The sequence below is a fragment of the Pseudomonas sp. KH_017 genome (genome assembly GCF_057840285.1).
In genome coordinates, this window is record NZ_CM174509.1 from 4,771,786 (window position 1) to 4,827,521 (window position 55,736).

Here is a 55,736-nt window from a genome sequence, read left to right on the forward strand (position 1 = left end):
TTGGACAATACAAAGCCATCGCGGCCCTTGTCCCATGGACGGCTGGCGCGGGTCGGCTCGTCGTTGCGGGTCGACAGCGCGCGGGAGGCACCGAAGCCGCCCATGCCCAGACCGCAGGCCGCCATCTCGGCGCCGCCGGCAATCATCACGTCGGCTTCGTCGTACATGATGTTGCGGGCCGCCATGCCAATGCAGTGAGTACCGGTGGTACAGGCAGTGGCGATGGCGTAGTTGGGTCCCTGTGCACCGAGGTGGATGGACAGGAAACCGGAAATCATATTGATGATCGAGCCTGGCACGAAGAACGGGGAAATCCGTCGTGGGCCGGTCTCGTGCAGCGTGCGGGCGGTTTCTTCGATATTGGTCAGACCGCCAATACCCGAGCCCATGGCCACGCCGATACGCTCACGGTTGGCGTCAGTGACTTCCAGACCGGAATTGCGTACCGCCTGAAAACCTGCGGCCAGACCGTATTGAATGAACAGGTCGAGCTTGCGGGCTTCCTTGACCGACAGGTATTCCTCGACATTGAAGTCCTTTACCGAGCCGCCAAAACGGGTGGAATAGGCAGAAAGGTCGGCGTGTTCGATCAGACCAATGCCACTGCGGCCAGCCAGAATGCCCTGCCAGCTGCTCGGCACATCCGTGCCCAGTGGCGACAACATACCCATACCGGTGACTACGACGCGTCTACGCGACACAGCACTCTCCTTTTTCAAATGACGACTTTGCATCAGGCCTAAAGAAAAAACCGCACGCCGTGATGGCAGTGCGGTTTTTCCATGACAGCGAGCAACGATTACAAACTATTACGCCTGGTGGCTAGTAACGTAGTCGATTGCAGCTTGTACAGTAGTGATCTTCTCGGCTTCTTCGTCAGGGATTTCGGTCTCGAATTCCTCTTCCAGAGCCATCACCAGCTCAACGGTGTCAAGGGAGTCGGCACCCAGGTCTTCAACGAAGGAAGCAGTGTTGACCACTTCTTCTTCTTTAACGCCCAGTTGCTCAGCAACGATTTTCTTGACGCGCTCTTCGATGGTGCTCATACCTTGTTTTCACTCCTAATGGACAAATTCAGGCAGCTGGCCAGTGGGTAAGTGTATAGAAAGACTTTTCAGCTTTTCAACTGAAAGCTTCACTCCTCGAACCCGGTGACCCTATGCCTATAAAATAGATTGCAGCTTTATAACGGATTTTAGACAGCTCGTATGACATTTTTTTGAAGCAATCCGTCACATTTGAATTACATGTACATCCCGCCGTTCACCGGGATTGTAGCTCCGGTAACGTAAGCCGCACCGTCCGACGCAAGAAAAGCGACCACGGACGCGATCTCTTGAGCCTGCCCCAGACGACCCAGCGGAATCTGCGTCTGCAAGGCTTCACGCTGCGCCTCGGGCAGTTCACGGGTCATATCGGTATCGATGAACCCTGGGGCCACCGAGTTTACCGTAATCGAACGCGAACCGACTTCACGCGCCAGTGCACGGCTGAAACCTTCCAGACCGGCCTTGGCGGCAGCGTAGTTTACTTGGCCTGCGTTGCCCATGGCACCCACAACCGAACCAATACTGATAATTCGGCCCCAACGGGCCTTGGTCATGCCACGCAAAACGCCCTTGGACAGGCGGAACAGACTGTTCAGATTGGTATCGACAACGTCATGCCACTCGTCGTCTTTCATGCGCATCATCAGGTTATCGCGGGTGATGCCGGCATTGTTGACCAGGATCGCCGGCGCACCGAACTGCTCCTGAATGCTCGCCAGGACCGCAGCCACGGACTCGTCGCTGGTGACGTTGAGCTCAAGACCGGTGCCTTGGATGCCGTTTTCTTTCAGGGTGGCGGCAATGCGCTCAGCACCCGACGCAGAGGTCGCGGTACCCACGACGATGGCGCCCTGACGACCCAGTTCCAGGGCGATAGCCTGGCCGATGCCACGACTTGCACCAGTGACCAGTGCAACTTTACCTTGCAGACTCATGCAAGCTTCTCCTGATTCAGGCCAACGCTGCACGGGCGGCAGCGAAAGCGTCTGGGGTATTGAGGTTGGATGTCGACACGCCTTCGGCGCAGCGCTTGTTCAGACCGGCCAGCACTTTGCCCGGACCGCATTCGACCAGTTGGGTCGCGCCCCTGGCGGCCAGCACCTGGACCGATTCAACCCAGCGCACTGGCTTGTAAAGCTGCTCAAGCAGATCGCGCTTGAGGGTTTCCAGATCGGCAGGCACGTCAGCACTGACGTTCTGCACCACAGGAATTTGCGGGACCTGCCAGTCGATCGCGGCGATCGACTCGGCGAAACGCTCGGCCGCCGGACGCATCAGCTCGCAGTGCGACGGCACGCTGACCGGCAACGGCATGGCGCGCTTGGCACCACGCACCTTGCAGCCTTCGATGGCGCGCTCGACGGCAGCCTTGGCACCGGCGATGACCACTTGGCCCGGCGAGTTGAAATTGACCGCACTGACCACTTCGCCTTGCGCCGCTTCGGCACAGGCTGCCAGTACGTCGGCATCGTCCAGACCGAGGATGGCGGCCATGCCGCCCTGCCCCGCCGGAACGGCTTCCTGCATCAGTTGGCCACGACGCTCGACGAGCTTCACCGCATCGCCCAGGCTCAGACTGCCTGCCGCGACCAGCGCGCTGTATTCACCCAGGCTGTGCCCGGCAACGTAAGCCGGACGCGCGCCACCTTCGGCCAGCCACAGACGCCACAGGGCGATAGAGGCGGTCAGAATGGCCGGTTGGGTTTTATCGGTTTGATTGAGTTGCTCTTCCGGCCCTTGTTGGGTCAGTACCCACAGGTCGTAACCCAGTGCATCGGAAGCTTCTTTGAATGTTTCAAGGACAACCGGATGTTGTGCGCCCAACTCGGCGAGCATGCCGAGGGACTGCGAACCCTGTCCGGGAAAGACGAATGCGAGGGAAGCAGACATGTAACAAGCCCCTAATGATCTTGTCGTCGGAGAGTTGGCGCCCCGCTTTGGGGACGCAAGAAACTGACAGTTGGATGGCCCATCGAACCAAGCGGTCACATTTAAGCATTGTCCGACGAAAACGCCTAAAGCAACAAATCCTCCAGACGACCGTGCAGGCGCTCGGGGAGATTCTCCTGTATCTCGATCAAGGCGCGCGCAATGGCACTCTGAAACCCCTGAACCCCGGCAGAACCGTGGCTTTTCACCACAATCCCCTGCAAGCCGAGAAAGCTCGCGCCGTTGTGCCGGGCAGGCGCCAGTTCAGCCTGCAGACGCTTCATCAACGGCAGCGCCAGCGCACCGACCACGCGAGAGGCCACGTTCTTCCTGAACAACGCCTCGATGCGCCCGGCAATCATGGTCGCCAGACCTTCGCTGGATTTGAGCAGGATGTTGCCGACAAAACCGTCGCACACCACCACATCCGCTTCGCCACGGTACAAACCGTCGCCCTCGATAAAGCCGATGTAATTGATGCCCCGGGCGCCTTGCAACAATGTCGCTGCCAGCTTGACCTGCTGATTGCCCTTGATGTCTTCGGTGCCGATGTTCAGCAACGCTACCCGTGGGCGCACTATGCCCAGGGTTTCCGCCGCAACCGAGCCCATGACCGCAAACTGCAACAGATGCTCGGCACTGCAATCGACGTTGGCGCCCAGGTCGAGCAATTGGCAGTAACCCTTCTGTGTCGGAATCGCCGCGACCATGGCCGGACGGTCAATGCCCGGCAGGGTCTTGAGCACGAACCGCGACAACGCCATCAGCGCCCCGGTGTTGCCGGCACTGACACAGGCCTGGACCTTGCCGTCACGCAACAACTCAAGCGCAACACGCATCGATGAGTCGAGCTTGCCACGCAGGGCCTGGGCGGGTTTTTCGTCCATGGTGATGACTTCGCTCGCCGGGGCAATCGACAGGCGCGCGCGATCCACAGCCGGATGGCCAGCGATCAATTCTTCAAGAAGGGAGGGTTGACCGACGAGGGTCAGGTGCAGCGAGGGTGTAGCAGACAGGCAAGCAAGGCTGGCCTGGACAATGCTGCGGGGACCGAAGTCCCCGCCCATTGCGTCAATCGCGATGACTTGAGCGGACAAGTGATTACTCGTCAGCGCCCTTGTCGATCACTTTACGGCCACGGTATACGCCTTCTGGCGATACGTGGTGACGCAGGTGAACTTCACCGGTGGTTTTTTCTACAGACAGGGTGCTAGCCTCGAGAGCGTCGTGCGAACGGCGCATGTCACGGGCAGAGCGGGATTTTTTGTTCTGCTGAACAGCCATAATTGATTAACTCCTAAACGTTTGGGTCACGCTTTAACTGCGCCAATACACTGAACGGGTTGGACCGCGTTACCTCGTCCTCGCTCGGTTCGGGCTCATCGAGACCCGCCGGCTGCTGGCATTCTTCCGGATGATGAGCAGGCACAATGGGCAAGGCAAGCAGAAGCTCCTCCTCGATCAGTGACTGCAGATCCAAAGGATCTTCGCCCAGTTCCAGCACGTCATAACCTTTCGGCAACGACTGGGTATTCGCACCCTCCTTCACCACGGCGTAACTGCATTCGCTGTGGATCGGCAGGGTGACCAGCTCAAGACAACGCTGGCAAACCATTTTGACTTCAGTGTCGATAAAGCTGTGGATGACCACAGATTTACGTTCATCTCGTTCAAAAACGAATTTAGCCTGCACCGTACCGACATTGTCGGAAAGCGGGTCGCAGAGTCTCTCCAAATCGGCCAGCAGCATTTCACCTTGAAGGGTGGTGCCACGATCAGCCAATTTGCGCGGGTCAACGTGAGGTGGAATCGGGTCATTCAACATAGGCGCAGCATTATAGGGATGCCCCCGCCCATGTCAAAGGAAATTCAGCCCTGTCCGTCACTTGGAAGCCCCGCTAGAATTCGCACCTGCCTTCTGGAGATGCGCATGCTGCCTTTATTACTCGCTTCTGGCTCGGTCTATCGCCGGGAATTACTGACCCGCCTGCAACTGCCATTCACTTGCAGCTCGCCGGATATCGACGAAAGCCATCGCCCGGGCGAATCCGCCACCGAACTGGTCAAGCGCCTCGCCGAAGAGAAAGCGCGCGCCCTGGCCGACAGCCATACCGCTCATCTGATAATCGGCTCCGACCAGGTTGCCGTGCTGGAAAACCGGATTATCGGCAAGCCCCACACGCTCGAAAAAGCCCGCGAACAACTGCTGGCCGCCAGCGGCGCCAGCGTGACGTTCCTGACCGGCCTGGCCCTGCTCAACAGCCAGACCGGGCACTGCCAGGTCGACTGCGTGCCGTTCACCGTACACATGCGCACACTTGATGCGACCCGAATCGAACGCTACCTGCACGCCGAGCAACCCTACGACTGCGCAGGCAGCTTCAAGGCCGAAGGCCTGGGGGTCAGCCTGTTTCGCAGCACCGAGGGACCTGACGCCACCAGCTTGATCGGCCTGCCGCTGATTCGCCTGATCGACATGTTATTGACTGAAGGCGTACAGGTTCCTTGAATCTCAATACTAAAAAACCGGCCACGCAGGCCGGTTTTTCATGTCACTTCAGAATCAGCGCAACGACGGACCGTTAAAGCCCATCCACATCGCCAAATGCTCAGCCACGCTGGCACCGAGTTTTTTCGAGAAGCGATCGAATGGCGACTCCTGAACGGTGAAGTCCACCAACTCTTTCTCGCCGATCACATCCCGCGCAACCGAACTGGCATTACCCAACCCATCGATCAACCCCAATGGCAGCGCCTGCTCGCCGGACCAGACCAGGCCGGAGAACAGCTCCGGATGCTCCTTGTCCTTCAGGCGATCGCCACGGCCCTGCTTGACGCTGCTGATGAACTGCTTGTGGGTCGTATCGAGCACGCCCTGCCAGAAGGCGGTTTCTTCCGGCTTCTGTGGCTGGAACGGATCGAGGAACGACTTGTGCTCGCCAGAGGTGTAGGTACGACGCTCGACTCCCAGCTTCTCCATGGTACCGACAAAACCATAACCGGCTGCCGTCACACCGATGGAGCCGACCAGGCTCGCCTTGTCGGCGTAGATCTGATCCGCCGCGCTGGCGATGTAGTAAGCGCCGGAAGCCCCCAGGTCGGAAATGACCGCATAGAGCTTGATATCCGGGTGCAGGCCGCGCAGACGACGGATCTCGTCATACACATAACCCGACTGCACCGGACTGCCGCCCGGGCTGTTGATGCGCAGGATGACGCCCTTGACCTTCTTGTCCTCGAAAGCCGCGCGCAGGCTGCCAACGATATTGTCTGCGCTGGCCGGCTCCTTGTCGGCAATCATGCCTGTCACATCGATCAACGCCGTGTAATTGGCACTGAGGGTAGCGGCCTTCTCCATATCCATCAGCGGCGAAAACAGGGCAATTGCGCCAAACAGATACACAAAAGCCAGTAACTTGAAGAATATCCCCCAGCGACGGGAACGGCGCTGCTCCTGCACGCTGGCCAGCAGCGTCTTTTCCAGCAGCTTCCAGCTCTTGTCGTCACCGCTCTCTGCGCTCGCCTTGGCGGGCGCCTTCCATTCGTCGGCCATGCCATCCACCCCAAATACAACCGGTTAAGCCCGCTGACTGAGCCAGGCATGCAATTCTGAAAAACGGTCGATGGCCAGTCGCGGCTCATACAACTTCAACGCATCGATCGATTGAGCGCCATAACTAACGGCCACCGAGCCCATGCCGGCGTTGCGCGCCATCTGCAAATCAAAGGACGAATCACCGACCATCAACGCCTGCTCCGGGCGAACCTCGCAATGCGCGAGAATCTGCTCGAGCATCAGCGGATGGGGCTTGCTGGCGGTCTCGTCGGCAGCGCGGGTGATATCGAAGTAATTCTCCCAGCCATGGGACTTCAACACCCGATCCAGCCCGCGACGGGCCTTGCCGGTCGCCACAGCCAGATGATAGCCCTCGGCACGAAACGCCTCGAGCGACTCGACCACACCCTCGAACAGCGGCGAAGGCACAGCCTCCGACGCAATGTAATGCTCAGCATAGTGCTCACGGAACGCGATCAGCTCGGCATCATCGATTTCGGGGTACAGGGTGCGGATCGCTTCCGGCAAGCCCAGGCCGATGATGCCCTTGACGGCCAGATCATCGCGCCGCTCAAAACCGGAACGCTGCGAGGCAACGTGCATCGCCTCGACAATCCGGCCAATGGAATCAGCCAGGGTGCCGTCCCAATCAAAGATCAGTAGCTTGTAATCAGATGGGCGCACTCAATCGCTCCACGGTTTTGGCCCACATCTCGTCGACCGGCGCTTGCAGCTTCAGCTCACCGCCATCGGGAAGCGGCACGGTCAGCATGTAGGCGTGCAGGAACAGGCGCTTGCCACCCAGATCACGGATTTCCTTACTGAAATCGTCATCGCCGTACTTGGTGTCGCCGGCAATGCAGTGCCCGGCGTGCAACGTGTGGACGCGGATCTGGTGAGTGCGGCCAGTGATCGGCTTGGCTTCAATCAGGGTGGCAAAGTCGCCAAAGCGACGCAGGACCTTGAACACGGTCACAGACTCTTTGCCCTCCTCCTCGTCGACCTCGACCATACGTTCACCGGAGCGCAGATTGCTCTTGCCGAGCGACGCTCGAACTTGCTTGATCGAGGATGCCCAGTTACCGCGAACCAGCGCCATATAGCGCTTATCAACGCCATCACCGCGCAAGGCTGTGTGCAAGTGACGCAGCATGCTGCGCTTCTTGGCGATCATCAGCAGGCCGGAGGTGTCACGGTCGAGACGATGAACCAGCTCGAGCTCCTTGCAATCGGGACGCAACTGACGAAAGGCTTCGATGACTCCGTAATTCAAGCCGCTGCCGCCGTGAACGGCGATGCCGCAAGGCTTGTTGATCACGATCAGCGCCTTGTCTTCGAAGACAATCGAGGCTTCGAGCCGCTGCAGCAGGCCTTGTGCCAGTGGCACCGGCTCGTCGCGCTCGGGCACGCGAACCGGCGGCACGCGCACGATATCGCCCGCCTGCAGCTTGTACTCGGGCTTGATCCGACCTTTGTTCACACGCACTTCGCCCTTGCGCAAAATGCGGTAAATCAAGGTCTTGGGCACGCCTTTGAGTCGGGCGAGAAGGAAATTATCAATACGCTGGCCGGCATATTCCGGCGAGACCTCAAGCAGTTGTACGCTTGGAGTCGGGGGGGTAGTCGTCGTCATGCCGCGGATGATAACAATTTTTTATGGAATTGAAGCACTTAATCATTGCTGCTATAGTCGCGAACGTCGCCAAAAGCGGCCTGGACAGCGGACCAACGGTCAAAAACCGGCCCTGACCAACGCAATTCACCAGGACGCGAGGCCGTCCTACGGGGCTTTCGCTACGTAACGGTGGAGTTCGCAGGTGTAACGAGCGCAGGTGACATGAGGCCTGAATCACGCCACAAAGCAGAGTTTTCCACTCGTTTTGCGAGCCATATTCACGGCCAGTTCACAAAGTGCAGTCAGTTGCGAATGACCCCGAGCGAAGGCATCGGAAACAACGCCTAAATTAGCCATGATGCGTGACCTCCCCTATCGGAGCTCACGGTAAATGCCAACCCGCTGCGGATTCTGCGCGCGGCAGCACCCGAATTATCAGGGATACGTGTAGGGTGGAGATGCACAACCGCCGGACTGTGTAGCAACAGGCTTTCTCAAGACGCTTCATCTCGTCCACAGCCGCTGGTTGATTCCTCCTCCTGACTGAGTGCTTAAGTAGCCACAGCAAGCAGGACGCGTACGTCGCGATGAAGGCCCACATTGGCCGGACTTCGCTGGACACGGGAAATGGCCAACCACTCCCGACGCACCTGACACCGACCGTGAGAAGTCGTGTGTGCCGAACGCCGTTTCCGGCAGCCCGGAAACCGACGGTACTACATGAAAAGAATGCTGATTAACGCAACTCAACCCGAAGAGTTGCGTGTTGCACTGGTAGATGGCCAGCGCCTCTACGACCTGGACATCGAATCCGGTGCACGCGAGCAGAAGAAGGCCAACATCTATAAAGGCCGGATTACTCGCATCGAACCAAGCCTCGAGGCTGCCTTTGTCGATTTCGGCTCTGAGCGCCACGGCTTCCTGCCCCTCAAAGAAATCTCCCGCGAATACTTCAAGAAAGCCCCGGAAGGTCGCGTCAACATCAAGGACGTCCTGAGCGAAGGCCAGGAAGTCATCGTTCAGGTCGAAAAAGAAGAACGTGGCAACAAGGGCGCCGCCCTGACCACCTTCATCAGCCTGGCCGGTCGTTACCTGGTGCTGATGCCGAACAACCCGCGTGCCGGCGGTATCTCCCGTCGCATCGAAGGCGAAGAGCGCAACGAACTGCGTGAAGCCCTGAACGGCCTGGTTGCCCCGGCCGACATGGGCCTGATCGTGCGCACTGCCGGCCTGGGCCGTAGCAGCGAAGAAATGCAGTGGGACCTCGACTACCTGCTGCAACTGTGGACCGCGATCAAGGAAGCCTCGCTGGACCGCGCCGCGCCGTTCCTGATCTACCAGGAAAGCAACGTGATCATCCGCGCGATCCGCGACTACCTGCGCCAGGACATCGGCGAAGTGCTGATCGACAGCGTTGAAGCCCAGGACGAAGCCCTGACCTTCATCCGCCAGGTGATGCCGCAGTACGCCAGCAAGATCAAGCTGTACGAAGACAGCGTTCCGCTGTTCAACCGTTTCCAGATCGAAAGCCAGATCGAAACCGCTTTCCAGCGCGTTGTCGAACTGCCTTCCGGCGGCTCCATCGTTATCGATCCGACCGAAGCCCTGGTGTCCATCGACATCAACTCGGCGCGCGCCACCAAAGGCAGCGACATCGAAGAAACCGCACTGCAAACCAACCTTGAAGCGGCCGAGGAAATCGCCCGTCAGTTGCGCCTGCGCGACATCGGCGGCCTGATTGTCATCGACTTCATCGACATGACCCCTGCCAAGAACCAGCGCGCCGTGGAAGAGAAAGTCCGCGAATGCCTGGAAGCCGACCGCGCTCGCGTGCAAGTCGGTCGCATTTCGCGCTTCGGCCTGCTGGAAATGTCCCGTCAGCGCCTGCGTCCATCCCTGGGCGAAAGCAGCGGCATCGTCTGCCCGCGTTGCAACGGCACCGGCATCATCCGTGACGTTGAATCGCTGTCCCTGGCGATCCTGCGCCTGATCGAAGAAGAAGCCCTGAAAGACCGTACCGCCGAAGTTCGTGCACAAGTGCCGATCCCGGTGGCGGCGTTCCTGCTCAACGAAAAACGCAACTCGATCACCAAGATCGAACTGCGCACCCGCGCCCGCATCGTCATCCTGCCGAACGATCACCTCGAAACGCCGCATTTCGAAGTGCAGCGCCTGCGTGATGACAGCCCGGAAGCCGCGATCAACCAGTCCAGCTACGAAATCGCCGCTGCCGCTGCCGAAGTCGAAGAAGTCCAGCCAGCCGCTGCGACCCGCACCCTGGTTCGCCAGGAAGCCGCGGTCAAAACGGCCCCGGCCCGCGCCAACGCTCCGGTGCCGACCGAAGTTGCCGCTCCAGCCCCAGCCCCGGTCGCCGTACCGGAGCCAAGCCTGTTCAAAGGCCTGGTGAAGTCGCTGGTGAGCCTGTTCGCCACCAAGGAAGAGCCTGCCGCTCCGGTTGTGGTTGAAAAACCTGCCGCCGAGCGTCCGGCGCGCAACGAAGAGCGTCGCAGCGGTCGCCAGCAGAGCCGCAACCGTAACGGTCGCCGCGATGAAGAGCGCAAGCCTCGCGAAGAGCGTGCACCGCGTGAAGAACGCGCACCACGTGAGCCGCGTGAAGAGCGTCAGCCACGGGAAGTGCGCGAACCGCGCGAGACCCGCGAAGAAACTCCGGCAGTAGCCCGCGAAGAACGCGCACCACGCGCTCCTCGTGAAGAACGTGCACCGCGCGCTCCGCGTGAAGATCGCAAGCCACGTGGCGAGCGTGAAGAGCGCGTTCGTGAACTGCGCGAACCTCTGGATGCCGCTCCGGCTGCTCCGGCCGCCGCTCCGGCTGCTGCTACGGCTGCTACGGCTGCTACGGCTGAAGAGCGTCCAGCTCGCCAGCCACGTGAAGAACGCGCTCCACGCCCACCGCGTGAAGAACGTCAGCCACGCGCCGAACAAGCTGCCGCAGCCGCCACTGAAGAAGAACTGGTCACCAACGAAGAGCAACTGCAGGAAGACGGTCAGGAAGGCGCCGAAGGCGATCGTCCACGCCGCCGCTCCCGTGGTCAGCGTCGTCGCAGCAACCGTCGCGAGCGTCAGCGTGACGCCAACGGCAACGTGATCGAGGGTTCGGAAGAGTCCGAGTCCGGCGAAAACGCTGAAGCACCAAGCGTTGCCGACCTGGCCGCCGGCCTGGCTGTCACCGCAGCCGTTGCCAGCAGCGTGATTAGCGCTCCAGCTGAAGCTGAAGCCAATGTGCAAGCCGAACGCGCCACTGCCGCGACCCTGGAAGCAGCTCCGGTTGAAGCGCCAGTCGTTGAAGCGACCACCCCGGTCGAAGTCACCGCCTCGCCGGAAATCGAAGTGGCGTCAGCGCCTGAGGCTCAGACTGTTGTTGAAGCGGCTGCCGAGCCGACTCCAGTGGTTGAAGAACCTGCCGTGGTTGCAGAAGCGGTTGTTGAAACCGTGACTGAAACCGTGCGTGAAGTTCGCGAAGAGCAAACCGCATTCAACTGGGTTGCCGAACCAGCCGTCGCTGAAGCCGCTGCACCCGTTGCTGAACCTCAGGTGGCTGAAGCCATGGTTTCCGAACCGGTGGTTGCCGCCGCGGAACCTGCTCCAGCGCCGGTGGTTGAAGCGCCAGCCGTAGAAGCGCCGGTCGTTGCCGAAGCACCTGCACCGGTAGTCGAAGCCGCTCCTGTCAGCGCCCTGACGCCAAGTGGCCGTGCGCCTAACGACCCACGTGAAGTGCGTCGTCGCAAGCGTGAAGCCGAGCGTCTGCAGAAGGAAGCTGAACTGGCTGCCGCTGCGGCTCCGACTGAAGTGGCTGTTGCTGCCGAGCCTGCACCGGTTGCCGCTGAAGTGGTTGAGGCAGCCCCTGCCCCGGCCGCTGAAGTGGCTGCCGAGCCAGCTGAGTCGGTGATCCACGAAGCACCGCGCTCCGTTCAGGAAGCGGTAGAGCAACACGAGCAAGCCCAGGAAAAAGAACACGAGCCTAAACCTCTCGTCTGATTCCATCGGCCATTAAAAAGCCCCGCCTGGTGATCCCAGGCGGGGCTTTTTTATATCCGGACTTCACAGCAATCCCTTGTGGGAGCGGGCTTGCTCGCGAAGGCGGTGGATCATCCAACATCTCAGTTGACTGCCAGGCCGTCTTCGTCGGATCGCCGCCCGGAGCAAGCCCGCTCCCACAGGGGATCACCTCCGGAACTACTTGAAGACCAACGCCTCAGGTACATCCACATCCCACACCACACCAGGATCATTCACGGTCACTTCAACCACCCGCCCTTGGGCGAACAGCGGTTTGGCACCGCGATCCCCCGACAACGCCATCAACCCCGCAGCGAAGTCCCGCCCGAACCCGACCGGATGCCCGTACTCGCCGCCCTGCACGGGCACGCTGATACTGTCATCACCAATACCCGCCACCACTTGCTCGATACTGGATGGCAGGATGAACGGCATATCCCCCAGCACCATTAGCCAGCCATCGAGTTGCTTGCAGGCAACGACTCCCGCGGCAATGCTGTCGCCCATTCCCGTCGATTCGATCAGTACAATCTCGCAACCATAGGCCTGAGCCATGCGAACCACTTGCGGGCGGTCAGCAGTGGTTACCAATACACGTTTGTCCAGCGTCGCCGGCAGGTTGATCAACGTGTGCTCGATGACGGACCGCACCACGCCGTCACGCCCGGTGCAATCGGCCACCAATTTATCCTTTTCGGCACCCGCCACCTGACGAAACCGACTGCCCTGCCCCGCCGCCAGTACGACGACGCCAATGGTCTCGCTCATACGCTCTCCCGCACGGCTTTCTTCTGCTTCAGTTCGACGCCATTTTTGACCGCCACGATTTCCGCCATGAGCGACAAGGCAATTTCCGCAGGATTATGACTGCCAATGTGCAAACCGATCGGACCATGCAAGCGGTCAATCGCCGATTGCGACAAACCCAGTTGAGCCAGGTTTTCCCGGCGCTTCTGGCTGTTGACCCGCGATCCCAGCGCCCCGACGTAAAAAGCCCTGGAATCCAGGGCAGTGAGCAGCGCCATGTCGTCCAGACGCGGATCATGGGTCAAGGCCACGATGGCCGTGCGTTCATCGGTCTGGATGTTCAATACCGCCTCATCCGGCATGCCCGAAACAAATCGTCCGTGCTGTTCCTCCCAGCCGTAGACGAACTCGCTGCGCGGATCACAAATCAACACCTCGAAATCCAGCAGCCGGGCCATTTCCGCCACATAGCGCGACAGCTGCCCCGCGCCGATCAGCAGCAAGCGCCAGCGCGGGCCATAGATCGCCCGCAAGGTCTGTCCGTCGAGCGTCAACACGTCAGCTTTATTGGCCGGCTGCAAAAGCACTCTACCGGTGACCAGGTTCAGTTCGCGCGCAACGATTTCATGGGCCTCGCATCGGGCGAGCAATTGCTCGACCCAATCCCCATCGTCGATACGCTCCTCGGTCAAGCGCAAGGTGCCACCGCAGGGCAAGCCGAAACGTGCGGCTTCCTCACGGGTCACGCCGTAGGTGATCAATTGCACCGGCGGCCCGTCAAGCGCGAGGCGCCCGTCGTGCAGCCGGGCGATCAAGTCATCTTCGACACACCCGCCGGAAACCGAACCAATCACCATGCCGTCTTCACGCAAGGCCAGCATGGCGCCGGGTGCCCGGGGCGCAGTGCCCCAGGTTTCGACCACGCTGTACAACACCACCCGCTGACCGGCGCGATGCCATTGCAACACGCTGCGCAGGACGTTCAGATCGGCGCTGTCCATCAGGCGCCAGCCTTCTGCCAGTCCGACAGCTGATAACGAACCGGAAGATTGCGGATGCGTTTGCCGGTGGCAGCAAAGATTGCATTGCACAGTGCTGGAGCAATCGGTGGCACGCCCGGCTCACCCACACCGCCCAATGGGACGTTGCCCGGCGGCGTCACCAGATGCACGGCCACTTCTTTTGGCGCCAGGGACATGCGCGCTACCTCGTACATGTGAAAGTTATCCTGCTGGACCTTGCCGCCCTTGAAGCTGATTTCCCCCAGCACCGCATTACCCAGGCCCATGACGCAGGCACCTTCGAATTGTGCGCGAATCCGCTCGGGGTTGATCTGTGGTCCGCAATCGACGGCGATGTCGGCCTTGTGCACCACCAGTGTGCCATCGTCTTTGACCTCCACCTCGATCACCGCCGCCACATACGTCACGAAGCTGTAATGCACCGCCAGGCCCAGACCGCGCCCCTTGGGCAACTCACGCCCCCAACCGGCGGCTTTGGCGGCGGTCTCCAGTACCGTGCGCAGGCGCGCGGTGTCGATCGGATAACGCTCGGGTGATTCGCCGTAGTTCCACTCTTCACTCAAGGTGCGCGGATCGATCTGACGGTCCGGACCGAGCAATCTGATCTGGTACTTGAGTGGGTCCTGCCCGGCCTTGTGCGCCAGTTCGTCGATAAAACTCTGGATCGCGAAGCCATGGGGAATATTCGACACCGAGCGATACCAACCCACCCGGGTATGCACCGTGGCCTCGGGGTTCTCCAGGCGAATGTTGGGGATCGCATAGGCCATGTTGGTGAACCCCATGCCCAGTTCGAACGCCGCCTCATGGTTCATGCCCGGCGCAAACAACGCGGTGATGCTCGGCGCCACCGTACGGTGCAACCAGCCGGACGGCAGGCCATCCTTGTTCAGGCTGGCCTTGAGGTATTCGACCGACACGGTGTGGAAGTAGGAACAGTGGATGTCGTCTTCGCGGGTCCATTGCACCTGCACCGCTTTGCCGGGGAACTCCTTGGCGAGGATGGCGGCTTCGATGATGAAGTCAGGCTTGGACTTGCGCCCGAATCCGCCCCCCAGCAGGGTCACGTTAAAGGTGACTTTGTCGAACGGCAGGCCCAGGCGCTCACCGATCCGTTCCCGAGAGACCTGCGGCGCCTGGCTTGGCCCCCAGGCTTCACACGCACCGTCCTTGAACCGCGCAATGGCGACCATCGGCTCCATCGGCGACTGTGACAGATGCGGCAAGTAGTAGGAGGCTTCCAGGGTGCTATCGGCGCTGGCCATGGCCTGGTCGATGTTGCCGGCATTGCGCACCACCTTGCCGGGCTTGAGCGAGGCGGCTTCCAGTTCCTTGCGATAGGCAATCGAGTCGTAGCTGGCATTGGGGCCGTCGTCCCACTCGATTTTCAGTGCCTCGCGGCCCTTGATCGCCGCCCAGGTATTGCTCGCCACCACGGCGATGCCGCCCAGCGGCTGGAACTCCGAAGGCAAAGGCCGGCTTTCGATCTGCAGCACCTTGACCACGCCGGGGACTTTCATTGCTGCGCTGCCATCGAAGCTTTTGACCTTGCCGCCATACACCGCGGGCCGCGCAATGGTCGCGTACAGCATGCCGTCGAAATGCACGTCGGCGCCGTACACCGCACGGCCGTTGACGATGTCTTCACCGTCGATGGCCTTGGTGCCTTCCTTGCCGATGTAACGAAATTCCGTCGGTTGCTTGAGCTTCAGGCTGTCGCGGGCCGGTACCGGCAACTCGCTTGCGGCGAAGGCCAGGGCGCCATATCCGATTTCGCGGCCAGAAGGCTCATGGACAACCTTGTGCAATTGCGCATGGCATTCACCGACCGGCACTTTCCATTGCGCGGCGGCGGCCTGTTCGAGCATGGTCCGCGCGGCGGCACCGCAGCGACGCATCGGCTCGTACCAGTGACGCATGCTGCGCGAGCCGTCGGTGTCCTGGTTGCCGAAGCGCACTTCATCGCCGGGGGCCTGCTGCACTTTGACCATCGCCCAGTCGGCTTCCAATTCATCGGCCACCACCATGGTCAAGCTGGTGCGCACGCCCTGGCCCATCTCCGAGCGGTTGCAGATCACGGTCACCGTGCCATCGGCGGCGATGCTCACATAGACTTTCGGATCGTCGACCCAGCCGTGGGGCATACCGTCGGCGCCGAACTTCTTGTCTTTTTCTCCGGCAAAAGCGTCTTGCCAGCCCCAACTCGCGGCGACCACCAGCGCACCGGTCGCCCCCACGCCCTTGAGAAAACCACGGCGACTGAGATTGCTCAGGGCGAAATCATTCGGTAACTGGCTCATGCCTTGGCCTCCTTCAGGTGAGTGGAGGCCTGGCGGATCGCGGTCTTGATGCGGTTGTAGGTGCCGCAGCGGCAGATGTTGCCGACCATGGCTTCTTCGATCTGCTCGTCGCTCGGATTCGGATTGGTCTTGAGCAGCGCCGTCGCCGACATGATTTGCCCGCCCTGGCAGAAGCCGCATTGAGCCACTGCCGTGTCGAGCCAGGCTTGCTGCACGACCTTGCCGATCGGGTCGGCGTGCAGGTTGTCGATAGTGCTGACATTTTGCCCGGCGACGGAGCCGATGGGCGTGATGCAACTGCGTGCCGGAGCCCCTTCGATATGAATGGTGCAGGCCCCGCACAGGCCCATGCCGCAGCCGAATTTGGTGCCGTTGTAACCGGCCACGTCGCGGATCGCCCAGAGCAGCGGCATGTCCTCGGTGACGTCGAGTTGATGGTCTTGACCATTGAGTTTCAGGGTAATCATGGGCACGCCCGCATAGGTCTTGAGTTATGGGGTCGAGCAATCTGCCGCTGGATCTCGGTGGGTCGCACGCAGATCGACTCAGGCTAAAGGGCTCTCTTATGCGGACGCAATCGGTCTGCACCGGGCCTTTGGTGGAACAAGAGTGTGCATCGTTAGCTGACTAAGTTAACCGAGCATTAACAAAAAAGCCCTGCACAATAAACATCGTGCAGGGCTTTTTGATCCGCCTTGAAAGCTTAGCTCAATACCGGTTCGGCTCCATTTCCAGATCGACATGGAAACGCTCGAAAATGTCTTTCTGGATGCGCTGCGCCAGGTTCAGCAGTTGCAGGCCCGTCGCGCCGCCATAGTTGACCAGCACCAGCGCCTGCAATTTATGCACGCCAGCGTCAGCCTCACGGAAACCCTTCCACCCTGCCCGCTCGATCAACCAACCGGCGGCCAGCTTCATCTGCCCGTCGGGTTGCGCATAGGCCACCAGGTCCGGGTATTCGCCCTTGAGCCGTGCAGCCAGCGCCACCGACACCAAAGGGTTCTTGAAGAAGCTGCCGGCATTGCCGAGTACGGCCGGGTCCGGGAGTTTTTCATTGCGGATGCTGCAAATGGCCTGGCTGACATCGCTGGCGGTCGGATGCTCGATACCTTGTTCGGTCAGGCGCTGACGCACCGGGCCGTATTCCAGGTGCAGATGCGCGGCACGGTCGAGGGCGAAACGCACACGCAGGATCAACCAACGCCCTGGCTCTTGCTTGAACAGGCTGTCGCGGTAAGCGAAGTTGCACTCTTGCAGTGTGAAGTCACGCAGTTCGCCGGTCTGGCGATCGAGGGCGGTCAGGCCGGCGAACACGTCCTTGATCTCGACGCCATAAGCGCCGATGTTCTGCATTGGCGCTGCGCCGACGGTGCCGGGAATCAGGCTGAGGTTTTCCAGGCCGGACAGTCCCTGGGACAGTGTGTGTTGCACAAAGGGATGCCAGGGCTCACCGGCCTCGGCCTCGATCACCACTTTGCTGCCGTCATCGCTCAGCACGCGAGTCCCGCGGGTGGCCATGCGCAGCACCAGCGAATCGATATCCGCCGTCAGCAGCAGGTTGCTGCCGCCGCCGATCACCAGCACCGGCACCTCGTGTTCCAGCCCATAGGCCAGTGCTTCGCGCACATCGGCGTCGCTATGGGCCTCGGCAAACAACCGGGCCTGGACATCCACGCCAAAGCTGTTGAACGGCTTGAGCGAAACCTGCGACCGAACCTGCAAACTCATAACCGTCCCTTCAATTCGATCACCAGCAAATCACTGGCGCGCTCGATCAGGTCCAACACCTGTTCGAAGCCTTGGTCGCCGTCGTAATACGGGTCCGGGACCTCATCGACGTCCGACTGATAGCGACGCAGGAACAGATCCAACTCGGCCTTGCCCTTGGCCGGTTGCAAGGCCTTGAGGTTGCGCAGATTGCTGTTGTCCATCGCCAGGATCAGGTCGTAGGTGACGAAATCGGCACGGCTGACTTGCCGGGCGCGCTGGGCGGACAGGTCATAACCGCGCAGCTTCGCCGCGGCCTGACTGCGCTGGTCCGGCGCCTTGCCGACATGCCAGTCACCGGTGCCGGCGGAAGCGACTTCGACCTGGTCGGCCAGCCCCGCCTCACGCAACTTATGCCGCAGCACGCCTTCGGCCGTGGGAGAGCGGCAGATGTTGCCCAGGCAGACAAACAGAACCCGCATCACGCCTCCAGCAGGCGACGAACGCGCTCTAGGTCTTCAACGGTATCGACACCGGCTGGCGGCGCGATCAGTGCGTCGGCCACGTGGATCCGCACGCCATGCCACAGGGCACGCAGCTGTTCCAGGCACTCGGTGTTTTCCAGCCAGCATGGACCCCAGCTGACGAAATCCTGCAGGAAACCGGCGCGGTAGGCATAGATGCCGATATGGCGGCGGTACGGCACACCTTCCGGCAACTGCTCAGGGTTCACGGCGAATGCATCCCGCGCCCAGGGCAAGGTGGAACGGCTGAACGTCAGCGCCAGGCCATTGAGGTCGCTGACGACCTTGACCACGTTGGGATTGAACAGGGTTTCCGCGTCTTCGATCGGCTCGGCCAGGGTGGCCATGCGCGCTTCGGCGTGAGCGGCCAGGTTGGCGGCGACCTGATCGATCACGCTCGGCGGGATCAGCGGCTCGTCACCCTGGACGTTGACCACGATGGCGTCGGGCGCCAGGCCCAGTTTCATCGCGACTTCGGCCAGGCGATCGGTGCCGGAGTTGTGATCTTCACGGGTCAGCACCACTTCGGCACCAAAGCCTTTGCAGGCTTCGACGATGCGCGCGTCGTCGGTGGCCACCACCACCCGCTCGGCGCTGCTTTTGCTCGCCTGTTCCCAGACGTGCTGGATCATCGGCTTGCCGGCGATCAGCAGCATCGGCTTACCCGGCAGGCGGGTGGAGGCGTAACGCGATGGAATGACGACGGTAAAGGCTGTGGTCATTTATCCAGGCGCTCGTCGGTGGTCAGGGTGCGTGCTTCGGATTCGAGCATCACCGGGATGCCGTCGCGAATCGGGTAGGCCAGGCCTGCGCCCTTGCTGATCAGCTCGGTCTTGTCGGCGCTGAGCTTGAGCGGGCCTTTGCAGATCGGGCAAGCGAGGATATCGAGCAATTTGGTGTCCATGAGCATTCCCTGGAAAAAACGGAGTTAAGGCAACAAACGAGCCGGCAGCAGGCGCATCAGCTGTGTGTCGAACCAGGCCACGAAGGCCGGCGACGGCACGGCATCGACCGCCAGGTACCACCAGTCGGCGGCGGCAAAGGCACGGCATTTCACCGCGTCCTTTTCCGTCATCACCAACGGCAATGACGGCGTGAAATTCAACGCCTCCACGCTGTATTCGGCGTGGTCGGCAAACGCATGTGGAACCGGCTGCCAGTGTAGCGTTTCGAGGGTCTTGAAGAAACGTTGCGGATTGCCGATGCCAGCCACCGCGTGCAGGGCCTGGCCGCTGGGGAAGTGGTCGAGGGGACGCCGTTCGCCGCTGTGCAGGTTGACCAGCGCGGTGGGTTGCAATTGAAAGGCAAATCCATCATCGCGGTCAGCCACGGCACCGTTGTAGAGCACCGCGTCGACGCTTTGCAGGCGCTCGACCGGTTCACGCAATGGCCCGGCAGGCAGGCAACGGCGGTTGCCCAGGCCGCGGGTGGCGTCGATCAGCACCAGTTCCAGGTCACGGGCCAGGCGGTAGTGCTGCATGCCGTCGTCGGACAGGATCAGGTCCAGCGGTTCACTGGCCAGCAAGGCTTTTACAGCGTTGCTGCGATTGGGGTCGATCATCAGCGGCACGCCGGTGCGCTGGACGATCAGCAACGGCTCGTCACCGGCGACGTCGGCGCTGTGCTCGGCCTCGACCCGCCACGGCAATTGCGGCGGTTTGGCGCCGTAGCCGCGGCTGACCACGCCAACCCGCAGGCCGCTGCGCTGGCAGTGCTCGATCATCCATAGAATCAGTGGCGTCTTGCCGGTACCACCCACGGTGATATTACCAACCACGATCAGCGGCACCGGCGGCTGATAGATCTCGCCCTCACCCGCCAGAAAGCGCTTGCGCTTGTTCATGACCACGCGCCGGTAAAGCCATTCCAATGGCTGCAACAGCTTCAGGGCCGGATGACCTGCGTACCACGCGGCGAGCAATCGATCGGACATGGCCATCAGGGCGCCGGGGGCGCCGCCTCGATGGTGGTCATGCGCAAATGACTGAAGCCGAGTTTGCCGGCCGCATCCATGGCAGTCACCACGGACTGATGCTGAGACTTGCCGTCTGCGCTGATAGACAGCAGTCGGTTGGTGTCGCCGTTGGCTGCTTTTTGCAGCGCGTCCATCAGCGAAGCCAGGTCGCTTTTCGGCAAAATCTGGTTGTTCACCGAGAACACACCGTCGGCGCTGATGGCGATGTCCAAAGGTTTGCTCTGATCTTCGGCTGGCGTGCCACTGACCGCTTCCGGCAGATCGACGCGTAACTGGGTTTCACGGGTGAAAGTGGTGGTCACGACAAAAAACAGCAACAAGATGAACACCACGTCGATCAGCGACGCGAGGTTGATGTCCACCGTTTCCCGTGCTTTGCGGCGGAATTTCACGCTTTGCTCCCGGTCAGGTCCACATCGCGATCGCCCTGCACCACTTCGACCAGCTTGATCGCTTCCTGCTCCATGCCCACCACCAGTTCATCGATCCGGCGTTGCAGGAAACGATGGAAGAATACCGCCGGGATACCGACCATCAAACCGGCTGCCGTGGTGATCAGGGCCTTGGAAATACCACCGGCCAGTACCGAGGCGTTGGTGGTCATGCCATTGCCTGTGAACGCACTGAAAATATCGATCATGCCCAGTACCGTACCCAGCAAACCCAGCAACGGCGCCATGGCGGCGATGGTGCCGAGGGCGGCGACGTAGCGTTCGAGCTCATGGATGACCCGTTGTGCGGCCTCTTCGATGCACTCCTTCATGATCTCGCGACCATGCCTGGAGTTGGCCAGGCCGGCCGCCAGGATCTCGCCCAACGGGGAGTTGGCGCGCAGTTCCTTGAGTTTTTCCTTATTGAGCTGTTTGTCCTTGATCCAGACCCAGACCTGCCCGAGCAAGTGCTCAGGGGTCACGCGGCTGGCTCGCAGGGTCCAGAGGCGTTCGGCGACGATCGCCATGGCCGCGATGGAACTCAGAATGATCGGCAACATCATCCAGCCGCCGGATTTGACCAATTCCCACACAGTGACAGTCCCCTCGAAAAAGTGCGCCACTCTAACATAGGGGGTGCAAGCACCGAAGACCGTGATGTCGCATCCGGTCGGGCTTTGATAACGCTCGGTTATGGGTTCAAGGGTGGCGGATCGCGCCAGAAACGCCGTTCCTGGCGCATTGACCATGGCGGCTCGAAGCGTCCCAGTTGCAGACGAATGGCACCCTGTTCGACGCTGTCGTAGATCGCCGTTCCACGTTTTTGATACCGCGCGATGACCGTCGCATGCGGATGGCCAAACGAATTGCCCTGCCCGCGGGAGATCAGCGCCCCTTTGGGTTGCAGGACATCCAGCAGGGCCATGGACGATGAGCTGCGACTGCCGTGGTGTGGCGCCTGCAGCCAATCGGTGGGCAGGGCCAACGGACTGTCCAGCAGGGCTCTCTCGGCGGCGGCATCGATGTCGCCACTCAACAGCAACCGTTCGCCATTGGCCTCGATCAGCAAGACACAGGAGTTCTGGTTGCTATCGCCGGCCAATGGCCAGTGCCAGAGCTGGAAATCAACTTCATCCCAGGTCCATTGCCGGCCGCTCTCACAGCTCTCGGCCTGCAATTGCGCAGGCAAGTCTGACGGTTCACCACTGACCACCTGTTTCACCGGCAAGCCCCTGGCGATCGCCGGGGCACCGCCGGCATGATCGGCATGGGCGTGGCTGATCAGCATCAGGTCGAGCCCCTTCACCCCCAGTTTGCGCAATGCCGGCAGCACCACCCGTTCCCCTAGGTCGAGTTCACCGAAACGCGGTCCGGCGTCATACAGCAACGTGTGATGCCGAGTGCGCACCAGGATCGCCAGGCCCTGCCCCACATCCAGTTGCCAGACTTCGGCCATGCCCTCCTGCAACATCGGCCTGGGCGAAAAAACCAGCATCAACAACATGGGCCACCCTAACGGGCGCATCGGTACGCCTCGCGGCAGCAATAGCAAAAAGGCGCCAATGGCACCGATTACCCAGGCCCATAGCGGGACTGCCGCGGGCAACCACGCGGGAACCTGACCGGAGACGAGCCTCAATCCCCTGAACCACCCGTCGATCAGGCCGCCCGCCAGCCACAGCAATTTCTCACCCACGTAAGGCACCGACAGCAACAGCGTCCCGAGCAACGCCGGTGGCAGTACCACCAGACTGATCCAGGGCACCGCGAACAAATTGGCCAGCGGCCCGCTGAGACTGATTGGCAACCCCAAAGCCAGTAACAACGGACTAAGGCCGATTGCAATCAGCCACTGGGCACGGGACCAGGTCTGCCACCAACGCCACGGCCCCAAACGTCCGCCGAAGGTCAATATCAAGACTGCCACGGCCGCGAAAGACAGCCAGAAACCAGGCTGGAGACTCGCCAGCGGCTCCAGCAGCAATATGCCGTCGAGTGCCAACAACAGTGGCCACCATGCACCGAGATGACGGAACCGTAGACGCCACAACAACACCATGGCAATCATCAGGCAGGCCCGTCGCACCGGCACCTCGAAACCGGCCAGCATCGCGTAACCGAGCGCAGCGGCGAATGCCAGGCCACATGCCCAGGGCAACCATGGCAGACGGCTCGGCCATAGCCCCAAGCGGGCCAGGCCAGCGATCAGCAGATACACGACTCCCGCCAGCAATCCGATGTGCTGCCCGGAAATCACCAACAGATGCACCGTGCCAGTGTCCTGCAATACCTGCCAGTCTTCGCGACTCAGCCCGGCGCCATCCCCGAGCACCAACGCCGTCAACGCGCCGCTTCGCCCTTGGGCATCCACCGCTTGCAAACGCTGACGGATGGCATCGCGCCAGGCCCATTGGGCTGGTGCAAGGCGTTCGCCCTGCTTGACCGTCCCGGTCGCGCCGATGCGTTGTGCCAGCAACCAGGCCTGGTAATCGAAGGCCTGCGGATTGAGGAGCCCGACCGGGCGCTTCAACTTGACTGCCAGGCGCCAGCGTTCGCCACTGTTCACCGGCGGCCCGCCATACCAGGCCAGACGCATTTGCCGCGGCAGCCGGGTACGTCGGGACTGGATGTCGGTCAATTCGAAACGCACGACACCGTCGTCATGCCGGGGCAAGCCTGTGACCCGCCCTTCGACCCAGCGGGTTTCTCCGTCCAGCGTCGGCGGCAACCGGTCATCCAGCGCCCACTGCGCATTCGCGCAGGCCCAACTCAAACCGAACAGGTAAAACGCCACCGGATAGGTCCTGAACGGCAGCAACATCAAACCCGCCACCGGCATCGCCAGCCACAACCAGACCGGCGGTAATGCCGGTAAAAAACGCAAGGTCAACAGACCCAACGCCAGCGCCATCATCCCAGTGCGCATAAGCCCGTCCTTGAGAGTACCCTTCAAGGCTTAGCCCGCCCGTCACATGGGCGTCGTCAATAATTGTCACAAAGTCTGAATGGGCAGCTCATAGAATCCAGACATACTTGCCGCCCTGACCGACCGAGAAACCTTATGCCCCGGCGCTTATTCAAACGTTACATGCCAGACCCGATGAGCATCAGGGAACACAAGTCCTTACGCTTTCTCGGCACGCTGTTGCATGACCCGAACCTGTGGCACCTCAACCGCCACTCCGTTGCCCGCGCCATGGCGGTGGGGCTGTTCGCCGCGTTCCTGCCGATCCCGCTGCAGATGCTGCTGGCGGCAATCCTCGCCATTATCGTGCGCGGCAACATGCCGATTGCCGTGAGCCTGGTCTGGCTGACCAACCCGATCACCATGCCTGCGGTGTTTTTCTGCACCTACCAGACTGGCGCCTGGCTGATGGACGTTCCCACCCGGCAGTTGCCGGACTCACTGACCTGGGAATGGATCAGGGGCGAAATCTCGACCTTGTGGCAACCGTTTCTGTTGGGCTCGGTAGTGACGGGACTGGCCCTTGGTGCACTGGCCTACTGCCTGGTGATGATGTATTGGCGCTGGTGGGTGGCGCGGCAATGGAAGCGGCGCAAGCAAAGTCGAATGTGAGAATGCAAAACGGCCTCCACTTGGGAGGCCGTTTTTTTTATGCGGTGTCTGGGCTGACGCCATCGTCGGAACGCCGCCCGGAGCAAGCTCGCTCCCACAGGGATCTTCAGTGCTACATAGATCCAGTGTGGGAGCGGGCTTGCTCGCGAAACAGACGACTCGGTATTTCTCAGGTACGCATCCCGCGCCCACTGACCAGCAACCTTGCACTACCGAGATACAGCACCACGGTCGCGACCAGCATGAAGGCGATGGCCACGCTGATGCGGATATCCGATACGCCGAGGATGCCGTAACGGAACGCGTTGACCATGTGCAGCACCGGGTTGGCCAGGGACACGGTCTGCCAGAACGGCGGCAGCAAGGTGATCGAGTAGAAGACCCCACCCAGGTAGGTCAGTGGCGTCAGCACGAAAGTCGGAATGATCGAAATGTCATCGAAGTTGCGCGCAAACACGGCGTTGATGAAGCCCAGCAGCGAGAAGATCGTCGCGGTCAACACCACCACCAGAATGGTCACGCCCAGGTGATGCACCTGCAAATCGGTGAAGAACAGCGACAGCAGGGTCACGATGATCCCCACCATCAACCCGCGCAGCACACCGCCCAGGGTGTAGCCGATCAGAATGGTGTGCGGCGACAGCGGCGAGACCATCAATTCTTCAATGGAACGCTGGAACTTGCTGCCGAAGAAACTCGACACCACGTTGCCGTAGGAGTTGGTGATCACCGACATCATGATCAGCCCCGGCACGATGTACTCCATGTAAGTGAAGCCACCCATGTCGCCGATCTGCCGACCGATCAGATTACCGAAGATCACGAAGTACAAAACCATGGTGATCGCGGGTGGCAGCAGGGTCTGCGGCCAGATCCGGGTGAAACGCCGGACTTCACGGTAAACGATGGTGTTGAGGGCAACGAGGTTGGGGCGCAACTCGGAACTCATACCGCCACCTTCGACAGATTTTTCTCCACCAGGGACACGAACAACTCCTCAAGCCGATTGGTTTTGTTGCGCAGGCTCAGTACTTCGATGTTCTGCTGCGCCAACTGGGTGAACAGCGCGGTGATGCCCATGGATTTGTCCACCTGGACTTCCAGGGTGTGACTATCGACCAGCCGGGACGGGTAGCCGAGCAACTGCGGCGCCACTTGCAACGTGTTCTTCATATCCAGCAGGAACGTTTCCACATGCAATTGGCTGAGCAACTGCTTCATGCTGGTGTTCTCGACGATGGTGCCGTGGTCGATGATGCCGATGTTGCGGCACAACTGCTCAGCCTCTTCCAGGTAGTGGGTGGTGAGGATGATGGTGATGCCTTTCTGGTTCAGCTCGGTGAGGAAGCTCCACATCGAGCGACGCAGTTCGATGTCCACTCCGGCAGTCGGTTCGTCGAGAATCAGCAGGCGCGGTTCATGCACCAGCGCGCGGGCGATCATCAGGCGCCGCTTCATGCCGCCGGACAGTGAACGCGACGGCACGTCCTTCTTGTCCCACAGGCCGAGCTGGGTCAGGTACTGTTCAGCGCGTTCCTTGGCGATTTTCGCCGGGATGCCGTAGTAGCCGGCCTGGGTCACGACAATGTCGAAGGTCTTTTCGAACTGGTTGAAGTTGAATTCCTGAGGCACCACGCCGATGGAGCGCTTGAGCTGCGCAGGATTCCTGTCCAGGTCGTGACCGAAGATATTCACCGTGCCGCTGGTCTTGTTCACCAGGGTCGAGAGAATGCCGATGGTCGTGGATTTGCCAGCGCCGTTCGGGCCGAGCAAGGCGAAAAAGTCACCTTCGGCGACATCCAGATCGATACCACTCAGGGCCTGGAAACCGTTGCCGTAGGTTTTGGTTAGCTGCCGGATGGACAGAGCGGAACTCATATCTGATTTACGCACCAAGAAGGGAAGAAAGGGATAAGTATGGGCGGCGGCGAACAATACAACCGCAGCGAACTGGCACAATGGTGCTTGTCGCCGCCACACAAGTACAGTCAAGCGTGTCGATAGTGAGTATTAAGTCAACGCGGTCATGACCGCCTTTTGATACGCCGGACGCTGTTTCAACCGGGCATACCAGGCCTGCAGATGGGGTTGCGGCGCACGCTCGATTGGCATCTCGAACCAGGCATAAATGAAACTGCCCAAGGGAATATCGCCCATGCCGATCTCGTCTCCGGACAGGTAGGGCTTGTTCGCCAACGCCTGATCGGCCATCGCCAGCAACGTCTCGCATTCCTTGATCGCCGCCTTGATGGCGGGCCAGTCCTGCTGGTCTGCCGGGGTACGCAGCACGCCCCAGAACACGGTGCGGAACGGGCTGGCAAAGCTTGAGGTGGTCCAGTCCATCCACTTGTCGGCAGTGGCGCGGTCCTTAAGATTGTTCGGGTACCAGGCCGTGCCGTCAGCATGCAAGGCCATCAGGTAACGCACGATGGCGTTGGATTCCCACAACACAAAACCGTCGTCTTCAATGACAGGCACGCGACCATTGGGATTCATGGCGCGGTATTCGGGCGTATCGACGACACCAAAGGCGCCACCGGCATCGATCGCCTCGTAGGCCAGCCCCAGTTCTTCGGCGGCCCACAATGGTTTTCTGACATTCGACGAGTTTTTCCGACCCAAAATCTTCAGCATGACCGCCTCTTTTTCGATAAGTGGGCAGGCAGCATACGCCGGATCAGGCGCGACTCAAATCGCTCTGCATGTCGCCCAACAGCGCTTGCTGTTGCTCGCCGAACAGGTGCGGATAGCATTTTTCCAGGTGTTCGAAAAAGAACGTTTCAGGTACGTCGGCGAACTGGCCGTGATCGACGAGGTACTCCATCAGCTTCGCGCCATCGCGGTTGAAGGGATGAAAAACGCTGTCGTTGATCCCGTCGAATTCCAGCGGCGCCACATTGAACAGGTCACAGAGTTTGCGGTTGAACGCAGGTGTCGCCTTGACCCAGCGCTCCTGCAAATAGAACTCGGTGTAGCCGTGCATGGCGAACATGTCGCTCTTGAGCAACTCAAGCAGCCGTGGCGTCGACAAATGATTGCGCACATCCGCCAGGCCGATCCGCGCGGGAATCCCGCAATGCCGCGCTGCACCTGCGAGCAGCGTGGCCTTGGGCACGCAGTAACTCTCCCCGGTCGCCAGCGCATAACTGCCGCGCAGGGTCTGCGGATCGCGACTGAATGTGTACGGGTTGTAGCGCACCGCTTCGCGCACGGCGTAATAGAGACTGATCGCCTGCTCCAGCGGATCGCGACTGGCACCACGATGTTGTTCGGCGAACTCCACGACGGACGGATGGTCACTATCGATGAAGCGGCCGGGGCTCAGATACTCGTGCATGAGATTAATCTCCTGGGGAAGCCCCGAGTCTAACGAGAGCTTCAGCACAGAGATAACGACATTTCGGCCAAACATGGGCGCTTTGCCGCTTGCTCGATGAACGCTTTTCCCACGATTCCAAACACATCGCTCGAACCAGCCTGTTTCGCGGATGCCGTCTAAGCTCTGTGGGCTGGTTCGCCCTGGTTTCACGGAGGAATGAATATGCTGCTGTTGTGGATACTGGTTCTGCTGGTCGGGATTGCTTATTTGGCCCACCGCCGCATCGCCCCACTGCCCGCCCTGAGCATCGTGGCCGTCTATGTCGTGGCCATGGGCGCTTTCAGCCGCGCGCCGGGCTGGTTATTGCTGGTTTACTGGGTATTGATCGCCGCCGTCGCCGTACCCTTGCTGCTGCCCGACCTGCGCCGCAAATTGTTCAGCGCGCCGATGTTCAAATGGTTCCAGAAAACCCTGCCGCCGATGTCGCAAACCGAACGCGATGCCATTGACGCCGGCACGGTCTGGTGGGACGGCGAACTGTTCAGTGGCCGTCCGGACTGGAACAAACTGCTGTCCTATCCCAAAGCACAATTGAATGAAGAGGAACAGGCTTTCATCGATGGGCCGACCGAAACACTCTGCGCCATGGTCAGTGAATGGCAGCTCAGTCAAACCATGGACCTGTCGCCCGACGTCTGGACCTTCATCAAGGACAACGGCTTTTTCGCCCTGATCATCCCCAAGGAGTTTGGCGGCAAGGGCTTCTCCGCTTATGCCCACTCGCAAGTGGCGATGAAACTGGCGAGCCACAGTGGCGACCTCGTAACCACCGTAATGGTCCCCAACTCCCTCGGCCCGGCCGAACTGTTGCTGCATTACGGCACCGACGAACAACGCAATCATTACCTGCCACGCCTAGCACGCGGCGACGACATCCCGTGTTTTGCCCTGACCGGTCCCTTGGCCGGCTCCGACGCCGGCGGCATGCCGGACTCCGGGGTGATCTGCAAAGGTGAATGGGAGGGCCAGGAAGTCCTCGGCCTGCGCCTGAACTGGGAAAAGCGCTACATCACCCTCGGCCCGGTGGCCACCCTCCTCGGCCTGGCCTTCAAGGCCTACGACCCGGATCACCTGCTGGGCGACAACGAAGACCTGGGCATCAGCCTGGCGCTGATTCCAACCGACATCGCCGGTGTCGAAATCGGGCGCAGGCACCTGCCCTTGGGCGCCGCGTTCATGAATGGCCCGAACTCAGGCAAGGACGTGTTCGTCCCGCTGGAGTTCCTCATCGGCGGCCAGGAGATGCTCGGCAAAGGCTGGATGATGCTGATGAATTGCCTGTCGGTCGGGCGTTCGATTTCCCTGCCGGCGGTGGGCACCGGCATGGCCAAGTTCACCAGCCTGGTGACGGGCCAATACGCTCAGGTTCGCGAGCAGTTCAACGTGCCGATTGCCGCTTTCGAAGGCATTCAGGAAGCCATGGCGCGCATTGGCGGCAACACCTGGATGATGGACGCCGCCCGCATGCTGACCGCCAACGCGGTCGATCTGGGCGAGAAACCGTCAGTGCTGTCGGCGATTCTCAAGTACCACCTCACCGAGCGCGGCCGCGACTGCATCAGCGATGCCATGGATGTGCACGGCGGCAAGGCGATCATCATGGGGCCGAACAATTACCTCGGCCGCAAATGGAACTGCGCGCCGATTTTCATCACCGTCGAAGGCGCGAACATTCTCTCGCGCAACCTGATGATCTTCGGCCAGGGTGCGATTCGCTGCCATCCCTTCGTGCTCAAGGAGATGGCCCTCGCCGACCGTGAAGACAAGGATCAGGTGCTCAGAGAATTCGATGGCCTGCTGCTCAAGCACATCGGTTTTGCCGTGGGCAACGCCGCCAGCACGCTGGTGCTGAATCTCGGTTTCGGACACCTCGAACACACCCCGGGCGACAAGCTCAGCCAGGGTTATTTCCGCGCCCTCAATCGTCAGGCCGCTGCATTCGCCCTGCTCGCCGACCTCAGCATGATGCTGTTGGGCGGCGCACTGAAACGCCGCGAGCGTCTGTCTGCACGGCTGGGTGACGTGCTGAGCAACCTTTACCTGGCCTCGGCCGCACTCAAGCGCTACAACGATCTCGACTCACCGCAGTACATGACACCGCTGCTGGCCTGGGCCATGGAAGAAAGCCTGGGCCAGGCGGAACGGGCCATGGATGAGCTGTTGAACAACTTCCCGAACAAAGTCGTCGGCTGCCTGTTGCGGGTGATCGTGTTCCCGTTCGGTCGCCGGCACAAAGGGCCATCGGACAAACTCGGAGCCGAAGTCGCTGGGTTGATTGGCCGCGCCAAGGACGACCCTGCCCTGGAGGAATTGCTGCTGGGTTGCTATCGCCCACAAGCGAGCGACGATCCGGTCGGTGCATTGCAACACGCCTGCAATCTGTTGAGCGCCGCACAGCCGTTGCACAAGAAGCTGCACGTGGCACTCAAGAGTGGCCAGGTCAATCCCGTGGCCGGCGAGTCGGTGATCGATGCCGCGCTCGAGGCTGGCGTGTTGCAGCCGGTGGAAGCCCAAACCCTGCGTGAAGCCGAAGCAGCCCGGCGCAAGGTGATCGATGTCGATGACTTTGACCAAAAGGCTTTGGCACTGGCCAAGGGAAAAGTCCGCTGATCCCCTCAAACATGTAAAAACGGGCGCAGGCGCTTTATACTCCCGCGCCCGTTTTGCTCTTGAGGACTTATCTCGTGTCCAACATCGTTGCCGATCATCTCGTTTTACTCGACCACCTGCGCAGCATCCTGGTCGCCGTAGGTGAGGCCGAGCAGGTTCCCGACGAAAGTCATGCCTTGTTCCTTGAGCGCTTCGACGAACTGCTTGCATCGCTGCCGATCGACCCGATCGAAAGCCAGTACCTGGGCCAGGACATCCTGTGCCAGGTCATCACGCGCTATCCGCAAATCGCTCACCTGGTCCCGCGCGACCTGCTGTGGTATTTCGCCGGTGACTGCCTGCATTACATGCCCGATGATGAAATCGACCTGTATCAGGCACTGGAAGAGCGCCGTTTCGAAGCCGAACAGAACGACGAGCCTTTCGACTGGAACCAGGAAAAGCAGCTGCTGGCGCTATCGAACCAGGACAGCAAGCACTGATCTTCAATCAGTGATGCCAAAAGGCCCGCATGCTTGAGCATGCGGGCCTTTTTTATTGCCTTCAGCGCAACCCGTCAATTTCGGCAACCGCACTGTGCTGCGACCTTGCCCACCCGCCTATCTCCAGCCTTTGCACCAATGGTTTTCCTTAAATTCATGGCACTTTGGTTTGATTGAACTACCTTCAAACAATAAGAAGTCATGACGGCTCGATTTTTCACGTCAGCTTCAGTGATCAGACAGCGGATTGGCAAAAGGAGTTACCTCACCATGATCCTGGCAGGCGCTTTTCGGCTCTGTACCTTCATTGCCGATGACTTTCCGGGGGAACCAGGTCGACCCATAGGCGCGAGTATCGCTCAGACGGGCAGTCCAGGTAACCGGATCACTAAAAACCGATTCAGCAAAGGTCGCTCGCTGTCCCGCCAGATCAGCGAATTGCGCCCGCTCGTGTGTAGCACGCAAGGAATAACGCCAAGGCCATGGACGAGTGGTCGGGCGCATTGGGGGGGATAGCCCGATCCCCGTGAAGTGATCCGAGACAACTCAGTCCGCCTAAAGACGGTCTATCCAGTGAGGATGTACTTAATGAGCCTTCGTACCGTGCCCGCTTTCAAGCGAATTTTCCATGGCCTGTTCTGGATGGGCCTCAGCGTGGATGCGGCTCAGGCCGCGCCGGCCAATTGCCAGCAACTGGACAGTTGGCCGACAACGTACGAGGTCGGTCAGGGGCTGCAGAATGAACTGCGCAGCCCCGTTCCGGTAACGCAACTGGCGGTGGGCGACCCGAAAATTGCCGACGTGCAACCCAGCGGCAGCAACGCCTTCATACTTACGGGCATTGCGCCGGGGACCACCAGCCTGATGGTCTGGACCGCCTGTTCGAAAACGCCGCGCCAAAGCATGGTATTCGTCAAGGGCAAGGCCACGTCGGCGCTGACCAGCGTGCCGTCGGTGCCTTCCGACGACCCGCTGCTGCCGAGCCAGGTGCAGACCGATATCCGCTTCGTTGAAGTTAGCCGGACTAAGCTCAAGGAAGCCTCCGCCTCGATTTTCGGCGTCCGCGGCAACTGGCTGTTCGGCTCGCCGAGAACCTTGCCCACCATTGGCGGCATTGTCACGCCGTCGATACCGGTGAGAAACGACCAGTTCAACCTCACGTTTGCTACCGGCAGTACCCTGGTGGCGCTCAATGCGCTGGAAGGCAGTGGTTTCGCCTACACCCTGGCACGGCCAAGCCTGGTAGCGCTCAGCGGGCAGAGTGCGAGCTTCCTGGCCGGCGGTGAAATACCGATTCCGGTGCCCAGTTCAGGCAGCGATAACATATTCATCGAATACAAGGAGTTCGGTATCCGCCTGACCCTGACGCCGACCATCGTCGGGAAAAACCGTATCGCGCTGAAGGTCGCGCCGGAAGTGAGTGAACTGGACTTCACCAACGCCGTGAGCATCGCCGGCACGATAGTCCCGGCCCTGACCGTGCGCCGTACCGATACCAGCATCTCCCTGGCCGACGGCGAAAGCTTCGTCATCAGCGGCTTGATCAGCTCCCACAACGATTCCCAGGTGAACAAGTTTCCGGGGCTGGGCGATATCCCGGTTCTGGGCGCGTTTTTCCGCGACAACACCATCAACCGTGAAGAGCGCGAACTGCTGATGATCGTCACCCCGCATCTGGTCCAGCCACTGGCGGCCAATGCACAACTACCGTCATTGCCTGGCGAGCAGTTGCGCAATTACGACCCGAACTTCTACCGCATGTTTTTCCTGGAAAATGGCGACTTCGACAGTCGCATGGGGCTCTCGCAATGAACCGGAGCCTGAACCAGACGGGCCTCGTCCTCACGCCTGACGGTGACTTTGCACGCTTGCCGGGCCAGCCTTATTGCCATTGGCCAGGCGTTCAACCTGTTGTAGCCAGGGGACCTTCGATGAAAGCAGTCATTGCAATAGCGGCGACATTAATGCTCGCTGGTTGTGCCAGCAATGGCCTGTCTTCGCGACCGGCCAGCTGTGCCAAGCCCGATTCGGAGCAAGAACTGGCCCTGAACCTGGCCGACAGCATGGCCGAAGAAGGCCGTTTGTATGCCAGCCTGGCGAATCTGGAAGGTTTGCCCGATAACCTGGTCCAGGTTCGCCTGCGCAAGGCTCGGGTGCTGCGCTTGATGGGACGTAGCGGCGACGCGCAGCCGTTGTACGAAAGCCTGCTCGGCACCTGTCTGGCGGCTGAAGGGGAACATGGCTTGGGCCAGCTGGCCGCCGCCAAAAATGATAACGCCAGCGCTGCCACTCACCTTGAGCGTGCGGTGCAGATGGCCCCCACCGACGACAGGATGCGCAATGACCTGGGGGTCGTCTACCTCAATCAGCGACGGATCCCTGAAGCACGCTTTGAGTTCATGACCGCCATGGAGCTCAAGCAGGCAAACACACTGGCGGCACTCAATATGGTGACGTTGCTGATCTATCAGGATAACTGGAAGGCGGCAGCCGAACTCGTGACCCGCGCCGACTTGAGCCCCAAGCAAGTCGTAGAGGCTCAAACCCGCGCGGAAAAACTCAAGGCCTCTGCCAAAAAAGTGGTGGCTACCGATGGCAATCGCAAGGCTGAGGTAGCCGATGCCTCTACCAGTGCGAACAAGTAGAACGTACGAGGAGTCGAGATGAATACCAAACGGCTGTTGATCGTGTGCACGGCTTGCCTGTCCACCACTGCCTGGGCCATTGAGCCGGGGCCCTCCTCGCCGTATCAACAAGGCACCGAGCAGTGGTTGCAGCTGCAGATTCGCGGTGTGGTTGCCTCCCCTCACCTGCAAACCGCTTCGGCCACCGAACGTGACTTGGCCATGCAGCGCTGGCTCAATAGCTTCAACTACCCGATTCCGGAATTTTTTGACCAGGATGCAGCGGGAGAAATGACCATCGGCAACTGAGGCATATCGATGGGTGATCAGCCTCTGGTGTCGTCCAGAGTAGCCTGGCTGCAAAGCCGGGCTTGATGTCGTGCGCAGGAAAGCAGTGGTATCTACACATTATTCAATCCTTACCGAATTACCCCCGAAGCTGCCGCAGGCTGCGATCTTTTGAATTAAAGGCCTAGGTAACGCATCGCCTGCCAGAAAAATCAAAAGATCGCAGCCTGCGGCAGCTCCTACGGGAGATGTGTAGATCAAGTGCAGATCAGGCTCGGGTGGCGAGGCCATCGCGCTCGACAGCCTCCGGCCGTTTTACCTCACCCGAATGCTTTGAGTACCCCGATCATGGCGGGGCCGATAGCGACCAGAAAGAAGCTCGGCCATAAACAGAGAATCAGTGGAAATATCAGCTTGGTACCGATTTTCGCCCCCATCTCTTCGGCGGCCTGCGTACGCCGGTCACGGAACTCTTCGGCATAGATGCGCAAGGTGTCGGCCACGCTGGTACCAAAACGGATACTCTGCGCCAACAGGTTGACCAGACCTTGTACGTCATCCAGGCCAGTGCGCACAGCCAGTTGCTTGAGCGCCGCGGTACTCGAAATGCCCGCGCGGATTTGTGCATTGACCAGGGCCAGTTCTTCAGCCAGTTCGACCTGACTGACCGACATCTCCTCAGCCACCCGTTCGATGGTCGTGGGCAAGGCCAGGCCCGACTCCACGCACACCACCATCAGATCCAGCGCATCCGGAAACGCAGCACGCAGTCGGCCTTGTCGCTTCTGTTTGCGTTTGGCGACATACAGCGCTGGCACCAACCATCCGATACCGGCCACCAAGGCCACCAACAGCAGCCCCATGATCAGGGAAACCTTGGGAATCATCGGCAACAGCAGCAACGTAATACCGATCAATAACAGCGGTAACATCAAGCGCACGGCCCAGTACATCTGCACCGCCGACGAGGAGCGGTACCCCGCATGCATTAACAGGGTCTGGGTGGCGGATGTTTGAGCCGACTCGGCCGAGGCAAAGCGCTGGCCGATCCGCTCCAGCAACAGTTGCAGGTTACCCGGAGCTTCCTGCCCGGTCGCGTTGCCTAAATGACCACGCTTGATCAGCGCCAGACGACGCTGCACCGGATCCTGAAGCCCCATCACCAGCAGGATCACGGCACCCACCGCAAGTACCGTACTCAAACCGATCGCGCCAAGGAACAACAGGCGCGCCATATCCTCGTTCCCCGTGACCCGACTGAATAACCCGAGTAAAAAATCCATGGCCTGTACCTCCCGGTAGCGAATACCGCTTAAACCTGAATCCGGATAATTTTGCGAATCCAGAAAATCCCGACCAACATGGCACCAAAAGCCCCAAGTATCAGCTTATGGCCCACCGGATCATTGAGCAGCAACGGCATGTATTTAGGGGTAGTGAACAAAATCACAGCCGCCAGTACGAAGGGAATGGCCACCAGTATCCAGGCCGACATCCGCCCTTCGGCCGACAGGGTTTTGACCTTGCGCTGAAAGCGGAAGCGCCCGCGGATCAGCTGACTCAGACGCTCCAGCACCTCGGTCAGATTACCGCCGGTCTCGCGATGGATAAGGAGCGAGGTCACCAGCATCATCACCGTCATGCTTGGCATCCTCTCCAGCAGACCGAGCATGGCCCGGCGCACATCGTTGCCATAGTTGATATCGGAGAAAGTCAGGCCGAACTCATGAGCGACCGGCCCCTTGTGTTCCTCGGCCACCAGGCGCAGGGTTTCGTTGAAGGGGTGTCCGGCGCGCAAAGCGCGGCACATCGCGTCCAGCGCATCCGGCAGGCCTTCCTCGAACGCAGCGAACCGCTTGCCACGGTCGCGAGAGATTTTCAGTATGGGTAACCAGAAGACCGCGAAACCCGCCAGCAGCGCCATCCACCAGACTGACCAAACCATCCAGATCAAGATACCCGCCCAGACACCCAGCACCAGCCCGAGCAGCAATACCCGATACGCCCGGTATTCGTGCCCGGACTGCTCAATCATTTGCGTCAATGCCTCCATAAAAGGCAGCTGCTCAAGCCTGGCCTCCAATGGCGACAAACGCGTCAGGTATTTCTGTCGCAACACGGTCTGCATGCTGGACTGATTGTTGGCTTTCTCCAGTACATGCAAGCGGCCACGAATACGCTTGCGCATCTTGCCGGCCTCGCCGAATACCGGCACCGCCACGCCCTGGGACAAGAGGAAGACGGCAATAAACACCATGCCGAGGAACATCAGAATGAATTCACCAGGAACCTGGTTCATGATTGCCGTGCCTCCATCCACTCAGGCCTGAACATCGCAAGCGGCAACTCGATACCGCGCTTGGCCAGCACATCGCGGAAGGCGGGGATCATGCCGCTGGGCCGAAACTCACCGAGTACTTCGCCGTTTTCGCCCACGCCGTGGCGTATGAAAGAGAAGATTTCGGTCATGGTGATGATCTCGCCCTCCATGCCGTTGATCTCCTGCACGCTGACCAGGCGGCGCTTGCCGTCCTCCTGGCGTTCCAGCTGGATGACCACTCCGATGGCCGAAGCGATCTGTTGGCGCATGGCCTTGATCGGGAAGGTCGCCCCGGTCATCGACACCATGTTCTCGATCCGCCCCAACGCATCGCGTGCGGTGTTGGCGTGGATCGTGGTCAGCGAACCGTCGTGACCGGTGTTCATCGCCGTCAGCATGTCCAGCGCCTCGGCGCCGCGCACTTCGCCGATCACAATGCGGTCCGGACGCATCCGCAAGCTGTTGCGCACCAACTCCCGCTGGCTCACCTCGCCACGCCCCTCGATATTCGAAGGCCGGGTTTCCAGGCGTACCACATGGGGCTGTTGCAACTGCAGTTCGGCTGAGTCTTCGATGGTAACGATCCGTTCGTTGTGCGGGATGAAACTGGACAGCACATTGAGCATGGTGGTCTTGCCGCTACCGGTACCGCCGGAAATCAGCACGTTCAAGCGACCACGGACAATCGCCTTGAGCAGCAGGGCAATGGCCGGGGTCAACGCCCCCACCTGGATCAGGCTGTCGGTATTGAGCAGGTCCACCGCAAAGCGCCGGATCGACATGCTAGGGCCGTCGATGGCCAGCGGCGGAATAATCGCGTTGACCCGCGAACCGTCCTTGAGCCGCGCATCCACCAACGGCGAAGACTCGTCGATACGCCGACCCAGGTTGGAGACGATGCGGTCAATGATGTTCAGCAAATGCTGATCATTGCGAAAACGCACATCGGTGCGTTGCAGCTTGCCGAAGCGCTCGACATACACTGAGTCATGCCGGTTGACCAAAATGTCGGAAACCGTGTGATCGGCCAGCAGCGGTTCCAGAGGACCCAGACCGAGCACCTCGTCGGTGATCTGCTTGATGATCAACTGGCGGCTGGAGGTACTCACCGGTGCCGAGTGTTCATCGAGCAGACGCTGGCAAATATCGCGAATCTGCCGCGCGGCCTCTGCCTGTTCAAGGGAGTCCAGCAAGGACAGGTCCATGACCTTGAGCAACTGCTGGTAGATCTTTTCTCGCCACTCGGCCTCCACCGGGGTGACCTGACTTTTGGTTTCGTAAAGTACATCCGGCGTTGCACGTTCCCACGCCATTATTTCCTCGGCCGGATCCGGCTGGTCGTCACCCGGCTGGTTAGCCGACGATGAGGCGGGTTTACCGGACTGTTTGCGCAAGCGGTTACGAAAGTCGCTGATCATGGGTCACCCCCCGAAAAAACGGTTGAAAGCGCGTTTGAACACGCCTTTTTTTCCAGCCATCTGATTGCCGACCAGGTCATCGGCCACGTTGCGCAGGGCAGCGGTGATCGCCGCCTTCGGCGCATGCAGCTCCAACGGCACGCCAGTGTTCTGACTCTGGCTGACCAGGTTGAAGTCGTTGGGTAATTTCGACAGATTCGTGCAGCGCAGCGCCTCGCCGATATCCTTGAGGCTGACCGCTGCCCCCTTGTCATAGCGGTTGACCACTATCTGCAGCTGATCCCCACGCACGCCCAGGTCTTCGCGAAGAATCCGCACCAGGGCGCTGGCATCGCGCAGATGGCTGACGCTCTGCTGCACCACCACGTACACCCGATCCACCTGTTCCAGTACGGAGCCGGTGAGGTGGTCGATTTGCCGTGGCAGATCGATCACTACCCAGTCATAGCTGGCGCGCGTCAACTGCATCAGGGTGTCAAGTTGCTCAGGCTGGGCATCCTGCGGCAGGCACAGCTCACCGGCCCGTCCGCCCAATACATGCAAGGTCGGGCTGAAGTGGCTGCAAAAACCCCGTAACGCGACGCTGTCCATGCCATCGATCTGATGCAACACCTCCAGATGGCTGTGCGCCTGCGCCACATCCAGGTAATGCGTCACGCTGCCAAATTGCAGGTCCATATCCAGCAACAGGGTACTGCCACCCTTCATGCTGAGCTGCTGAGCCAGGTTGCAAGCCAGCATGGTGCCGCCGGATCCGCCCTTGGCACTGATCACGGCGAGCAATTTGCCTTCTGTCCCACTACCGGTCCGAACCTCCATGACCAGCCGATTCAAGGCGGCGACCAGTTCTGTCTCGACGACGGGCTCGGGCAGCACGTCACGGGCGCCGGCCTGCATCGCCAGGCGCATGCCTTCCTGTTCGCTCAGCAGACCGCACACCAACATCGGTGGACGCTCATGGGCCGGGCGCTGCAACAGTGCCGCCAGCTCTTCACGCCACAGGTGGCTGACGCGCAACAGCAACAGATCGGGCATCCGGTCCAGGCCGTAGAGCGGGTCGACATGCCCATTGCTCACCAACCGAGTACTCACCTCCAGGCTGGGCATGCGTTGGCAGACGCTCTGCAGGTCGCGCAACGACGTGGCATCACGGCTGCTGATCAGCAACCGTAGCCCGGCTCTGCCGGTCGAGGTAGGGAGTGGATTTTCCTTGGTATTCAGCATGGTGTGATCTCCCCGGAATCGGAATGACGCCCGAGGCTTTCACGTGGCAACGTTGCCCTGAATGTAGGCAGCGTAAAGGGCACACCGAACCCGGGAATAAACAGATTGAATACGAAATTTTGCAAACTCAACCGGACATAGCGGATGGCACGAAAACCATTGGCGCTGACAGTGTCGGCGGGGTTGGCCACCAGAGCACCGTCTGCGTCCAGGTAGGTCAACGTCAGATGGGTGGTGGCCAGATCGCCGATCAACTGGCTATTACCTGCATTGCCCGCGGCATTGAAGATCGCCCGCCGCAACACCACCGGATCGCTGATATTGCACACCGCCGCCAGGCGCGTACCACGACGCACGGCTTCATCCAGGGCATTGACCGTAAAGTACAGGCGGCCCATTTCCACTACGCCGAACAACACTGTGAACACCAGCAGACCTACGATGGCGAACTCCACCACATAGGTGCCGCGCATGTGTTTTCTGTTCATCACAGTGCCCTCATCACGGTAGTGGCGACCAACGGAATGCCCAGTGCAATCGAATTGCCAAAAAAACCGGGAAGCGATCCGGCGCAATTGCCAGCGCCAATCACCGGGCAGAACGTATAAGTGATGGTGACCCGCACATGGTCAGTGCCCACTGCGGCGACGACCACGTTGCCAGTCGTCAACCCTGACATCACAGCGGTCCCGGTGTTGGCCGGTACGCCATACACCGCAACGTTTTTCGTCTGGGTCAGTAGCGTATTGTTCAGAGCGACCGCACCCAGCGTCGAGTCCCAGGCCTGGCTGGCGACGAAACGGTCGGCATCGCGGCTCGCCTGCAGCAACAAGTTGTACTGATAGAACATGCGGCCGAACTCACCAAAGCCCAGTAACAGCAACAGCAACACCGGCAGCACGAGGGTGAATTCCACCATGGCCAGGCCTTGCTGGCGCTGCCGATGTTTAAATCCATGAAGTCTCATGACGCCCCCCCTACGAGTCAGTGCTCGGAGTGCCGCTGCCGTTGAGATAGGTTTTGTAGAGCTGAATGATCTGCGGGCCAGAATCGGTGGACGGCGAGGGGCCGGCCACGTTGTCGCCTTCGCACTCCTTCACGAACTGGCCGAATATCTCCGCTTCCGCGCCGCCGCCATCCATGGGCTGCACCACGAAATAACAGCCAAAACCGAGGACGGGGATCGAGGTTGAACCACTATTTTTCCCGGCGCAGTTGCCCACCACGATTTTCAGCATCCGGCGCTCGAACACCCCGCCCTGACAGCCACTGCCTCCTGCCAAACACGCGGCAACGCTCGCACGCCAGTCGTTGTAGTCCAGTATCGGGTTGCCGCCCGCCGTGAGATTGCCATTGCTCGAGGTAACGGCTTGCCCCTGGTACTTCGGGCCTGTGCCGTTGTCAGTGATTGCGGGATTACTGGACGTGGTCACCAGGTCCGGCGGATAGGCCGAGGCACTGACCGGGCCGTTGTAGATGCCGAAGCGCGTATTCAGGCCTTGAGACGCAGGGCCGACCTTGTTGCCAGGCTCGGTCGTGACGTTGTCTCCTACATTGCGGCAGACCTGGCCGCCTCCGGCCATCTCCTCCCTGACCGCATTGCCGCCCGAGCCAAAATCGAGCAACTGAAAGTTGCCTGGACCAATGGGCGAATTATTGCCGGAAGCCGTCTTCAATACTTTCAAATCACCAAACTGAAAGCCCCAGAACATGCCGGCGGCCGGGTCGTATTGAGCCGGGTCGCCACAGACCATCAAAGGCGCGAGATCGCAGGGGCTGGTAGGGCTGGGTCCCGCGGTGGCGATAGCCGCCACCGCCTTGTTCCCCACGATGCCTAATGACTGGGCGAAGTTCCAGAAAAACTCCGTCAGGCTATAGCTCGCTACCGATACCCGAACGTACTTGGCATCCGTTGGCCCGGGATAAGAGAACGGGCCATAGACGCTACTTGCCAGTTGCACCACTGCAAATGCGCCTACGTCGCCGCCGACCGCCGTGGCCAATTCTTTGTTGCCCGTGGCATTGGCATTCTGTATCAGCGTATTGAGCGCGGCGGTTTGCGTCGTGCTGGCACCGTTGATGCCACCCCCCACCTGACTCAGGGTTTTGGCGCCGCTCAGGGCGGCGGCGTCCACCGCATTCTGCAGGCGTGTTTTGTTCAGCATCATATGCCCGCCGTCCAAAGCCAACGCCGCCATCATGGCCATCGCCGCCAACGCGACCACCATCAATACACTCACCGATCCTTCCTGGCGCCTAGGCGTCGAAGTGAACGGCCGCTGAATACGAAGATTCATCATCAAGCCCTCGATTGCCGATACTGATCCGGATCGGCTCCACCAATTCCCAAGTACCCAGGCAGCTGTTGCGCACTGTCAGCGAATGTTGACTACTTTGGCTTCGATCCCGCGGATAACGGTGATACCCGCGCTCTCGCCACTGCTGCGCTGTACCACGCGTTTTGGCGCCTCGGCGGTGGCCACAGCCATGGCCGGGGCAACAGGCGCAACAGGCGCAACGGCCGGGCTTTTCTTCTCGAGGTTCAGCGGGTTACGCAGCGCCAGTTGCAACTTGCCTTCCGTCTGCGCCGTGACCAAGGCTTCCGCTTCAGCGGCCGACATCTCCAGGGTCACCGCGCGCACCACTACCGGTTGGGTCTTGTCGGTACCCGCCGTCTGGTCTACCGCCAACACCCGCAAATTCTCGAGGATGGTCCTGGACACAGCGTTATTGCCGGAATTTTCCGTGCGTTTGGTTGCCAGTACATCGACCCGGTTACCCGGCAACAGGAATCCGCCGACGCCTACCACATCGTCCACGCGTACCGATATGGCGCGCTTGTCGGGGGCAATCAAAGAGGCCAGGGTGCTACCGCCCAGGTGCTCGCTCAGACGCGCACCGCGCACGATGTCGCCCCGCAGGATGTCGAACGTTGCAATCTTGCCCACAGCTTTTTCGCTGGCATCGAAGGCATCATCCGGGATCGTATCCATGGGCATGCGTACGGTCGTGACCTGCTGGGCCTCGACCATCTGCCCAAATGGAATCTCTACTGTGGCGACCACCACGTTTCGAAGGTGGTCATCCGGGCTGGCATTGAGCCGCGCGCTCAGCCAGGAGTCGGCCATCCATGCAGCCCCAAGGCCCATGACCAGGGAAGCGCCTATCAGGGTAAGCGTACGAGAGCTCATGTCAGTATCTCCGCATCAAAGAAAGTCGAGCTGGACGAAGTAGTTGTGCCAGGCCCATTCCAACTCTTTCGGTGACAGTGGTCCGGAACCGCCCATATAACGCTGGCGATCGAGTGCCATGTTCAGGAGATCGCGGGGATGGCAAGGCACCAGGGGCATGCCTTCACTTGCATAAAGCCTTTGCAGTACATAACGCACCAGCAACGGGTCATAGGAAATGCCCAGACGCTCGCTTTCCTGACGCCAGATCTTTTCGTACTCCTCGGGCTTCAGGTAACCGAATTGCAGCTTGTAGCCAATCCGGCGAAGGAAGGCCTCATCGGCCAGCTCCAGGGGATTGAGGTTGGTGGAAAACACCAGGATCAGATCAAACGGCAGCTCGCAATGCCGACCGCCGCCCAGATTGAGGAAATCGCGTTTCTCTTCCATCGGGACGATCCAGCGATTCAGCAGCTCGGCGGGAGCCATGCGCTGGCGTCCCATGTCGTCGATGATGAACAGGCCATTGCTGGCCTTGAGTTGCAAGGCGGCCTGGTATTGACGGGTAAAGGGGTCATAGCGAACGTCCAGTTGCTCCATGCTCAACTCACCGCCAGTGATGACGATCGGACGTTTGCAGCGCAGCAGTCTGCGGTCAATGCCCTCGTTGAGCATCAGAGTGTTCTGTTGAACGTTGTCATCTAGCCGCTGATGCACCTGCGGGTCATAGATCTCGATCACCGACTCGTTGATGACGATGGCATGAGGGACCCAGATGGCCTCGGCGAACAGACGGATCAGTCGACTGCTGACATAAGTCTTGCCGGTACCCGCAGGGCCATAAATCATGATTGCGCGCCCGGAGTTCATCGCTACGCCCAACTGGTCGAGCATCGCCTCCGTGAGCACTACGCCAGCAAGGGCATTGCGCATATCGTTGGCGTTGATGCGACCATGGTGAATGGTCTGTAGCTTGATCAGAGAGCGGTAGGTACTCACCGGGAAGGGTGCCGCACCGATATAGCCGCTGCGCGACAGGGCATCGCGGGCGGCACTGCGACCACGTTCGGTCAGGCCATAACGCAGCGACTGCCCACCTGTTTGACTCACCTGGCCCAGCACTTCGACTCGGCCATCCTTGCGCAGAAACGCCAGGACCTCTTCAAGTACCGCGCCAGTCAGCGCCAGGCGCTCCACCAGCCGCGACATGTCCAGCACGCCGGCATCAAACAAATGCTTGCACACCAACTCTCCGAGAAAACTGTCGGTCAGGCCGGTTTCACGGATAGTGCAGGGCTGAGGAGCCAGGCGTTGCACCGCTCCCCGATCGCTGGGGTAGGCATCACTTTCGACGATGACGTGCATGACTAGCCTCCTGGGCTACGGGCCGATCTGCAGCCAATAGCCACTGGCCAGAGTTCCGAGCAAAATTGCAACAGAGTATGGGAAAGGCTTTCCGGCTACTTCATCTACCGCCGGAGCCAAGTAGGTTCGCGCCCTTAATATCAACCCGTAGCGCGCTAAGGTTTGCAGCAGCTGGCCACGAAAAAGGATGATCAAAAAACCGCACAAACCACCGGCCGTCAGACTGAAAAGCGCCGTCCACAACGCGTCAAGCGGTGTAAAAAAACATCCGACCATGGCCATCAACTTGACGTCCCCGGCGGCCATACCGCCCAGGGCGTACAAGGGTAGAAACACTGCAAAGCCGATCAGCATGGCCAGCGCAGCACTACCAAGCCCCTCAACTCCACTTGTGTAAGCCTGACTGGTCAAACCCAAAACAAGTCCTAAAAGAACCAGCAGGTTGGGGATGCGGTGGCGACGAAGGTCGCTCACCACCGCAATACCTAGCAGCCCTAAGAGAACAACTGATATAAACATCTGTTCATTAGGCATCGCTGCATCTCTCACGGGGAATAGACTTACACGCACGCCCCACCGGGGGTCATACAAGTAGCTAGCCTAGCGAGCTGGGTGCCAACGGCGGTGCCCAAGGTGGTAAAAGCAGTGACAACCGCCAGGGTTATTAGCCCACCCGCCACCGCGTATTCCACAATGGTCAGACCATCTTCGTCTTTGATGAACTTCACTACCGAAGCCTTGATTGTTTGCATGATCATTTCGCCCACCTCACTCGAATGTTGTTTTTTCTGAGGCAGTACTTTCTGCGCTGCCTGATGCAACACTAGTCAGTGGCAAGGCATAGGCGTTAGGAAGATTTTGCACATCGTTAGGACTTTTTTGCGGGGCGGCCAAATACGCAGCATTGGTCTTTGCAGAAGTAACGGAGGGGGTAAACAAGGCATTGAAACGCAAAGCCAATTGTCATTGATTCACAAGCGACAAGCGGTTAAACGCGGTTTGTCGAAAACACACCAACGAATACTCGCCCGGGCTGCCTTCCAGGCAACCCATAGAGCGAATAGAACTAAAAACCGTCTTTCCTATCGGGATTAAATCTGCAAGGTGATAGCACATTGGCAATACTAGCGAAGTGAGTCACCAAGAACCCCAGAGTAGAGACATGACGTCCAACTTGACCAAAAGGCCATCGCTCCTGTGGTTCGATCTGACTCATGATCGGTCCACGAAAGAACTCGTCGCGCAGTTCGAGGGTACCTGCGACTGCAAACTGGCGAAAAACTCCGTGTTGCCCATCGGGGAACCGGCAGACATGATCTGCATCCATTTTGATCGCCCCGACACCCCAGGCTTGAGGCTGTTGCTGGAGATCAAACGTACCACCCCCAGCATCCCGATCACCATGTTCACCGTGCAGCACTCGGAGGAACTGGCTGTATGGGCCATGCGCTCCAGCGTCTGGGAATACATGGTGCTCCCGCTCTCGACCACCGAGAGGAATCGTTACCTGACGGCGGTGGTGCAGCTCTGCGAGCTGCGCCGAAATGCCAACGGCCGGGGCAAGTCATCGCAGATCGACCACTCCCCGACCCTGCCGGACAGCATCCGTCGGACCTCAGAACACCAAAAACACCAGGCGCTGAGCAATGTCATGCTGTACATCGAACAGCACTTTCGTGACGGCATCGATCAGAGGGAATTGGCGCAACGCTGCGGCATGACGACATTTCGCTTCAGCCGCCTGTTCAAGGAAGCCAATGGACTTGGTTTCACGGATTACATCCTGGACAAGCGCATGAACTTCGCCAAAGATCTGCTCGACAATAGCCAGATGCCGATTACCAGCATCGGCTATGAGGCCGGCTTCAAGGATCCTTCCTACTTCGCCCGTGCCTTCAAGCAGTTCGCAAACTGCACGCCCAGCGAATACCGCCTGGCACGCCAAATCAAAGCGGCTGCCGCTACGCAACCGGTGCAGGATGAGAAAACCACTGAAGCGCTCGAAAGCCTGGTACAAACCCTCAGCGGTTGATCCGGTTTTTTACGCGCACACAAAAACGCCGCTCAATGAGCGGCGTTTTCGTTAAATATGGAGCGGGAAACGAGACTCGAACTCGCGACCCCGACCTTGGCAAGGTCGTGCTCTACCAACTGAGCTATTCCCGCAAATGGCGTCCCCTAGGGGACTCGAACCCCTGTTACCGCCGTGAAAGGGCGGTGTCCTAGGCCACTAGACGAAGGGGACACGCTACCCGGAACACATGGTGTGTGTTTCGGTGTCCAGAGCCGTATCCGAAGACTTGGTTCTGGTTTCACTCAGCCCTGCCCGAAAGCAACGCTGTTTAAAATTGGAGCGGGAAACGAGACTCGAACTCGCGACCCCGACCTTGGCAAGGTCGTGCTCTACCAACTGAGCTATTCCCGCATTGGCGTCCCCTAGGGGACTCGAACCCCTGTTACCGCCGTGAAAGGGCGGTGTCCTAGGCCACTAGACGAAGGGGACACACATACTACATTCACTCCCTGCTTCGTTTCGCTGTGTGCTTTACGCTGCAAGTGGCGCGCATTCTATGGATGGATTGAGATGTCGTCAACCCCCTGATATAAATTTATTTAAATCAATGACTTCACCCTGCTTTTGGGAGCCGTTGCGGTTTTCCGCTGCCCGGCGTTTGACGCTTAAATTCTGGCACCCGCCAAGACGTTATTGCCCACCCAATGATGGCAATCCGTGCATCGAGTGCCATCATTCATAGAAACGAGGCTCCGGCCGATATAAGTACAAGCATGTCCGAACCAACCCGTCGTGCGGACCTGGCCGCTCAAATGCCAAGCCACCAGACTCGCATGCGTAACCTATAAAGAGGTCTTACCGGTGACGCCACTCATGATCACCCTGCTAGTCGTAGCCGGGATCGCCCTGTTGATCGCCATTGGCTACATGAACCATGTGGTGGAAAACAACAAGCTGGAAAAGGCCCGTACCAAGATCGAGCTCAACGATCGCCTGCGACGCTGCGGCGAAATCACCGAGACGTTCCCCGGCCAGCTGATGACCCCGGCAATCAAGCTGCTGTTGGCCCGCCTGGAACTGAACGTCTGCCAGCGTCTGCTTAACCTGGAAAAATCCAGCGCCAACCTCAAGGCACGGATCGCCGAACTGGAGGCCCTTGTCGGCCAGGGTGAATCCATCCCGGTCAACAACCCGCCAGCACCGATCCAGACCGAAGCCAAGGCCAAGGATGTCCGCTTCCTGCTCGAGGCCCTGCACGGCCAGATTACCCGCGCGGCACAGGACGGCTTCTTGCCACCCAACGAAGCCAAGCGCTGGATTCGTGAAGTGCGCCACATCCTGGTGCTGCTGCACATCGAGTTCTTCAACAACCTCGGCCAGCACTCCCTGCAACAGAACCAGCCCGGGCAGGCCCGCCTGGCATTCGAGCGCGGCGTGCAATACCTGCGCAAACAGCAGGAACCACAGGTCTATGCCGAGCAACTGGAGTACCTGGAAAAACTCCTGGCCCGGGCCAACGACCAGGTCATGGATCGCATCGCGCCGGTCGAAGGCGAGGTCAACCCGTTGACCGAAGGCCTCAAGGACGTCGAGGCTGACGCGGACTGGAAGAAGAAAGCGATCTACGACTAATCATCGAAAAACACTGTAGGAGCGAGCTTGCTCGCGATGGACTCCAAAGCGCCGCGTTCAGCCAGTAAACGCGCGTTATCTTTTGCGACCATCGCGAGCATGCTCGCTCCTACAGGAAGCTTTAATCGAGATGTGGCTTTTTTTGGTCTGGCCGAAGATCATTTCAAAGCCTGAAATGCCCCACCATCCCCTTCAGTTCAACCCCCAGTTGCGCCAGCTGAATACTCGACGCTGCATTGCCCTGCATCGCCAGCGATGACTGATCGGCACTGGCGCGAATACTGGTGACACTGCGGTTGATCTCCTCGGCCACCGAGCTCTGTTCCTCGGCCGCCGCGGCAATCTGTTGGTTCATCTGCTGGATCAACGACACCGCCGCCGCAATGCTTCCCAGCGCACTCTCGGTCTGCAAGGCATCGCTGACCGCCAGCTTCACCAACTCGCCACTGCTCTGGATCTGCTGCACCGACGACTGCGCCGCCGAGCGCAAGGCGCTGACCAGGCGTTCGATTTCCTCGGTCGATTGCTGGGTTCGCTTGGCCAGCGCACGCACTTCATCGGCCACCACTGCAAAGCCCCTGCCCTGCTCGCCGGCCCGGGCCGCCTCGATCGCCGCGTTCAATGCCAGCAGGTTGGTCTGCTCCGCCACGCTTTTGATCACACTCAACACCGTGCCGATGTTCTGGATTTCCGCGCTCAGGCTTTCGATGCTCGAACTGGCCGAGGTGGCCGAGTCCGCCAGTTGCTCGATCCGCGCCATGCTCTGGCGCACCACCTGCTGACCGCTTTCAACCTTGCCGTCAGCCGTTTGCGCGGCCAGGGCCGCTTCCTCGGCATTACGCGCGACATCATGCACCGTGGCTGTCATCTGATTCATTGCGGTGGCGACCTGTTCGGTTTCCTCTTTCTGCGTGCTGACTTCGAGGTTGGTCTGTTCAGTCACCGTCGACAGCGATTGGGCGGAAGTCGCCAACTGCTCGATACCCGACTGCAAGCCGCTGACAATATGGCTGAGCCCCGCGCCCATTTGCTGCATTGCCTGCATCAGCTGACCGATTTCGTCACGGCGGGTCACGTCAATGGTCGCACTCAAATCCCCCGAGGCAATCTGCTGCGCCACCTGGATCACTCTGCGCAGGGGTGCCACGATCAAACGGGTGATGAACCACGCGGCAACCAGCCCAACCAGCAAGGCCAGGGCCGAGGAGCCAATGATCAGCAGCGAGTTCTTTTTCAGTTCAGCCTGCATCGCCAAGTCTTGCGCGACATAAGCCTGATCCACCCGCTCGACCACGTGGGCAGCACGTTGGTGCAATTGTTGGTAGACGGTTTTTTCCTGTTCCAGCAAGCCGGTGTACTCGGCGAGCCTGTCACTGAAACTGGCGATATGACCTGTCACCTCATTGAGGACGGTCTGGTACCCCTCATCCTTGACCGTAGTCTTGAGCTGCTCAGCCTGGGCCAGTGCCTGGCTGGCCTGTTCGATCTTGCCATGCCCGGCACTGTCGTCGCCTTTGCGACTTTGATCCAGACGCACGCGAGCTTCATTCATGGCTTGCAGCATCAAGCGCGAAACCTGGCTGACCTGGCTGGCCTGCTCGATGAACTGCGCACCGTCCTTGCCTTCGGAATCTTTCAGCGTATAGGCGCCGTCATCGGCGAGCCCGGATTGCAATACATCAAGATTATTGGCCACGCTGGAGACCGACCAACTGGCCATTTCCAACGCCAGGTCCTTGGCCTGGGTGAGCGAGACAAACTCGTCGAAGGCCTTGCGATAGGCCCCCAGGGACTGTTCGACATCACTCATCACCGGCACGTTGGCCGCAGACGCGGCCTTGAGCTGGCCGGCCAGAGCGATCAGGCCATCGACGCCCTCGTGCAGGGCATCAACGGTTTTCGGATTGCCGTGCAAGGCGTACTCCCGCTCCAGTAGCCGCACCTTGAGCAAACCGCTGTTGAGCGATGACATTTGCTTGAGCCCGTCGAAGCGCTGGCTGATGGTTTGCAGGGACCAGACACCAATCCCCGCCACCAGTGCAGTCAACAACAGCACCAGGACAAACCCGACACCCAGTTTTTTCGCCATACCGAGGTTGGCAAAACGTCCTTGCACGGCCGAATTCATTGCACTTAGTCCCCTGCCAAAGTCTGTAGTCGCAGATTCGCAACGGGCCAGTAGCAACACAAGGCTCTGGCGCCTGAATAATGGCAAAAAGCTACACCAACGTCGTTTTCAGAACGCTTGAGGTCGATCCCGGGCAGTGGCCTGAAAGAGCGCACGGGCACGCGGGTCGCAGGCATAGGCCACGTTGATACGCTGCCAGTCACTGGCCTCACCCGAGGGGTTGAAGGCGGTCTTCGATGACAGCAGTACACCCAGACGCCGTGCCTGGGTGCGCACCTGATCGAAGTCGGACATTGGTGATCGCGCCCAGATGAACAGGCCTCCCGTCGGCTTGCCGAAAACCTCCCATTCGGCATCTTCGAGCAATTGCAACACCGCCAGCCGGCCGCTGCTCAAGCGTTGGCGCTGACGCTGCACCAGGTTGCCGTAGGCACCGTTAGCCAACAGGCAGGCCAACACCGACTCGCAAAATCGTGAGGCGCCCATGCCACTGATCATCTTGACCTCGGCCAGACGCGTAATGACTTCGGAACCGGCCACCACGAAACCGACCCGCAAGGAACTGCTGAGGGTCTTGGAATAGCTGCCCACGTAGATCACGTTGTCGTCCAGCGCAGCCAGTCGCGTACCGGAACCGCTGTGCAAGTCCGCATAAACGTCGTCTTCGATCACCTGCACGCCAAAGGTCCTGGCCAGTTGCAGCACGCGGCGCGCCACCACCGGTGCAAGGCTGCTGCCGGTCGGGTTGTGATAGAAACTATTGATGAGCAGCCCTTGAGGCCGGTGTTTGATCAGCACCGATTCGAGCACTTCAACATTCGGCCCGCGCGGTGTTCGCGGCACCTCGACCATGTGGACGCCGTGCAGCCTGAGCAGATCGAACAGCAGCGGATAACCGGGACTCTCCACGACTACACAGTCACCGGCCTTGAACAGTGTCCGCACAATCAGGTCGAGCCCCTGACTGGCACCCGCCGTGGTCATGATCCGATTGTCCTGCACCGGGATATCCAGTTGCCTGAGGCGCTTGAGTATCTGTTGTCGCAAGGCTGGCAATCCCAGCGGCGTGCCGTAGTTGAACAGGCTGGCCGTATCGGTACGACTGACTTGCCGAATCGCGTAAATCAGATCGTCGGTCTCGCGCCAGCTTTCAGGCAGCCCGCCACAGCCCAGCCTCAATTCACTCGAAAAAGGCCCGTACTCGGGCTCAGCCCCCTCGAACCACGCAGGCTCATGCTTTGCGCTCGCGGCCAATGCCGGGGCGGCAACCGTATAGCCGGCCCCATGGCCTGACACCAGCATCCCCTGCGTCACCAGGCGTTCACAGGCCTGAGCCACGCTTAACTGACTGAGCAAATTGATCCGCGCGATCTGTCGCACCGAAGGCAGGCGCGTACCGGGCAATACCCCGCTGGAATGAAGCCAGCAGGTCAGTGCGTCAACAATTTGCTGTACGACGGGCACCAGCGCCTGTCGGTCGATTCTCAATTCCATGAGCAAGCAAACTCCTGTTGATTTTGCGAGAAGCAGTTAATCACAGGAGTGTTCGAAAACATGTGCGACAACGCCGCCAAAACCCTTTGTTCTAATCATTTGAAACAAAATGCCCGGCCCTTTAACGGAACCCCAAAAAAGTGGGAGCGGGCTTGCTCCGGGCGGCGTTCCGACGAAAGCAGTGTGTCAGGCAACAGTGATATCGACTGACACGACGCCTTCGCGAGCAAGTCGGATCGCCGCACCGCCGCTCCCACAGGTGCCGTGTGTATTCGTGAGTCTGTGCGTCGCTTTTTAAAATGCAGTAACGCCGCCATCCACCGCCAGCGAATGGCCGGTAGTGAATGCCGCCCCATCGCTGCACAGGTACAGCACCGCGCTGGCGATCTCTTCGACCTTGCCGATGCGACCGACCGGGTGCATGGCGTTGGCGAACTCGCCTTTTTTCGGGTCGGCTTCATAGGCGCGGCGGAACATATCCGTATCGATCACCGCCGGACACACTGCGTTGACCCGGATCTTTTTCTTGGCGTACTCAATGGCCGCCGACTTGGTCAGGCCGATCACTGCGTGTTTAGAGGCTGCATAGATGCTCATTTTCGGCGCGGCCCCGAGGCCGGCCACCGATGCCGTATTGACGATCGCGCCGCCCCCTTGCGCCAGCAACAGCGGCAACTGGTACTTCATGCACAGCCAGACACCTTTGACGTTGACGCCCATGATCGCGTCGAACTCGTCGAGCGTACCTTCGGCCAACTTGCCTTTCTCGATTTCGATGCCGGCATTGTTGAAGGCATAGTCGAGGCGACCGTAAGTATTGATCACCTCCTCCATCAGATTTTTTACATCGCTTTCCAGGGTAACGTTGCAGCGCACGAAGGTCGCTTCGCCACCGGCTGTACGAATCAGCGCCACCGTGCCCTCGCCGCCCGCCACGTCCATATCGGCCACCACGACCTTCAGGCCCTCGGCGGCAAATGCCTGGGCGGTCGCGCGGCCAATACCGGCCGCCCCGCCTGTCACCACGACCACCAGGCCGGAAAACGTCATGCTCATTGTTATGTCCTCGAAAAGAAGAATGCGGGGAATCGCGTGGGACCAGTCTAGCCATGGAGGTCTTGAACACGGCAGCACTATCAAGGCTCCGGTTGGGCGCCCATGAGTTGCAGTGATGGAACTGCCGTACCAACTATCACTGCACTGGATCAACCTCCATTCGCCGCATCAGCCGAACTTGCGACATCGGCGCTGACCGGCTATCAACAAAGCTTCATTCATCTTGAGTGCCTGCCATGACCTCCCAGACCAATCGCCAATTCCTGCTCGCCAAACGTCCGGTTGGCGCGGCGACCCGCGAGACATTCACTTATCAGCAAGTGCCGGTCGGCGAGCCGGCGGCGGGTCAGATCCTGGTTCAAAACGAATACCTGTCCCTGGACCCGGCCATGCGTGGCTGGATGAACGAGGGCAAGTCCTACATTCCGCCGGTCGGGCTTGGCGAAGTCATGCGCGCCTTGGGTGTGGGCAAAGTCGTTGCCTCGAACAACCCTGGGTTCGCCGTGGGTGACTACGTCAATGGCGCCCTGGGCGTGCAGGATTTCTTCCTCGGCGAGCCGCGAGGCTTCTACAAGGTCGATCCGAAACTGGCACCGCTGCCACGTTACTTGTCCGCACTGGGCATGACCGGGATGACGGCGTACTTCGCCCTGCTCGACGTCGGCGCTCCGAAGGCCGGTGACACCGTGGTGCTGTCGGGCGCGGCCGGCGCCGTGGGCAGCATCGCCGGGCAGATCGCCAAGATCAAAGGCTGCCGGGTGGTTGGCATCGCCGGCGGCGCCGACAAGTGCAAGTTCCTGATCGATGAACTGGGCTTCGATGGCGCTATCGACTACAAGAGCGAAGACGTCCTCGCTGGCCTCAAGCGCGAGTGCCCGAAAGGCGTCGACGTGTATTTCGATAATGTGGGTGGCGACATTCTCGACGCGGTGTTGAGCCGCCTGAACATGAAGGCACGGGTGGTGATTTGCGGTGCCATCAGCCAGTACAACAACAAGGAAGCGGTCAAGGGACCGGCCAACTACCTGTCACTGCTGGTCAACCGCGCACGCATGGAAGGATTTGTGGTGATGGACTACGCCGCCCAATACGCCAGCGCCGCCCAGGAAATGGCCGGCTGGATGGCCAAGGGGCAGCTCAAGAGCAAGGAAGACATCGTCGAAGGACTGGAGACTTTCCCGGAGACGCTGATGAAATTGTTCAGCGGCGAGAATTTCGGGAAGTTGGTGTTGAAGGTTTAATTCAATATTTGAAGTGATCACCAAAACAATGTGGGAGCGGGCTTGCTCGCGAAAGCGGTGGGTCAGTCGATATTGATGTCGACTGACACGCCCTCTTCGCGAGCAAGCCCGCTCCCACAATGGGTTCTGCGGTGTCTGATCAGGCGAGTTCGGCCACGACCGAGGCCAATGCCTTCGCTGGATCCGCCGCCTGGCTGATCGGACGCCCGATCACCAGATAGTCGGAACCTGCATCCAGCGCCTGACGTGGCGTCAGAATGCGGCGCTGATCGTCCTGGGCGCTGCCCGCCGGACGAATCCCCGGGGTTACCAGTTGCAGCGACGGGTGCGCCGCTTTCAGCGCCTGGGCTTCCAGGGCCGAGCACACCAGGCCGTCCATCCCGGCTTTTTCCGCCAGGGCGGCCAGGCGCAGAACCTGCTCCTGAGGCTCGATGTCCAGGCCGATGCCCGCCAGGTCTTCACGCTCCATGCTGGTCAACACGGTCACGCCGATCAGCAACGGCTTGGGACCGGTGCGCTGATCCAGCACTTCACGGCACGCAGCCATCATGCGCAGGCCGCCGGAGCAATGCACGTTGACCATCCACACGCCCATTTCCGCGGCCGCCTTGACGGCCATCGCGGTGGTGTTCGGGATGTCGTGGAACTTGAGGTCCAGGAACACTTCGAAACCCTTGTCGCGCAGGGTACCGACGATTTCCGAAGCGCAGCTGGTGAACAGCTCCTTGCCGACTTTGACCCGGCACAGCTTCGGGTCCAACTGATCGGCCAGCTTCAGTGCGGCGTCACGGGTAGGGAAATCCAGGGCGACGATGATAGGAGTCTGGCAGGCGGACATGAGTGGGCTCTCAGGCAAGTCGAAATCGGCGCGCATTGTAGCGGAACCAGCGCCGCTGCGGGACCCGATGATCGGTAAATCGTCGCGACGGCTCCGGCAAGACTAGCCCTTGAGGCGATTGTGTCGAGTTCGATACACACACGACACGCCCGCAATACCCCGGCCCGCTACCCTCGGCAACCGCAACAGGTCCCTGCAACAGCACTTCCCGCCTCCGGGCCGGACGCCTATGCTGGAACCACAACCTCGCAGCCTATCTCTGTGGTTGGCAGCCTACCTGGCAGATGAACGCACGCACGCACAACACCCAAGCACCCGTGAACGACGACCAAAAGACGCCTGGTGACGACAAACGCTGGAGCATTCGCGCCCTGATCGTCGACGATGACGTCCCGATCCGCGAATTGATGATCGACTACCTGGCCCGGTTCAACATCCACGCCAGCGGCGTCACCGATGGCGCCGCGATGCGCCTGGCGATGCAGGCGGAGCATTTCGACGTGGTGGTGCTCGACCTGATGCTGCCCGGTGAAGACGGTCTGTCTCTGTGCCGCTGGTTGCGCGCCGAGTCGGACATCCCGATCCTGATGCTCACCGCCCGCTGCGAACCCACCGACCGGATCATCGGCCTCGAACTGGGCGCCGACGACTACATGGCCAAGCCGTTCGAGCCCCGCGAACTGGTGGCGCGGATCCAGACCATCCTGCGCCGAGTGCGCGATGACCGCAGCGAACAGCGGACGAACATTCGTTTCGACAATTGGCGCCTGAACAGCGTGCTGCGGCAACTGATTGCCGACGATGGCCTGGTGGTGCCGCTGTCCAACGCCGAATTCCGCCTGCTCTGGGTGTTTATCGAACGTCCGCGCCGCGTGCTCAGCCGTGAACAACTGCTGGACGCAGCCCGTGGTCGTTCGATCGAAGCCTTTGACCGCAGCATCGACCTGCTGGTGTCGCGCCTGCGCCAGAAGCTCGGCGACGACCCCAAGGCTCCGCAGTTGATCAAGACCGTTCGCGGCGAGGGTTACCTGTTCGATGCCCGAGACATCGGCTGATGCGCGGGCGCTTCGATACGCTGTTCGGCCGCCTGTTTGGCGTGCTGTTGCTGGCGATTATCCTCGCGCACCTGCTGGCCTTTGCCTGGTTTCACCATTACGGCCCGCCGCCACCGCCGCCGCCACCGGAGTTTTCCGAAGGCCTGGACGGGCCACGCCCGCCACTGGACCTCAACCTCGAGAAACGGCCACCACGGCCGTGGTTCGGCGGCCCCTTGGTGCCCCTGACGTTTCAATTGGTCACACTGATCATTGCCGCCTGGTACGGCGCCAAACTGCTGAGCCGGCCGATCCAGCGCCTGAGCGACGCGGCCGAGCGCTTGAGCGAAGACCTCGACAGCCCGCCACTGGATGAATCGGGACCGCGGGAAGCACGGCAAGCGGCGCACACGTTCAACAAAATGCAGCGGCGCATCCTGGAACAGGTCAAGCAGCGCTCGCGCATGCTTGACGCCGTGTCCCACGACCTGCGCACGCCGTTGTCGCGGCTCAAGCTGCGGCTGGAGAAAATCGACGACGACAAGCTGCAAGGCCAGATGCGCCAGGACCTCGACGACATGATCAGCATGCTCGACGCCACCCTCACCTACCTGCATGAACAGCGCACCAGCGAAGCGCCGCAGTGGATGGACGTGCAGGCGTTGGTGGAGTCCCTGAGCGAAAATGCCCAGGACCAGGGCGCGAACGTCCAGGCCAGCGGTCACTGCGCGCCCTTGCAGGTGCAGCCAATGGCCTTGCGCTCATGCATCAACAACCTGATGGACAATGCCCTGCGCTATGCCGGCCAGGCGCTGATTACCCTGCAAGACCACCGTGAGCAGTTGGTGATTCGGGTCATCGACCATGGCCCGGGCATCGCCGCAGAACAACGCGAAGCGGTGTTCGAACCCTTCTTTCGCCTTGAAGGCTCGCGCAATCGCAACTCCGGCGGCGTTGGCCTGGGCATGAC

At 60.2% G+C, this 55,736-nt stretch carries 54 protein-coding genes, 4 tRNA genes and 1 pseudogene (2 of these 59 only partly in view); 13 read left to right on the forward strand and 46 right to left on the reverse strand.

All coding sequences use genetic code 11. From position 1 onward, the window contains the following. The 7 genes from fabF to AC3IT6_RS21655 all read right to left on the reverse strand — a co-directional run. Positions 1-701, reverse strand: partial view of a beta-ketoacyl-ACP synthase II gene (gene fabF, locus AC3IT6_RS21625; RefSeq protein ID WP_103397063.1) — the 5' portion only. It extends 544 nt beyond the left edge of the window; 701 of the gene's 1,245 nt are visible here — the first part of the coding sequence; its start codon is at positions 699-701; its stop codon lies off the left edge, out of view. Positions 702-809: 108 nt separating this feature from the next. Next, on the reverse strand, positions 810-1,046 hold the full coding sequence (acpP, locus tag AC3IT6_RS21630; protein ID WP_003175607.1) for an acyl carrier protein: 237 nt from the start codon (positions 1,044-1,046) through the stop codon (positions 810-812). Positions 1,047-1,243: 197 nt separating this feature from the next. After that, a complete protein-coding gene (gene fabG / locus AC3IT6_RS21635) occupies positions 1,244-1,984 on the reverse strand; it encodes a 3-oxoacyl-ACP reductase FabG (RefSeq protein ID WP_007997043.1) in 741 nt (246 codons plus the stop codon). A gap of 16 nt (positions 1,985-2,000) precedes the next feature. Then, positions 2,001-2,939: an ACP S-malonyltransferase gene (fabD, locus tag AC3IT6_RS21640; protein WP_489352661.1), complete on the reverse strand. Its 939-nt coding sequence runs from the start codon at positions 2,937-2,939 to the stop codon at positions 2,001-2,003. A 125-nt stretch (positions 2,940-3,064) separates the two neighbouring features. Next, positions 3,065-4,075, reverse strand: coding sequence for a phosphate acyltransferase PlsX (plsX, locus tag AC3IT6_RS21645; protein ID WP_489352663.1), 1,011 nt, complete (start codon positions 4,073-4,075; stop codon positions 3,065-3,067). Positions 4,076-4,079: 4 nt separating this feature from the next. Continuing rightward, on the reverse strand, positions 4,080-4,262 hold the full coding sequence (rpmF, locus tag AC3IT6_RS21650) for a 50S ribosomal protein L32 (RefSeq protein ID WP_003179396.1): 183 nt from the start codon (positions 4,260-4,262) through the stop codon (positions 4,080-4,082). Between the two features lie 13 nt (positions 4,263-4,275). Beyond that, a complete protein-coding gene (locus AC3IT6_RS21655; RefSeq protein WP_008050439.1) occupies positions 4,276-4,803 on the reverse strand; it encodes a YceD family protein in 528 nt (175 codons plus the stop codon). A gap of 105 nt (positions 4,804-4,908) precedes the next feature. Here AC3IT6_RS21655 and AC3IT6_RS21660 point away from each other — a divergent pair, with 105 nt between their 5' ends. Beyond that, positions 4,909-5,487 carry a Maf family protein gene (locus AC3IT6_RS21660; protein ID WP_489352665.1) on the forward strand — a complete coding sequence of 193 codons (579 nt, stop codon included), beginning with the start codon at positions 4,909-4,911 and terminating at the stop codon, positions 5,485-5,487. Positions 5,488-5,541: 54 nt separating this feature from the next. Here the strand turns inward: AC3IT6_RS21660 and AC3IT6_RS21665 are convergent, their stop codons facing one another. From AC3IT6_RS21665 to rluC, 3 genes are read right to left on the reverse strand one after another with little or no spacing between them, the layout of a single operon-like run. After that, on the reverse strand, positions 5,542-6,531 hold the full coding sequence (locus tag AC3IT6_RS21665) for a S49 family peptidase (protein ID WP_489352667.1): 990 nt from the start codon (positions 6,529-6,531) through the stop codon (positions 5,542-5,544). Positions 6,532-6,555: 24 nt separating this feature from the next. Next, on the reverse strand, positions 6,556-7,218 hold the full coding sequence (locus AC3IT6_RS21670; RefSeq protein WP_150753994.1) for an HAD-IA family hydrolase: 663 nt from the start codon (positions 7,216-7,218) through the stop codon (positions 6,556-6,558). Continuing rightward, entirely contained in the window at positions 7,205-8,167 is a 963-nt protein-coding gene (rluC, locus tag AC3IT6_RS21675) for a 23S rRNA pseudouridine(955/2504/2580) synthase RluC (RefSeq protein ID WP_046037476.1), read from the reverse strand. The genes AC3IT6_RS21670 and rluC overlap by 14 nt, the downstream gene beginning before the upstream one ends. A 702-nt stretch (positions 8,168-8,869) precedes the next feature. Between rluC and rne the strand changes: the two genes are divergently transcribed. Next, entirely contained in the window at positions 8,870-12,145 is a 3,276-nt protein-coding gene (gene rne, locus AC3IT6_RS21680) for a ribonuclease E (RefSeq protein ID WP_489352670.1), read from the forward strand. A gap of 198 nt (positions 12,146-12,343) precedes the next feature. Here rne and AC3IT6_RS21685 read toward each other — a convergent pair whose 3' ends face one another. From AC3IT6_RS21685 to AC3IT6_RS21740, 12 genes are all read right to left on the reverse strand, one after another. After that, on the reverse strand, positions 12,344-12,934 hold the full coding sequence (locus AC3IT6_RS21685) for a nucleotidyltransferase family protein (protein WP_489352672.1): 591 nt from the start codon (positions 12,932-12,934) through the stop codon (positions 12,344-12,346). Then, positions 12,931-13,914, reverse strand: a complete 984-nt coding sequence (locus AC3IT6_RS21690) for an XdhC family protein (RefSeq protein ID WP_489352674.1) — start codon at positions 13,912-13,914, stop codon at positions 12,931-12,933. The genes AC3IT6_RS21685 and AC3IT6_RS21690 overlap by 4 nt, the downstream gene beginning before the upstream one ends. Then, on the reverse strand, positions 13,914-16,235 hold the full coding sequence (locus AC3IT6_RS21695) for a xanthine dehydrogenase family protein molybdopterin-binding subunit (protein ID WP_489352676.1): 2,322 nt from the start codon (positions 16,233-16,235) through the stop codon (positions 13,914-13,916). Before AC3IT6_RS21695 ends, AC3IT6_RS21690 begins: the two co-directional genes overlap by 1 nt. Further along, complete coding sequence (locus AC3IT6_RS21700) at positions 16,232-16,702, reverse strand: (2Fe-2S)-binding protein (protein WP_150753999.1); 471 nt, start codon at positions 16,700-16,702, stop codon at positions 16,232-16,234. Before AC3IT6_RS21700 ends, AC3IT6_RS21695 begins: the two co-directional genes overlap by 4 nt. A 241-nt stretch (positions 16,703-16,943) precedes the next feature. Then, a complete protein-coding gene (gene murB, locus AC3IT6_RS21705) occupies positions 16,944-17,963 on the reverse strand; it encodes a UDP-N-acetylmuramate dehydrogenase (RefSeq protein ID WP_489352679.1) in 1,020 nt (339 codons plus the stop codon). Then, the gene (locus tag AC3IT6_RS21710) at positions 17,960-18,424 is read right to left on the reverse strand and encodes a low molecular weight protein-tyrosine-phosphatase (protein ID WP_458370232.1); all 465 of its coding nucleotides are present in this window, start codon (positions 18,422-18,424) and stop codon (positions 17,960-17,962) included. Before AC3IT6_RS21710 ends, murB begins: the two co-directional genes overlap by 4 nt. Further along, positions 18,424-19,188, reverse strand: coding sequence for a 3-deoxy-manno-octulosonate cytidylyltransferase (gene kdsB / locus AC3IT6_RS21715; RefSeq protein ID WP_150754002.1), 765 nt, complete (start codon positions 19,186-19,188; stop codon positions 18,424-18,426). The genes AC3IT6_RS21710 and kdsB overlap by 1 nt, the downstream gene beginning before the upstream one ends. Continuing rightward, the gene (locus AC3IT6_RS21720) at positions 19,185-19,370 is read right to left on the reverse strand and encodes a Trm112 family protein (protein ID WP_003174668.1); all 186 of its coding nucleotides are present in this window, start codon (positions 19,368-19,370) and stop codon (positions 19,185-19,187) included. The genes kdsB and AC3IT6_RS21720 overlap by 4 nt, the downstream gene beginning before the upstream one ends. Positions 19,371-19,394: 24 nt before the next feature. Then, positions 19,395-20,405 (reverse strand): tetraacyldisaccharide 4'-kinase, encoded by a 1,011-nt coding sequence (gene lpxK, locus AC3IT6_RS21725; protein ID WP_489352682.1) that lies wholly within the window; start codon positions 20,403-20,405, stop codon positions 19,395-19,397. Next, positions 20,405-20,833: an ExbD/TolR family protein gene (locus AC3IT6_RS21730; protein ID WP_489352684.1), complete on the reverse strand. Its 429-nt coding sequence runs from the start codon at positions 20,831-20,833 to the stop codon at positions 20,405-20,407. The genes lpxK and AC3IT6_RS21730 overlap by 1 nt, the downstream gene beginning before the upstream one ends. Next, positions 20,830-21,465, reverse strand: coding sequence for a MotA/TolQ/ExbB proton channel family protein (locus AC3IT6_RS21735; protein WP_150754005.1), 636 nt, complete (start codon positions 21,463-21,465; stop codon positions 20,830-20,832). The genes AC3IT6_RS21730 and AC3IT6_RS21735 overlap by 4 nt, the downstream gene beginning before the upstream one ends. 98 nt (positions 21,466-21,563) lie before the next feature. Beyond that, positions 21,564-23,798, reverse strand: a complete 2,235-nt coding sequence (locus AC3IT6_RS21740) for a DNA internalization-related competence protein ComEC/Rec2 (protein ID WP_489352686.1) — start codon at positions 23,796-23,798, stop codon at positions 21,564-21,566. Between the two features lie 135 nt (positions 23,799-23,933). Between AC3IT6_RS21740 and AC3IT6_RS21745 the strand changes: the two genes are divergently transcribed. Further along, positions 23,934-24,449, forward strand: coding sequence for a DUF2062 domain-containing protein (locus AC3IT6_RS21745; protein ID WP_489352688.1), 516 nt, complete (start codon positions 23,934-23,936; stop codon positions 24,447-24,449). 169 nt (positions 24,450-24,618) lie between these two features. On the opposite strand, the gene AC3IT6_RS21750 is transcribed toward AC3IT6_RS21745, so the two are convergent. The 4 genes from AC3IT6_RS21750 to AC3IT6_RS21765 all read right to left on the reverse strand — a co-directional run bounded on the left by AC3IT6_RS21750 (position 24,619) and on the right by AC3IT6_RS21765 (position 27,786). Then, complete coding sequence (locus AC3IT6_RS21750) at positions 24,619-25,398, reverse strand: ABC transporter permease (RefSeq protein ID WP_458370238.1); 780 nt, start codon at positions 25,396-25,398, stop codon at positions 24,619-24,621. Then, a complete protein-coding gene (locus AC3IT6_RS21755; RefSeq protein WP_150754009.1) occupies positions 25,395-26,327 on the reverse strand; it encodes an ABC transporter ATP-binding protein in 933 nt (310 codons plus the stop codon). The genes AC3IT6_RS21750 and AC3IT6_RS21755 overlap by 4 nt, the downstream gene beginning before the upstream one ends. Positions 26,328-26,459: 132 nt before the next feature. Next, the gene (locus AC3IT6_RS21760; RefSeq protein WP_489352691.1) at positions 26,460-27,083 is read right to left on the reverse strand and encodes a glutathione S-transferase family protein; all 624 of its coding nucleotides are present in this window, start codon (positions 27,081-27,083) and stop codon (positions 26,460-26,462) included. 43 nt (positions 27,084-27,126) lie between these two features. Beyond that, the gene (locus AC3IT6_RS21765; RefSeq protein ID WP_489352693.1) at positions 27,127-27,786 is read right to left on the reverse strand and encodes a transglutaminase-like domain-containing protein; all 660 of its coding nucleotides are present in this window, start codon (positions 27,784-27,786) and stop codon (positions 27,127-27,129) included. 204 nt (positions 27,787-27,990) lie between these two features. Here AC3IT6_RS21765 and AC3IT6_RS21770 point away from each other — a divergent pair, with 204 nt between their 5' ends. The 5 genes from AC3IT6_RS21770 to AC3IT6_RS21790 all read left to right on the forward strand — a co-directional run bounded on the left by AC3IT6_RS21770 (position 27,991) and on the right by AC3IT6_RS21790 (position 33,853). After that, positions 27,991-30,438, forward strand: coding sequence for an acyl-CoA dehydrogenase (locus AC3IT6_RS21770; RefSeq protein ID WP_489352695.1), 2,448 nt, complete (start codon positions 27,991-27,993; stop codon positions 30,436-30,438). 74 nt (positions 30,439-30,512) lie between these two features. Continuing rightward, complete coding sequence (locus AC3IT6_RS21775; protein WP_150754013.1) at positions 30,513-30,920, forward strand: PA2817 family protein; 408 nt, start codon at positions 30,513-30,515, stop codon at positions 30,918-30,920. Positions 30,921-31,508: 588 nt separating this feature from the next. Next, positions 31,509-32,732 (forward strand): type II and III secretion system protein family protein, encoded by a 1,224-nt coding sequence (locus AC3IT6_RS21780; RefSeq protein ID WP_489352697.1) that lies wholly within the window; start codon positions 31,509-31,511, stop codon positions 32,730-32,732. Between the two features lie 119 nt (positions 32,733-32,851). After that, a complete protein-coding gene (locus AC3IT6_RS21785; RefSeq protein ID WP_489352699.1) occupies positions 32,852-33,565 on the forward strand; it encodes a tetratricopeptide repeat protein in 714 nt (237 codons plus the stop codon). 18 nt (positions 33,566-33,583) lie between these two features. Further along, complete coding sequence (locus tag AC3IT6_RS21790; RefSeq protein ID WP_489352701.1) at positions 33,584-33,853, forward strand: DUF3613 domain-containing protein; 270 nt, start codon at positions 33,584-33,586, stop codon at positions 33,851-33,853. Positions 33,854-34,152: 299 nt separating this feature from the next. On the opposite strand, the gene AC3IT6_RS21795 is transcribed toward AC3IT6_RS21790, so the two are convergent. From AC3IT6_RS21795 to AC3IT6_RS21845, 11 genes are all read right to left on the reverse strand, one after another. Beyond that, on the reverse strand, positions 34,153-35,115 hold the full coding sequence (locus AC3IT6_RS21795; protein ID WP_489352703.1) for a type II secretion system F family protein: 963 nt from the start codon (positions 35,113-35,115) through the stop codon (positions 34,153-34,155). A 29-nt stretch (positions 35,116-35,144) separates the two neighbouring features. Beyond that, positions 35,145-36,131, reverse strand: a complete 987-nt coding sequence (locus AC3IT6_RS21800; protein ID WP_489352705.1) for a type II secretion system F family protein — start codon at positions 36,129-36,131, stop codon at positions 35,145-35,147. Beyond that, positions 36,128-37,570, reverse strand: coding sequence for a TadA family conjugal transfer-associated ATPase (locus tag AC3IT6_RS21805; RefSeq protein ID WP_489352707.1), 1,443 nt, complete (start codon positions 37,568-37,570; stop codon positions 36,128-36,130). Before AC3IT6_RS21805 ends, AC3IT6_RS21800 begins: the two co-directional genes overlap by 4 nt. A 3-nt stretch (positions 37,571-37,573) precedes the next feature. Then, positions 37,574-38,794, reverse strand: coding sequence for an AAA family ATPase (locus AC3IT6_RS21810; RefSeq protein ID WP_489352709.1), 1,221 nt, complete (start codon positions 38,792-38,794; stop codon positions 37,574-37,576). Further along, positions 38,788-39,282, reverse strand: a complete 495-nt coding sequence (locus tag AC3IT6_RS21815) for a TadE/TadG family type IV pilus assembly protein (protein WP_489352711.1) — start codon at positions 39,280-39,282, stop codon at positions 38,788-38,790. The genes AC3IT6_RS21810 and AC3IT6_RS21815 overlap by 7 nt, the downstream gene beginning before the upstream one ends. Next, the gene (locus AC3IT6_RS21820) at positions 39,282-39,761 is read right to left on the reverse strand and encodes a TadE/TadG family type IV pilus assembly protein (RefSeq protein WP_489352713.1); all 480 of its coding nucleotides are present in this window, start codon (positions 39,759-39,761) and stop codon (positions 39,282-39,284) included. The genes AC3IT6_RS21815 and AC3IT6_RS21820 overlap by 1 nt, the downstream gene beginning before the upstream one ends. Positions 39,762-39,771: 10 nt before the next feature. Further along, complete coding sequence (locus AC3IT6_RS21825) at positions 39,772-41,094, reverse strand: Tad domain-containing protein (protein WP_489352715.1); 1,323 nt, start codon at positions 41,092-41,094, stop codon at positions 39,772-39,774. Positions 41,095-41,169: 75 nt separating this feature from the next. Continuing rightward, positions 41,170-41,985, reverse strand: a complete 816-nt coding sequence (gene cpaB / locus AC3IT6_RS21830) for a Flp pilus assembly protein CpaB (protein ID WP_489352717.1) — start codon at positions 41,983-41,985, stop codon at positions 41,170-41,172. Positions 41,986-42,000: 15 nt separating this feature from the next. After that, on the reverse strand, positions 42,001-43,329 hold the full coding sequence (locus AC3IT6_RS21835; RefSeq protein ID WP_489352719.1) for an ATP-binding protein: 1,329 nt from the start codon (positions 43,327-43,329) through the stop codon (positions 42,001-42,003). 15 nt (positions 43,330-43,344) lie between these two features. Next, positions 43,345-43,863, reverse strand: a complete 519-nt coding sequence (locus AC3IT6_RS21840) for an A24 family peptidase (RefSeq protein WP_489352721.1) — start codon at positions 43,861-43,863, stop codon at positions 43,345-43,347. 26 nt (positions 43,864-43,889) lie between these two features. After that, positions 43,890-44,087 carry a Flp family type IVb pilin gene (locus tag AC3IT6_RS21845; RefSeq protein WP_489352723.1) on the reverse strand — a complete coding sequence of 66 codons (198 nt, stop codon included), beginning with the start codon at positions 44,085-44,087 and terminating at the stop codon, positions 43,890-43,892. A gap of 404 nt (positions 44,088-44,491) precedes the next feature. On the opposite strand from AC3IT6_RS21845, the gene AC3IT6_RS21850 reads away from it, so the two are divergent. After that, on the forward strand, positions 44,492-45,361 hold the full coding sequence (locus AC3IT6_RS21850; protein ID WP_489352725.1) for an AraC family transcriptional regulator: 870 nt from the start codon (positions 44,492-44,494) through the stop codon (positions 45,359-45,361). 58 nt (positions 45,362-45,419) lie between these two features. On the opposite strand, the gene AC3IT6_RS21855 is transcribed toward AC3IT6_RS21850, so the two are convergent. From AC3IT6_RS21855 to AC3IT6_RS21870, 4 genes are all read right to left on the reverse strand, one after another. After that, positions 45,420-45,495, reverse strand: a tRNA-Gly gene (locus tag AC3IT6_RS21855). A gap of 3 nt (positions 45,496-45,498) precedes the next feature. Then, positions 45,499-45,574 (reverse strand) — tRNA-Glu (locus AC3IT6_RS21860). A gap of 104 nt (positions 45,575-45,678) precedes the next feature. Beyond that, positions 45,679-45,754 (reverse strand) — tRNA-Gly (locus AC3IT6_RS21865). A 2-nt stretch (positions 45,755-45,756) separates the two neighbouring features. Further along, positions 45,757-45,832 (reverse strand) — tRNA-Glu (locus tag AC3IT6_RS21870). Between the two features lie 384 nt (positions 45,833-46,216). On the opposite strand from AC3IT6_RS21870, the gene AC3IT6_RS21875 reads away from it, so the two are divergent. Next, positions 46,217-46,975, forward strand: coding sequence for a hypothetical protein (locus AC3IT6_RS21875; protein ID WP_191629447.1), 759 nt, complete (start codon positions 46,217-46,219; stop codon positions 46,973-46,975). A gap of 163 nt (positions 46,976-47,138) precedes the next feature. Here AC3IT6_RS21875 and AC3IT6_RS21880 read toward each other — a convergent pair whose 3' ends face one another. The 4 genes and pseudogenes from AC3IT6_RS21880 to AC3IT6_RS21895 form a co-directional block, all read right to left on the reverse strand. Beyond that, a complete protein-coding gene (locus AC3IT6_RS21880) occupies positions 47,139-48,020 on the reverse strand; it encodes a methyl-accepting chemotaxis protein (protein WP_412070973.1) in 882 nt (293 codons plus the stop codon). A 27-nt stretch (positions 48,021-48,047) separates the two neighbouring features. Next, positions 48,048-49,103, reverse strand: a pseudogene (locus AC3IT6_RS21885) (HAMP domain-containing protein); the annotation flags it as partial. Positions 49,104-49,211: 108 nt separating this feature from the next. Continuing rightward, positions 49,212-50,597, reverse strand: coding sequence for an aminotransferase-like domain-containing protein (locus tag AC3IT6_RS21890; RefSeq protein WP_489352727.1), 1,386 nt, complete (start codon positions 50,595-50,597; stop codon positions 49,212-49,214). A gap of 294 nt (positions 50,598-50,891) precedes the next feature. Continuing rightward, positions 50,892-51,653 carry an SDR family oxidoreductase gene (locus AC3IT6_RS21895; RefSeq protein ID WP_489352729.1) on the reverse strand — a complete coding sequence of 254 codons (762 nt, stop codon included), beginning with the start codon at positions 51,651-51,653 and terminating at the stop codon, positions 50,892-50,894. 236 nt (positions 51,654-51,889) lie between these two features. On the opposite strand from AC3IT6_RS21895, the gene AC3IT6_RS21900 reads away from it, so the two are divergent. Continuing rightward, on the forward strand, positions 51,890-52,894 hold the full coding sequence (locus tag AC3IT6_RS21900; protein WP_489352731.1) for an NADP-dependent oxidoreductase: 1,005 nt from the start codon (positions 51,890-51,892) through the stop codon (positions 52,892-52,894). 139 nt (positions 52,895-53,033) lie between these two features. Here AC3IT6_RS21900 and pyrF read toward each other — a convergent pair whose 3' ends face one another. Beyond that, a complete protein-coding gene (pyrF, locus tag AC3IT6_RS21905; protein WP_008016546.1) occupies positions 53,034-53,732 on the reverse strand; it encodes an orotidine-5'-phosphate decarboxylase in 699 nt (232 codons plus the stop codon). A gap of 284 nt (positions 53,733-54,016) precedes the next feature. Between pyrF and AC3IT6_RS21910 the strand changes: the two genes are divergently transcribed. Both AC3IT6_RS21910 and AC3IT6_RS21915 read left to right on the forward strand, forming a co-directional pair. Then, positions 54,017-54,787: a response regulator gene (locus AC3IT6_RS21910; protein WP_489352733.1), complete on the forward strand. Its 771-nt coding sequence runs from the start codon at positions 54,017-54,019 to the stop codon at positions 54,785-54,787. Next, positions 54,787-55,736: the 5' portion of a sensor histidine kinase gene (locus AC3IT6_RS21915; protein WP_489352735.1), read on the forward strand. It continues 100 nt past the right edge of the window; only the first 950 of its 1,050 coding nucleotides appear in the window; its start codon is at positions 54,787-54,789; its stop codon lies off the right edge, out of view. The genes AC3IT6_RS21910 and AC3IT6_RS21915 overlap by 1 nt, the downstream gene beginning before the upstream one ends.

Bases quoted from the DNA above. Each gene is read 5' to 3' on its own strand.
- AC3IT6_RS21805 (WP_489352707.1), bottom strand. From the start codon at position 37,570: ATGATCAGCGACTTTCGTAACCGCTTGCGCAAACAGTCCGGTAAACCC.
- AC3IT6_RS21840 (WP_489352721.1), bottom strand. From the start codon at position 43,863: ATGCCTAATGAACAGATGTTTATATCAGTTGTTCTCTTAGGGCTGCTA.
- rluC (WP_046037476.1), bottom strand. From the start codon at position 8,167: ATGACGACGACTACCCCCCCGACTCCAAGCGTACAACTGCTTGAGGTC.
- AC3IT6_RS21690 (WP_489352674.1), bottom strand. From the start codon at position 13,914: ATGGACAGCGCCGATCTGAACGTCCTGCGCAGCGTGTTGCAATGGCAT.
- AC3IT6_RS21815 (WP_489352711.1), bottom strand. From the start codon at position 39,282: ATGAACAGAAAACACATGCGCGGCACCTATGTGGTGGAGTTCGCCATC.
- AC3IT6_RS21880 (WP_412070973.1), bottom strand. From the start codon at position 48,020: ATGCAGGCAATGCAGCAAATGGGCGCGGGGCTCAGCCATATTGTCAGC.
- AC3IT6_RS21720 (WP_003174668.1), bottom strand. From the start codon at position 19,370: ATGGACACCAAATTGCTCGATATCCTCGCTTGCCCGATCTGCAAAGGC.
- AC3IT6_RS21695 (WP_489352676.1), bottom strand. From the start codon at position 16,235: ATGAGCCAGTTACCGAATGATTTCGCCCTGAGCAATCTCAGTCGCCGT.
- AC3IT6_RS21795 (WP_489352703.1), bottom strand. From the start codon at position 35,115: ATGGATTTTTTACTCGGGTTATTCAGTCGGGTCACGGGGAACGAGGAT.
- AC3IT6_RS21755 (WP_150754009.1), bottom strand. From the start codon at position 26,327: ATGAGTTCCGCTCTGTCCATCCGGCAGCTAACCAAAACCTACGGCAAC.
- cpaB (WP_489352717.1), bottom strand. From the start codon at position 41,985: ATGAGCTCTCGTACGCTTACCCTGATAGGCGCTTCCCTGGTCATGGGC.
- AC3IT6_RS21765 (WP_489352693.1), bottom strand. From the start codon at position 27,786: ATGCACGAGTATCTGAGCCCCGGCCGCTTCATCGATAGTGACCATCCG.
- AC3IT6_RS21835 (WP_489352719.1), bottom strand. From the start codon at position 43,329: ATGCACGTCATCGTCGAAAGTGATGCCTACCCCAGCGATCGGGGAGCG.
- AC3IT6_RS21685 (WP_489352672.1), bottom strand. From the start codon at position 12,934: ATGAGCGAGACCATTGGCGTCGTCGTACTGGCGGCGGGGCAGGGCAGT.
- pyrF (WP_008016546.1), bottom strand. From the start codon at position 53,732: ATGTCCGCCTGCCAGACTCCTATCATCGTCGCCCTGGATTTCCCTACC.
- AC3IT6_RS21740 (WP_489352686.1), bottom strand. From the start codon at position 23,798: ATGCGCACTGGGATGATGGCGCTGGCGTTGGGTCTGTTGACCTTGCGT.
- fabG (WP_007997043.1), bottom strand. From the start codon at position 1,984: ATGAGTCTGCAAGGTAAAGTTGCACTGGTCACTGGTGCAAGTCGTGGC.
- AC3IT6_RS21825 (WP_489352715.1), bottom strand. From the start codon at position 41,094: ATGATGAATCTTCGTATTCAGCGGCCGTTCACTTCGACGCCTAGGCGC.
- AC3IT6_RS21810 (WP_489352709.1), bottom strand. From the start codon at position 38,794: ATGCTGAATACCAAGGAAAATCCACTCCCTACCTCGACCGGCAGAGCC.
- AC3IT6_RS21875 (WP_191629447.1), top strand. From the start codon at position 46,217: ATGATCACCCTGCTAGTCGTAGCCGGGATCGCCCTGTTGATCGCCATT.
- AC3IT6_RS21895 (WP_489352729.1), bottom strand. From the start codon at position 51,653: ATGAGCATGACGTTTTCCGGCCTGGTGGTCGTGGTGACAGGCGGGGCG.
- AC3IT6_RS21750 (WP_458370238.1), bottom strand. From the start codon at position 25,398: ATGAGTTCCGAGTTGCGCCCCAACCTCGTTGCCCTCAACACCATCGTT.
- AC3IT6_RS21820 (WP_489352713.1), bottom strand. From the start codon at position 39,761: ATGAGACTTCATGGATTTAAACATCGGCAGCGCCAGCAAGGCCTGGCC.
- AC3IT6_RS21745 (WP_489352688.1), top strand. From the start codon at position 23,934: ATGCCCCGGCGCTTATTCAAACGTTACATGCCAGACCCGATGAGCATC.
- AC3IT6_RS21910 (WP_489352733.1), top strand. From the start codon at position 54,017: ATGAACGCACGCACGCACAACACCCAAGCACCCGTGAACGACGACCAA.
- AC3IT6_RS21665 (WP_489352667.1), bottom strand. From the start codon at position 6,531: ATGGCCGACGAATGGAAGGCGCCCGCCAAGGCGAGCGCAGAGAGCGGT.
- AC3IT6_RS21700 (WP_150753999.1), bottom strand. From the start codon at position 16,702: ATGATTACCCTGAAACTCAATGGTCAAGACCATCAACTCGACGTCACC.
- AC3IT6_RS21845 (WP_489352723.1), bottom strand. From the start codon at position 44,087: ATGATCATGCAAACAATCAAGGCTTCGGTAGTGAAGTTCATCAAAGAC.
- AC3IT6_RS21780 (WP_489352697.1), top strand. From the start codon at position 31,509: ATGAGCCTTCGTACCGTGCCCGCTTTCAAGCGAATTTTCCATGGCCTG.
- lpxK (WP_489352682.1), bottom strand. From the start codon at position 20,405: ATGGCCATGTCCGATCGATTGCTCGCCGCGTGGTACGCAGGTCATCCG.
- kdsB (WP_150754002.1), bottom strand. From the start codon at position 19,188: ATGACCACAGCCTTTACCGTCGTCATTCCATCGCGTTACGCCTCCACC.
- AC3IT6_RS21760 (WP_489352691.1), bottom strand. From the start codon at position 27,083: ATGCTGAAGATTTTGGGTCGGAAAAACTCGTCGAATGTCAGAAAACCA.
- rpmF (WP_003179396.1), bottom strand. From the start codon at position 4,262: ATGGCTGTTCAGCAGAACAAAAAATCCCGCTCTGCCCGTGACATGCGC.
- AC3IT6_RS21850 (WP_489352725.1), top strand. From the start codon at position 44,492: ATGACGTCCAACTTGACCAAAAGGCCATCGCTCCTGTGGTTCGATCTG.
- AC3IT6_RS21660 (WP_489352665.1), top strand. From the start codon at position 4,909: ATGCTGCCTTTATTACTCGCTTCTGGCTCGGTCTATCGCCGGGAATTA.
- AC3IT6_RS21710 (WP_458370232.1), bottom strand. From the start codon at position 18,424: ATGCGGGTTCTGTTTGTCTGCCTGGGCAACATCTGCCGCTCTCCCACG.
- AC3IT6_RS21900 (WP_489352731.1), top strand. From the start codon at position 51,890: ATGACCTCCCAGACCAATCGCCAATTCCTGCTCGCCAAACGTCCGGTT.
- rne (WP_489352670.1), top strand. From the start codon at position 8,870: ATGAAAAGAATGCTGATTAACGCAACTCAACCCGAAGAGTTGCGTGTT.
- acpP (WP_003175607.1), bottom strand. From the start codon at position 1,046: ATGAGCACCATCGAAGAGCGCGTCAAGAAAATCGTTGCTGAGCAACTG.
- AC3IT6_RS21790 (WP_489352701.1), top strand. From the start codon at position 33,584: ATGAATACCAAACGGCTGTTGATCGTGTGCACGGCTTGCCTGTCCACC.
- AC3IT6_RS21800 (WP_489352705.1), bottom strand. From the start codon at position 36,131: ATGAACCAGGTTCCTGGTGAATTCATTCTGATGTTCCTCGGCATGGTG.
- AC3IT6_RS21785 (WP_489352699.1), top strand. From the start codon at position 32,852: ATGAAAGCAGTCATTGCAATAGCGGCGACATTAATGCTCGCTGGTTGT.
- AC3IT6_RS21770 (WP_489352695.1), top strand. From the start codon at position 27,991: ATGCTGCTGTTGTGGATACTGGTTCTGCTGGTCGGGATTGCTTATTTG.
- fabD (WP_489352661.1), bottom strand. From the start codon at position 2,939: ATGTCTGCTTCCCTCGCATTCGTCTTTCCCGGACAGGGTTCGCAGTCC.
- AC3IT6_RS21655 (WP_008050439.1), bottom strand. From the start codon at position 4,803: ATGTTGAATGACCCGATTCCACCTCACGTTGACCCGCGCAAATTGGCT.
- AC3IT6_RS21890 (WP_489352727.1), bottom strand. From the start codon at position 50,597: ATGGAATTGAGAATCGACCGACAGGCGCTGGTGCCCGTCGTACAGCAA.
- murB (WP_489352679.1), bottom strand. From the start codon at position 17,963: ATGAGTTTGCAGGTTCGGTCGCAGGTTTCGCTCAAGCCGTTCAACAGC.